This is a genomic window from Nonomuraea sp. NPDC050202, from assembly GCF_040656115.1.
Classification (GTDB): domain Bacteria; phylum Actinomycetota; class Actinomycetes; order Streptosporangiales; family Streptosporangiaceae; genus Nonomuraea.
Map to the genome: position 1 here is coordinate 55730 of NZ_JBFALF010000033.1, position 55293 is coordinate 111022.

Here is a 55293-nt window from a genome sequence, read left to right on the forward strand (position 1 = left end):
ATCGCCAGGACGATCACCTCGGTGGACGCCAAGCCGATCGCCGCCACGATGACGCGGACCGTGAGCGCGGCCGGCGTGGACTGGGGCCTGCTGGCCACCGCGGGCGTGCTCACCATCGTGCCCGGCGCCGTCGTCATCTGGTTCGTGCGCAACTACATCGCCAAGGGCTTCGCGCTGGGGAGGGTCTAGCGATGCTCGAATGGATGGTCTGGACCGTCCCCACCGCCCTGGTGTTCGCCGGGCTGGCCCTCCTGCTGGTCGTCATGGCGGTCTGGGCGCGCATCTCCCCGCCCGTGGCCAGGCGCGGTTTCCTGCGCATCGAGACCGACCGCGGCGACCGGCTCTACATCGGCCTGATCAGCGCCGCCGTCGTGCTGGCCGGCTGGATCGCAATCACCGACCTGTCCATGTGGCTCGCGCTCGGCTGCGCGCTGCTGGTGGCGGTCGTGATCGGCATATGGGGCTAACAGAAGAGGAGCAGGCGATGAGGCATCGGACACGCAGATCCGTGGCCGCCGGTCTGGCCGCGGTCGCCCTCATAGCGGCCGGATGCACGCAGGGCGCGCAGAAGCCGGCGAGCGACTTCAAGGAGGCCGACGGCAAGGCCGCGGCCCAGAGGTGGGTGTCGCAGGAGTTCACCCCGAGCACGCTGAGCAAGGAGCAGCAGCTCGCCGAGATGGACTGGTTCATCAAGGCCGCGGCGCCGTACCGGGGCATGCAGATCAACGTGGTCTCCGAGACGATCACCACGCACGAGTACGAGTCGCGGCAGCTCGCCAAGGCGTTCACCGAGATCACCGGGATCAGGATCAAGCACGACCTGATCCAGGAGGGCGACGTCGTCGAGAAGCTCCAGACCCAGATCCAGGGCAACCAGAACATCTACGACGCCTACGTCAACGACTCCGACCTCATCGGCACCCACTCGCGCGGCGACTACGTGGTGCCGCTGTCGGACTACATGGCCGGCGAGGGCAGGAACGTCACCTCGCCCACCCTCGACCTGAACGACTTCATCGGCATCAGCTTCACCACCGGCCCGGACAAGAAGGTCTACCAGCTCCCCGACCAGCAGTTCGCCAACCTCTACTGGTTCCGCTACGACTGGTTCACCGACCCGGAGATCAAGAAGCAGTTCAAGGACGCGTACGGCTACGACCTCGGCGTCCCGGTCAACTGGGCGGCCTACGAGGACATCGCCGACTTCTTCACCAGCAAGGTCAACGGCAACGGCACCATCGACGGCAAGAAGGTCTACGGCCACATGGACTACGGCCGCAAGGACCCGTCCCTGGGCTGGCGCTTCACCGACGCCTGGCTGTCGATGGCCGGCAACGGCGACCCCGGCATCCCCAACGGCCTGCCGGTGGACGACTGGGGCATCAGGGTGGAGAACTGCCGCCCGGTCGGCTCGTCGGTCACCCGAGGCGGCGACACCAACGGCCCCGCCGCGGTCTACGCGCTGACGAAGTACGTGGACTGGCTGAAGAAGTACGCGCCCCGCGAGGCGGCGGGCATGAACTTCAGCGAGGCCGGCCCGGTGCCGGCGCAGGGCAACATCGCCCAGCAGATCTTCTGGTACACCTCGTTCACGGCCGACATGACCAAGCAGGGCCTGCCGGTCGTCAACAGCGACGGCACGCCCAAGTGGCGCATCGCGCCGAGCCCGCACGGCTCGTACTGGAAGACCGGCAACAAGCTGGGCTACCAGGACGCCGGCTCGTGGACGCTGCTGAAGAGCACGCCGCAGGACCGCAGGGCGGCCGCCTGGCTGTACGCGCAGTTCGTGACGTCGAAGACGGTGTCGCTGAAGAAGTCGATCGTCGGGCTGACGTTCATCCGCGACTCCGACGTCAAGAGCCAGTACTTCGCCGACAACGCCGAGAAGTACGGCGGCCTGATCGAGTTCTACAACTCGCCGGCCCGCAAGCAGTGGACGCCGACCGGCACGAACGTGCCCGACTACCCGAAGCTGGCCCAGCTCTGGTGGCAGAACGTGGCCACCGCCGTGACCGGCGAGACCACGCCGCAGCAGTCGATGGACAACCTGGCCAGGCAGCAGGACGAGATCCTGTCGCGGCTGGAGCGGCTCTCGCAGCAGCGGGAGGGGTACGGCGGCCAGTGCGCGCCCAAGCTGAACCAGGAGCGTGACGCCCAGTACTGGTACGACCAGCCGGGCGCCCCGGCGCCGAAGCTGGCCGACGAGCGCGGCAAGCCGGAGACCCTCGACTACGACAAGCTGATCGCCACCTGGAAGCAGGGCGACTGACGGCCGTGGCCGCCGCCCGTGGCAGGAGACGGGCGGCGGCTAGACCTTGAGGTGAGCCGCCAGCCAGTCGAAGGCGCGCTCCTGCATGGGCTCGTCGAAGCTGTGCGGCACCTCGGCGAAGACGGCCGCGTAGCTCTCGGGGGCGCCGCGGTACCGCTCGGCGATGATGGCGTCGGCGCGGAGCATGCCCGCCTCGGGGAACAACTCGTCGCGCATCGCGTACTGGACCATGAGCGGTTCGGGGGCGCGGGCGGCGATCAGGTCCGGATAGTCGCCCAGCCGCGGCAGGCCAGGCGGCCAGAGCATCCAGGTGTGCCGCTCGACGTACCCGCCGAGCATGTCCCGGTAGGAGGAGGCCATCGCGGCGACGACGACCGCGCGCACGTCCGGGTCGAACGCGCCGAGCAGCGCCGCCCGCAGGCCGCCGCCGGACAGGCCGGCGCAGCCGACCGCGCCGACGTCGGGGCGCGAGCGCAGGTAGGCCGCCGCGGCCAGGTCCTCGCCGGCGACGACGCCCGTGAACGAGGTGCCGAGCGCGGCGCAGTGCTTGGCCACGACGTGCTCGTGCTCCCTGGCCAGCAGGTCATACCGGTCGGCGTCGCTGAGGGGCGCCTGCGCGTTCCCGCCGGCGTCGCGGAGAGGCGCCCCCTGGGCGTTCCCGGCGGCGTCGCTGAGGGGCGCGCCGGGGGCGTCCCCACGCTGCGCCGCGCCGGGCGGCCCCTCAGCCGTCTCCAGGGGGAAGCGGCGGCTGCCCCAGGTGAACACGTCGTGCGCGAGCACCACGAATCCGCGCAGGGCCAGCGCGTTCGCGAAGGCCCTGCCGCCGTAGATGCCGTCCCGCAGCCGCCGCACCTCGGGCGACGGCTCCTCGGGGCCGTCGGCGATCTTCTCCTTGCCGGCGTACTTCATCCCGGCGTGGCAGTGCAGCGCCACCACCCCGGGCAGCGGCCCGTGGGCGTCGCGGGGCTTGAGCAGGTACGCCCGCGTGCGCGGCCCGAACCCGACCGACCACGACAGCTCCTCGCCGTACAGGCCGCCGTCGGTCCAGGTCCGCTCGACGCGCACGTCCGCGGCGGCCAGGTCGAGCACCCCGATGGCCTCCCTGGCCGCCGCACGCAGCTCGGGCCCGGGCAGGACCGGGTAGAGCCCGCGCTGCGCGGCGGCGATCCCGGCCAGCTCAGAGAACACGCGTGCCGTCGTCGGTCAGGCGCACGGGAGCCCCTGTACGGGCGGAGACGCCGGCCGCGTGGCCGGTCAGCACGCTGCGGATGCCGTCGCGCCAGCCGGCCTGCCTGGCCAGCGGGTCGTCGCCGGGGCCGCGGAAGACGTCGTTCAGCAGCAGGCGGTCGCCGCCGCCGTGCCCACCGGCCCCTGACTCGATGGGCACCTCCTCCGGCTCGCTCCAGTGCCGGCGCAGCAGGAGCCGCTCCGACGAGCCGGTCGCGTGCTCCTTGGAGGCCGCGCTGGGGTCGATGGCGGCGTGCGGGGGCGTCCACTCCCGCTCCACCACGTCCAGCTCCAGCCGCCCCGCCGTGCCGTTGAAGGCCACCCGGTACCCCTCCCAGGGGGCGTGGGCGTGCAGCGAGTACGTCAGGACCGCGCGATCGGTGTAGCGCACCATGACCGACATGTTGTCGTCGATGTCGATGCCCTCGCCGAAGACGTCCTGGTCGCGGACGTAGCCGTCCTCGTGCTCGGCGTCCAGGTAGAGCCGCTTGAGCCGCTCGTCCCTGGAGATGTCCAGCAGGAACGGGTCCGTGCCGAGCCCCGGTGCGCCGTGGGCGCGCTCGGGGCGGCCGGTCAGGCCCCGCTTCCTGGCGTTCTCGGCGCCGTAGAAGCGCAGGTCGGTCTGGGCGAAGACGAGCTCGGGCGCCGCGCCCAGCCACCAGTTGACCAGGTCGAAGTGGTGGGTGGACTTGTGCACGAGCAGCCCGCCCGAGCTGGCCCGCTCGCGGTGCCAGCGGCGGAAGTAGTCGGCGCCGTGGATGGTGTCGAGCAGCCACTCGAAGTGCACCGAGGTGACCTCGCCGATCGCGCCCTGCTGGAGGAGGCGGCGTACGGCGGAGTTGCGGGGCGAGTACCGGTAGTTGAAGGTGACGATCAGCTTGCCGGTGGCACGCTCCGCGGCGGCCGCGATGGCCGCGCAGCCGTCGGCGTCGGTCGTGAGCGGTTTCTCCACGATGACGTCGAGGCCCGCGTCGAGCGCCGCGCACACGTATCTCGCGTGCGTGGCGTCGACGGTGGTGACGATGACCGCGTCGGCGAGCTCGAGCACCTTGCCGAACTCATCGGGGGCGAAGCACGGCACCTGCCGGCCGATCCGCTCGACGTAGTAGTCCATGCGGGTCCGGTTGGTGTCGCACAGGGCGACGATGGTGCCGGTGTCGCGCCACTCCCCGAGCAGCGCGTCGACGTACATCTGCGCGCGGTGCCCGAGCCCGACGAACGCGTACCTCATGCCTCTCCTTACGACCTGGTCAGCCCGCGATGGAGGCGTTGACCTCGGTGATCAGCTTCTGCGCCGCGTCGTCGGGGGTCATGCGGCCGAACATGACCTCCTCGGAGTAACGCGTGATGATGTCCTCCGTGGCGCTGGAGCCCTTCGGCGGGGCGGCCGGCGGGTCGGTCAGCGCGTCCTTGTTCTCGTCGAGGAAGGCCAGCGTCTTCTGGTCCGCCGGGGGGAGCTTGTCGCGGACCGCGGCGAGCACCTTGGAGCTGGCGGGCAGACCGCGGTCGCTGAGGATGATCGCGCCCGCCTCCGGGTCGTTGATCATGAAGTCGATGAACTTCGCGGCCTCGGCGGCGTGCTCGGTCTTGGAGGAGGCGCTGTAGAACATGGCCGGCTGCGTGAACATGCCGCCCGCGGTGGCGCCCTTGATCTTCGGCATGACCAGCAGGTCCAGCTCCTGGCCTGACGCCTTGCTGGCCGCGCCGAGCTGGTTGCTCCACCACATGCCCATGGCGCCGGTGTTGGTGCCGAGCAGCGACTGGTCGATGCTGGTCGCGCCGATCTCGGCGCTCTTGGCGGCGTCCGGCGCGCCCTTGCCCTTGATCAGGTTCTGCATGACCGACCACCATTCCTTGATGGTCTCGGGGGTCACGCCGAGCTTGTTGCCGTTGTAGAACTGCTCGCCCTTCTGCGTGGCGTAGATCTGCAGGTAGGCGGGGTTCCAGCTGAGCTGCGTTCCGGTGATCTTGCCGCCGCTGCCGGCGGTGATCTTGTTGGCCAGCTCGACGTACTCCTCCCAGGTCCACGTCTTGTCGTCGGGGAGCGTGGCCTTGGACTGCTCGACCAGGGCCTTGTTGACGATCAGGGAGAAGGCGTTGATGCCGGTGGGGATGGCGTACTGCTTGCCGTCGATGGCGCCGGTGGCCAGCACCTTGGCGTCGATGTCGGCGGTGTTGACCTTGCCGGTGACGTCGGCGAGCGTGCCGCGGTCGGCGTACTCGCGCAGGCCGCGGATCTCCAGGCTCATGACGTCCGGCGCGTCGCTGCCCGCGACCTTGGTGGACAGCGTCTCGTAGTAGCTGGCCCAGTCCGAGAACTCGCCCTCGACGTCGATGGTCGGGTTCTTGGCCTCGAACTTCTTGATCGCCTCTTCGGTCATCTTCTGCCGCGCGTCACTGCCCCAGTAGGAGAAGCGCAGCTTGATCTTGCCGTCGGCGGTCTCTCCGCCGCCGCTGCCACTGCCGCAGGCCGCGGTGACCGCCAGCACAGCGGTGGCGAGCAGCGCCGCCGACCACATCTTCTTGCCAGAGCTCACGGCTCTACCTCCTATGGGTGTTCACTGTTGGGGGGTGGAGGATCTACTTCAAGCCCGTGGTGGCGACACCACGGATCAGGTATTTCTGGCCGGCCAGGAAGAACCCGAAGATGGGGCCGAGCGCGATGATCGACATGGCGAACATCGGGCCCCACGACGAATCGCTGCTGGCGTCCAGGAACGTGCGCAACGCTACCGGTACGGTGAAGTTGTCGGGGTTGTTGAGGTACAGGAGCTGGCTGAGGAAGTCGTTCCACGTCCAGATGAACGTGAAGATGGCGGTCGTGGCCAGCGCCGGCATGCACAGCGGCATGACGACCCTGATGAAGATCCGCCAGTAGCCGGCGCCGTCGATCTCCGCCGCCTCGTCCAGCTCGCGGGGCAGGGTGCGGATGAACTGCACCATGAGGAAGATGAAGAACGCGTCGGTGGCCAGGATCTTCGGCATGACCAGCGGCCAGATCGTGTTGATCAGGTCGAGCTCGGAGAACATGATGTACTGCGGCACGATCGTCACGTGGTGCGGCAGCATGATCGTGCCCAGCATGATCGCGAACCAGAACGACTTGAGCGGGAAGCTCAGCCGGGCGAAGGCGTAGGCGGCCAGCGAGCAGGCCACCAGGTTCGCCACCACCGAGATGCCGGTGATGACCGCGGAGTTCCACAGGTAGTAGCCGAAGGGGTGCTTGAGCGCGTACCACCCCTCGGTGTAGTTCTCCAGCGTGACCTCGCTGGGCCACAGGCCCGGCTCGCGGAAGATGATCTCCTCCGGCTTGAGCGAGCTGGAGATCATCCACAGCAGCGGATAGAGCATGACCAGGCCGAAGCCGATCAGCAGGATGTGCTTGGCCACCCGCCCGCCCCTGAACGGGCGGAACAGGACCGGAACCGGCCTACTTGGTGTCGCCATAGAAGACCCAATACTTGGAAGCGAGGAAGTTCACCCCGGTGAGGGCGGCGATGATGATCAGCAGGACCCACGCCATCGCGGCGGCGTAGCCCATGTCGTAGTTCTTGAAGCCCTCGAGGTAGAGGTAGAGCGTGTAGAACAGCGTGGAGTCGGCGGGTCCGCCCTTGCCGCCGCTGACGATGAACGCCTGCGTGAACGACTGGAACGACTTGATGAGCTCCAGCACGAGGTTGAAGAAGATGATCGGCGTCAGCAGCGGCAGCGTGATCGACCGGAACTGCCGCCACTTGCCGGCGCCGTCCACGGAGGCCGCCTCGTAGTAGCTGCTCGGGATCTGGCGGAGGCCTGCCAGGAAGATGATCATCGGCGCGCCGAACGTCCACACGTGCAGGAGGATCAGCGTGCCCAGCGCGTAGTCCGGGTGACCCACCCACCCGGGCCCCTCGATGCCGAACATCGCGAGCACCGCGTTGACCAGGCCGTCGGCGCCGAAGACCTTCCGCCACAGGATCGCGATCGCGACGCTGCCGCCGAGCAGCGAGGGCAGGTAGAAGATCGAGCGGTAGAAGGACAGGCCGCGCAGGCCGCGGTCGAGCACCAGGGCGAGGGCGAGGGCGAAGGCGAGCTGCATCGGGACCGAAACGATCACGTAGACCGTGGTCACCCACAGCGAGTTCATGAACCTCGGGTCCTCGGTGAACATCTTGATGTAGTTGTCGAACCCGATCCACTTGGCCTCCTCCAGGAGGCTGTAGTCGGTGAACGACAGGTAGAGGGAGGCGAAGATCGGACCGATCGTGATGACGAGCAGCCCGACGAACCATGGGGCCAGGAAGAGGTACGCGGCCCGTGCCTCCCGGCGGGACCGTTTCGTGGAGCGATGACCGCCGCGCGGGGGTTGCTTCACGGCCCGCGCAGGTTTCACCGCCACCGAAACTTCAGTCATCACGGACCTTCCGGCGAGAAGTGAATGGATAGCGCTTTCCTATAGCTGGCAGGAAAGTTACGTCAACCCTTTGCAGGCGTTACATAGCCGTTACCGATATATCGCCACGACGTTTTCCCAGCTAGCAAGGGTGTCCGCCCAATAAGTCTGATGAATTACGATCCGGTTTAGTACAACCGTTTGCAGACGCAGAGCCATCACGGAACTACCGTGGAGCTGCGGTGGAGTCCCTGATCACGAGGCGGGTCTCCAGCGAGGTGGTGGCGCTCACCTCCTGGATGAGCAGGTCCACCGCGAGCCGCCCGGCAGCGGCCGTCGGCATGGCCACGGTGGTGAGCTTCGGGCGGTTCAGCCGTCCCGGCACTATGTCGTCTATCCCGACCACGCTCATGTCCTCGGGCACGCTCAGGCCGAGGTCGCCCAGCCCCTCGATGAGCCCGATGGCCACCAGGTCGTTGTAGGCCAGCACGCCGGTCACCCCGGAGTCGCGCACCCGGACGGCAGCGGCGAACCCGCCACGCTCGGTGGGCGCGTTCGGGCCGATGACGACGAGCTCGACGCCCGGCACCTGCTCGGCCGCCGTGCGGATCTCCGCGCTCGTCCACGACCCGGCGGGGCCCGACACCAGCGCGACCCGCTCATGCCCCAGCCCCGCCAGGTGCTCGACGGCCAGCCTGGCCCCGTGCCCGACGTCCATCAGGACGGTGGCCGCGCCGCGCAGCCGCCGGTTGATCACCACGAACGGCACGCGCTCGGCCAGCCGCTCCAGCGCCTTGTTCGACGAGCGCGGGCTGCACAGCACCACGCCGTCCACCTGCTTGGAGAAGGCCTGGATCAGCTCCTCCTCGGCCGCCGGCTCCTCGTCGGTGTCGGCCACGAACAGGTGGTAGTCGCGCTGGCGGGCCGCCGAGTGCGCCGCCTTGATCAGCGGAGGGAAGAACGGGTTGGCGATGTCGGCCACAATGAGGCCCAGATTGTGGGTACGCCCGGTCGTGAGCGCCCTGGCCGCCCGGTTGGGCCGGTAGCCGAGTTCCTCGGCCACGGTGAGCACCCTGGTACGGGTGGCGGCGTTCACCATGTGCGGCGCGGAGAACGTCCGGGACACCGTCGAGACATGCACGCCGGAGGCCCTGGCCACATCACGAATCGTCACTGTCACAGTCGCACACCCTAACGCAACCGCTTGCAGAACCCATGAGTACGATGAAAGCGCTTGCCGCACGTCCCCGAAACGGAAGCCTCTAGGAACCCCCAGCTAGACGGGCGGTGACGAAATCGCCTCTTGACGCCTCACCCTTCCGGACATGAAGGTTTAGTGCAACTGTTTGCAGTCTTGAAGGAGCCCCACACGGTGAGCAGAGTCCTCGTCACCGGAAGCGCAGGACGCCTCGGCCGCAGCGTGGTCAGCACGCTCGCGGCGGCCGGGCACGAGGTCATCGGCGTCGACCGCGCCCCAGGAACCCCGCCGGAGGCAGCGGTCACGCTGCCGGCCGACCTCACCGACACCGGTGAGACGTTCGAGGTCCTGGCCCGGTTCAGGCCCGAGTCGGTGATCCACCTGGCCGCCATCGCCACCCCGTTCAGCGTCCCGGAATCGGTGATCTTCAAGGTCAACACGCAGCTCGCGTACAACGTGTGCTCGGCGTCGGTGGCCCTGGGCGTGCCGGGCGTGGTGGTGGCCAGCAGCCCCACCGTCATGGGGTACGGCGCGCCGGGCGGCTGGACGCCGACGTACCTGCCGATCGACGAGGAGCACCCGGTGCGCCCGTGGAACGCCTACAACCTGTCGAAGGTGACGGCCGAGGAGACGATGAAGGCGTACGCCAGGGCGGGCAGGACGAAGCTGGCCGCCGTCCGGCCGTGCTTCGTGATCCCTCCCGAGGAGTGGGCGGGCGCGCCCACGCAGTCGGGCCACACGGTGCGCGAGCGGCTCGACCGGCCGGAGCTGGGCGGGGTGTCGCTGTTCAACTACATCGACTCCCGCGACGCCGCCGAGATGATCACCGTGCTCGCCGAGGCGCTGCCCGACCTGCCGAACGGCGAGGTGTTCTTCGCCGGCGCGGCCGACGCGCTGGCCAGGAAGCCGCTCGCCGACCTGCTCCCCCAGGTCGTGCCCGGCACCGAGGCGTACGCGGCCGGCCTGACCGGCACCACCCCCGCCTTCTCGACCGCCAAGGCAGAGCGCCTGCTCGGCTGGCGGCCCAAGCGCAGCTGGCGGACCGAACTCAAGGAAGAAGCCGAATGAACCTCAGCGGTGTGCTGTTCTTTCCCGTGACCCCCTTCGACGCCGACGGCACGCTCGCCGAGCAGGTGCTGGCCGAGCACGTCCGGCAGGGCATGGAGCACGGGCCGGGCGGCGTCTTCGTGGCCTGCGGCACCGGCGAGTTCTCGGCCCTGTCCGAGTCCGAGCACGCGCGGGCCACGCGGGTCGCGGCGGAGGTCGTGGCCGGCCGGGTGCCGGTGTTCGCGGGCGCGGGCGGGCCGCTCGGCGCGGCGCTGAACCAGGCGCGGGCCGCGCGCGAGGCGGGCGCCGACGGGCTGCTGCTCATGCCGCCGTACCTGGCCCAGGGGCCGGGACACGGCTTCGCGGCGTACGTGAGGGCGGTCGCCGAGGTGCTGCCGGTGATCGTCTACCAGCGCGGCTCGGTCGTGCTGGAGCCGGACGCCGTGGTGGAGCTGGCCGGAATCCCCGGGGTGATCGGGCTCAAGGACGGCCTGGGCGACATCGACCGCATGCAGCGCACCGTGCTGGCGGTGCGCGAGACGCACCCGGACTTCCTGTTCTTCAACGGGCTGCCGACCGCCGAGCTGACCATGCCCGCCTACCGGGGCATCGGCGTGGAGCTGTACTCCAGCGCCGTGTTCGCGTTCGCGCCCGAGATCGCGCTGGCCTACCTCAACGGCGACGAGCGGCTGCTCACCGAGTTCTACGCGCCGCTCGTCCGGCTGCGCGGCAAGGTGCCCGGCTACCCGGTCGCGCTGGTCAAGGCCGGCGTACGGCTGCGCGGCCTGGACGTCGGCACCGTCCGCCCGCCGCTGGTCGAGGTGACCGACGAGCACCTCGCCGAGCTGGAGGCGTTGATCAAGACCGGTCTCGAACTGGTCGCGCCATGACCATCGCGGACCTTCGTACGGAGCTGCGCACGGCGCCGCTGCCGCGCCCGTGGGGCGAGGACGTGCCGTACAACCACGTCATCGTCACCCACGTCACGCTGAAGGACGGGCGCACCGGCACCGGCTTCTCGTGGACGCCGCAGATCGGCGCGCACGCCGTCAAGGCGCTGCTCGACCACGACCTGCGCGAGGCGCTGATCGGGCTGCCCGCGCAGCCCGAGGTGGTGTGGGACCGGCTGTGGCGGCACCTGCGCGAGGCCGGCCCCGGCGGGATCACCACGATCGCGCTGGCCGGAATCGACCTGGCGCTGTGGGACCTGCGCTGCGGCGGCGACGCGCTGCCCGACGTGCTGGGCAGGCGGCGCGACGAGGTGCCGGTCTACGGCAGCGGCGTCAACCTGCACTACCCCCTCGACGAGCTGGTCGCGCAGGCCGGGCGCTGGGTCGCGGCCGGCTACCGGGGCGTCAAGATCAAGGTCGGCCGGCCCGACCTGGCCGAGGACGTGGCGCGGGTGGCCGCGGTCCGCGAGGTGATCGGCCCCGACCGGCTGCTGATGATCGACGCCAACCAGCGCTGGGACCTGCACAGGGCCCGGCGGGCGCTGGCCGCGCTGCGCGAGTTCGACCTGCACTGGATCGAGGAGCCGCTGCCCGCCGACGACGTGGCCGCGCACGTGGAGCTGCGCCGCTCCATCGACGTGCCGGTCGCGGTCGGCGAGAACGTCTACACCGCCTACGGCTTCCGCGACCTGCTGGCGGCCGGGGCCTGCGACGTGGTGCAGCCGAACGTGGTGCGGGTCGGCGGCATCACGCCGTTCCTGCGGATCGTGGAGCTGGCCAGGACGTACGACGTGCCGGTCTACCCGCACCTGCTGGGCGAGGTGTCCGGGCAGCTCGCGCTGGCCCTGCCGCTGCCGGTCATGGCCGAGGACGTGGAGGACGCCTCCTTCGCCCGGCTGGGGCTGCTGGCGGAGCCGTACCCGGTGGAGATCTCCGGTGGCGTGCTGCGCGCGGGCGGGCACGCCGGGCTCGGGCTGAGGTGGTCGTGATGGCGCCGGTGAAGGTCGTCCTGGCCGGCGCCACGGGCCACGGGACGCACCACCTCGGCGTCCTGCGGGAGCTGGCCGGCCGCGGCGTGGTCGAGCTGGCGGGGATCTGCGACCTGCGGCCGGTCGAGGTGGACTTCGGCGCGCCGCTGCAGTCGTCCGACCTGGGCGAGCTGATCGCCAAGACCGGCGCGGAGATCACGATCGTCTGCACGCCGATCAACACCCACGCCGACCTCACGATCGCCGCGCTGCGGGCGGGCTCGCACGTGCTGCTGGAGAAGCCGCCCGCGCCCAGCCCCGCGGAGCAGCGCAGGATCGCCGAGGTGGTGGCCGAGACCGGGCTGGCCTGCCAGGTCGGGTTCCAGTCGCTCGGCTCCGCGGCCGTCCCGGCGCTGCGCGCGTTGATCGCGAGCGGGCGGCTCGGCCGGGTGCGCGGCATCGGCGGCTGGGGCGCCTGGCACCGCCCGTCGGCCTACTTCACCCGCGCCCCCTGGGCCGGCCGGCGCCGCCTGAACGGCGTGGACGTGATGGACGGCGCGCTGACGAACCCGTTCGCGCACGCCATCGCCACCGCGCTGGCCCTGCACGACAGCCCGATCGCGGAGATCGAGACCGAGCTGTACCGCGCCCACCCGATCGAGTCGGACGACACCTCCTGCGTGCGCGTGCGGCTGGCGGACGGGTTCACGATCACGATGGCGGCGACGCTGTGCGCGCCCTACGTGGCGCCGCCGCCGGGCAAGGTGCTGCGCGGCGAGGCCCACCTGGTGGTGCAGGGGGACGCGGGCCGGGCGACGCTGATGTACACGCACGACCGGCTCAAGGTGGAGCTGCCGGACGGCTCGGTCACGACTACCGTGCACGACCGGGTGGAGCTGCTGGAGAACCTCATCGACCACGTCCGCACGGGCGCCGAGCTGCTGGTGCCGCTCGCCAGCACCGAGCGGTTCACGCAGGTGCTGGACGCGATCCGGCTGGCTCCCGAGCCGATGCCCATCCCCGAGCGGCACCAGCTCGTGGAGCGGGACGCCGAGGGCGCGGTCGTGGGCCGGTTGCTGCCCGGCGTGGCCGACCTGGTCCGGCGCAGCGCGGCGGAGCTGGCGCTCTACTCCGAGCTCGACGCGCCGTGGACGCGGGTGGAGCTGCTGGTGTCGGACCGGCCGGTGGCCGCCTACGAGCTCCGCCCCGACCTGCCCGCCACCGACTCGCCCCGCCCCTACCTGCACGCGGTGCGGACCCTCGGCGGCGTGGAGGTCACCCAGGTCCGGCCCGAGGACCACGTGCACCACCTCGGCGTCGGGGTGGCGATCTCCGACCTCGGCGGGGTGAACTTCTGGGGCGGGCGCACGTACGTCAAGGACCAGGGGCCGACCTGGCTGGACGACCACGGCACGCAGCGGCACGTGGCGTTCACCCGCCTGGACGACGGCGGCTTCACCGAGCACCTGGAGTGGACCGGGCCGGGCGGCCGCCTGGTGGCGCGCGAGGAGCGGACCGTGACCGCGCGGCCGCTCGGGCAGGGCTGGGCGCTGGACTTCGCGTTCACCCTCACGAACCTGACCGGCGCGCCGCTGGAGATCAACAGCTCGGCCACCAAGGGCCGGGCGGGCGCGGGCTACGGCGGCTTCTTCTGGCGCGCGCCGGGCACCTCCGTGGAGCGGACCACCCTTCCAGAGGACGAGCAGGCCGTGCACGGCAGCACCGCCCCGTGGCTCGCCATGTTGGGCACCACCCCCGAGGGCCAGGACTGGACGCTCGTCTTCGCCCAGGCGGACGGAGATCCCTGGTTCGTCCGGGTCGAGGAGTACCCGGGGGTCGGCCAGGCCCTGGCGTGGGACCGGCCGCTCACCGTGGAGACCACGCTGACGAGGCGGGTCGTCACGGCGGTGCTCGACGGCCGGCTGGACGCGGCAGCGGCGGCCGCCGTCGCCGGCGAGCTCCTGCGGTAGAGGTCCCTGACGGTCCCCGCCGGCGCGGTCAGGATCGTCCGGGAGGCTCGCTGACCGGATCGCCCGCCCTTCCGGGAGGCTCGCTGACCGGATCGCCCGGCTGTCCGGGAGGCTCGGTGAGCGGCCTGTTCGAGGTCGCCCGCAGCAGCCGCAGCGCGCCGCGTGACAGGGCCGTCAGGATGTCGGCTGCCTCGTCCAGGTCGGGGTAGCGCCCCTCCAGGTGCCCCATGGCCAGCGCGTTGGTGGCCGCGTTGATGCCGTCGGCGATCATCTCCAGCCGCCGCCTGTCGCGCTCGTTGTCGGCCGTGTAGCCGAGGGCGGCCAGGTCGGCGGCGTGGTGCTCGCGGTAGGCCGCCGCCGTCTCCGTGGCGAAGTCGCGCAGCGAGGAGGAGGGGTCGTGCCGCGCCCTGATCTGGATGCGCAGCAGCTCGGGGTGCCGGCAGATCGACTCCAGCGGGATGCGGAACGTCTCGCGGTGCAGGTCGAGGTCGCCGGGGTGCTCCCGGGCCCTGCGCCGCGCCTCGCGCATCGAGGCGCGCAACCGCTCGCCGCCCTCCTCGGCGAGCACCCGCAGCAGCTCCTGCATGTCCTTGAAGTGCACGTAGAAGCTGGACTGCGCGATGCCCGCGGCCTTGGCCACCTTGACCGTGCTCAGCCCCGCCTCGCCCTCCTCGTCGAGGATCGACAGGGCGGCGCGGATGAGCTTGCGCCTGGTCAGATCCTTCGCCTCGCTCCTCGTGAGCGGCGTGCCCGTCATGAGTCCCTCCCCTCCCGTAACGATTGTCTCGCGCCACTTGTGCGGAATTTCACCGATAGTACTATCGGTGAAATTGCTCTCGGGGGATCTGCCGGGAGGAGGCGTGAATGAAACGCTGGAGGACGCCGGCCACGCTGTTGCTGGCCGCGTCGGTGATGCTGGCGTGCAGCGGCCAGCGACCGGTTGAACCGCGGTCCCCGTCCAGCGGGCCGGCCGCGACCGGCCCCGCCCAGGGCGGGCGCCTGGTCTACGCGCTCAGCGCGGACGCCAACGGGTTCAACCCGATCACCGACCAATTCGCGGCGCAGAGCTACAGCATGACCGGCACGATCATCGAGCCGCTGGTGAGCGTGGACGCCAACGGCGACTGGAAGCCGTACCTGGCCGAGTCGCTCACCCCGAACAAGAAGTACGACGAATGGACGATCAAGGTCAGGTCCGGCATCTCGTTCTCCGACGGGATCTCCCTGACCGGTGACATCGTCAAGGCCAACCTGGAAGCCCAGAAGAAGTCCCCGCTGACCGCGGCGACGTTCATCCCGATCAAGTCCTTCGAGCTCACCGGCCCGATGACGGTCAAGGTCAACCTGCACCTGCCGTGGGTGGCCTTCCCCTACTACCTGGCCACGCAGACCGGCATGATCGTCCCGCCGGCCTCGCTCACCGACCCCAGGACGGCCAGCCTCAAGCCGGTCGGCACCGGGCCGTTCGTCTTCAAGGAGTACGTGCCGGACAACCGCATGGTCGTCACCCGCAACCCGCGCTACTGGCGGCAGGGCCTGCCGTACCTGGACGAGATCGAGTTCCGGATCCTGCCCGACACCCAGACCCGCGCCCAGACCCTCGAAGCGGGCGGCGTGGACGCCATCGGCACCTCCCGCGACGAGGACCTGACCAAGTTCGGCGCCATGAAGGACACCTACACCGTGCACCGGGCGCAGGGCATGGCCGTGGCCGAGTACATGTTCCTGCTCAACACCGCCGTGGCCCCGCTCGACGACGTACGGGTGCGCCGGGCCATGGCCCACGCCATGGACCGCGAGACGGTCATCAAGACCCTGCGCGGCGGCATGACCGAACCCGCCGACGGCCCCTGGTCCAAGGACTCCCCGTGGTACGCCCCCGGCGGCTACCCCGCCTACGACCTGGCCAAGGCCACCGCCCTGGTCAAGGAGGTCGAGGCGGAGAAGGGCCCGATCAGCTTCGAGCTGATCTCCACCCCCGACCCGAACACCATGCAGGGCGTCGAGCTGGCCCAGGACATGTGGCGCAAGGCCGGCATCGAGGTGTCGATCAAGCAGGCCGACCAGGCCGACCTGATCAACCGCGCCATCACCGGCCAATTCTCGGCCACCGTGTGGACCCAGTTCTCCGCCCAGGACCCCGACGGCGAGTACGTCTGGATGCACCAGTCCTACGCCAAGCCCGTCGGCTCCATCTCGCTCAACATGACCAGGCTCAAGGACGACAAGCTGAGCTCCGCCCTGGACGCGGGCCGGATGAGCCCGGACGAGGCCACGCGCAAGCAGGCGTACGCGACCGTGCAGCAGCGGCTGCGCGACCAGGTGCCCTACGTGTTCATCGACCACCTCAACACCGGCGCGATCATCGCCAGGACCAAGGTGCGCGGCATCGGCGAGCACGTGCTGCCCGACGGCGAGAAGGGGCTCCCGCTGACCGGCTCGCCCATCCCGTACCACCCGTTCGGCCAGCTCTGGGTCAGCGAGCGGTGATCGTCCTCCACCGGCTGGTCCGGCTCCTGGTGGTGCTGGTCGTGGTGACCTTCCTGTCGTTCGTCCTGCTCAACCTGCTGCCCGGTGACCCGGTCACGCAGATCCTGGGCCTGTCGGCGACCGAGGAGTCCCGCGCGCAGCTCCGCCAGGAGCTCGGGCTCGACCAGCCGCTGCTGGTGCGCTACCTCGACTGGCTCGGCGGCCTGGCCGCCGGCGACTTCGGCACCTCCTACATCACCCGGATGCCCGTCGGCGCCGAGCTGGCCGAGCGGCTGCCCGTCACGCTGGAGCTGCTGGTCGCCGCGCAGATCGTGGCGCTGGGCCTGGCGGTCCCGGTGGGCGTGGCCGCGGCCCGCCGCGCCGGGCGCGCCCTGGACCAGATGCTCACCGCGCTCAGCTTCGCGCTGCTGTCCACGCCCGTGTTCGTGCTCGGGGTGCTGCTGATCCTGCTGTTCGCGGTCACCTGGCAGGTGCTGCCCGCGACCGGCTGGACGTCCCTCTCGGTCGACGTGGGCTGGAACCTCACCTCCGTGGTGCTGCCCGCGATCACGCTGGGCTGCGGGCAGTTCGCCGTGTACGCGCGGCTGCTGCGCGCCGACCTGATCGCCACCCTCCAGGAGGACTACATCACGCTGGCGCGCGCCCGCGGCCTGTCACCGCGCCGCATCCTGTGGCGGCACGCGCTGCGCCCCTCCGCGATCACCCTGATCACCGCCATCGGCCTCAACCTGGGCGCGCTCATCGGCGGCACCGTGATCATCGAGACCCTGTTCGGCCTGCCCGGCGTCGGGCGGCTCATCGTCGACTCCATCTTTTCCCGCGACTACCTGACGGTGCAGGGAGGCGTCGTGCTGATCTCGGTCGGCTACGTGATCGTCAACTTCGCGGTGGACCTGGTGTACGCCGCCGTCGACCCGAGGATCCGTCGTGCGTAGGCGGCTGGGTCTCGGGGTCTGGCTGGCCGCCGGCTGGATCGGGCTGGTGCTGCTCGCCGCCCTGCTGGCCGACTTCCTGCCGTTCGCCCGCTACGACGAGACGCTCGCCGGGCCGCCGCAGTCGGGGCCCAGCGCCGCGCACCCCTTCGGCACCGACGGGCTCGGCCGCGACGTGCTCAGCCGGGTCGTGTACGGCGCCCGCGTCTCGCTCGGCGTCGGCATCGGCGCCGTGCTCCTCGGCCTGGGCATCGGCGCCCCGCTCGGCATCCTGGCCGGCTACCGGCGGCGGGCCGCGGACGCGGTCATCATGGCGGTCAACGACGTGGCGCAGGCGTTCCCCGCGCTGGTGTTCGCGCTGGCCGTGGTGGCCTTCGCCGGGGCGAACCTGCGCAACGTGCTGATCGTCCTCGGCGTGCTCGGCGTGCCCTCCTGGGTCCGCCTCATCAGGGGCGCCACCCTCACCTTCGCCGAGCGCGAGTTCGTGCTGGCCGCGCGCGTGCTCGGCACCCGCGACCGGCGCATCCTGTGGCGGGAGATCATGCCGAACGTGGCTGTCCCCGCCGCTTCGTACGCCTTCATCGGGATGGCCGTGGTCGTGGTCGCGGAGGGCAGCCTGGCCTTCCTCGGCCTGTCCGTCCAGGCGCCCACCCCCACCTGGGGCGGGCTGATCAACGAGGGCCGCACGCTCATGGAGACCGCGCCGCACGTCGTGCTGGCCCCCTCGATCGTCATGTTCCTGACCGTGCTCTCGTTCAACCTGGTGGGCGACCGGTTGCGGGCGATGACCGACGTGCGCGAGATCGGCCTGGAGCCGGTACGCCAGGCCGCCGCCACCACGATGCCGACCGCCGCCCACGCCATCCGCGACACCCTGCTGCAGGCCGAGGAGCTGCGCACGCACTTCGTCACGCCGCGCGGCGTCGTCAGGGCCGTGGACGGCGTCTCCTTCACTCTCGACCGGGGCCGCACCCTGGCCATCGTCGGCGAGTCGGGGTCGGGCAAGTCCATGCTGATCCGCTCCATCCTCGGCCTGCTGCCCGGCACCTCGGTCCGCGGCGGCCACGTGTACCTGTCGGGCGACGACCTGACCACCTACAGCCCCGCCGAGATGCGTGCCGTGCTCGGCCGGCGGCTCGGCACCGTCTTCCAGGACCCGATGACCGCGCTGAACCCCGTCCGCACGATCGGCACCCAGGTGATGGAGCCGCTGCGGGTGCACCTGCGCATGAGCCGCAAGCAGGCCCGCGCCGAGGCCGCCGCCCTGCTCGCCTCCGTCGGCATCCCCGACCCCGCACGCACGCTGCGCCGCTACCCGCACCAGCTCTCCGGCGGGATGCGGCAGCGGGTGACGATCGCGATGGCCCTGTCGTGCCGGCCCGACGTGCTGTTCGCCGACGAGCCCACCACCGCGCTCGACGTGACCATCCAGGACCAGGTGCTGCGGCTGCTGCACCGGCTGCGCGAGGAGCGCGACATGGCCGTGGTGCTGGTCAGCCACGACCTGTCGGTGGTCGCCCAGTGGGCGGACGAGGTGATCGTCATGTACGCCGGGAAGGTGGTGGAGCGGGGGCCGGCCGGGGAGGTGTTCGCGCGGCCGCGGATGCCGTACACCGAGTCGCTGCTCCAGGCCGCGCCCCGGCTCACCGACCCGGTGCACCACCGGCTGCGCGTCATCCCCGGCCGGCCGCCGGACCTGGCGCACCTGCCCGCGGGGTGCGCGTTCCGGGCGCGGTGCCCGTACGCGCAGGAGCGGTGCGAGCTGGAGGCGCCGCCCCTGTTCGAGGACGGCCCGCACCACCACCGGTACGCCTGCTGGTACCCGCGCGAGGGCACCGCTCCCGAGCCGGAGCGCGCCGGAGCCGAGAACCCGCCCGCCGGCCTCGGGACCGCCATCACCCCGCCGTCAGGAGTTGAGAGCCGTGGCCGGTAGCGGAAACGCGCACCTGCGCCCCCGTGACGAGGTGCTGCTGCGGGTGGAGGATCTGGTCGTGGAGTTCCCCGCGGGGCGCGGCCGCACCGTGAGTGCGGTCGCTGGAGTGAGCTTCGACCTGGCGCGCGGCGAGACGCTCGGCATCGTCGGCGAGTCGGGCTGCGGCAAGTCCAGCGCCGCCCGCGCGCTCGTCCAGCTCCCGCCGCCCCGCTCGGGCTCGGTCCGGCTGGACGGCCTGGAGCTGACCGCCCTGCGCGGCGAGGCCCTGCGGATGACCCGCCGGCGCCTCCAGATGATCTTCCAGGACCCCATCTCCTCGCTCAACCCCCGCCGCCGTGTCCGCGACATCGTCGGCGAGGGCCCTCGCGTGTGGCACCTCCCGGGCGACCGCGTGGACGAGGTCCTGGAGGCGGTCGGCCTCGACCCGGAGACGGCGGCCGAGCGCCGGCCGCACGAGTTCTCCGGCGGGCAGTGCCAGCGCATCTCCATCGCCAGGGCCCTGATCCTCGACCCGGAGGTGGTGATCTGCGACGAGCCGGTGTCGGCGCTGGACGTCTCGGTGCAGGCCCAGATCCTCGGCCTGCTGGAGGACCTCAAGGCCCGCTACCGGCTCACCCTCGTCTTCATCGCCCACGACCTGGCCGTGGTGAAGAACGTCAGCGACCGCATCATGGTGATGTACCTGGGCAAGGTGTGCGAGCTGGCGCCGAGCGCCGACCTGATCAGCCGCCCGGCGCACCCGTACACCCGGGCCCTGATCGCCTCCATCCCGGGCGGCGGCCTCGACCTGCCGCCCGCCGACACGTTGATCAGCGGCGAACCCCCGTCGCCCGTCGACCCGCCCTCCGGGTGCCGCTTCCGTACGCGGTGCCCGCGCGCGGCGGCGAGATGCGCGGAGGAGGAGCCACGGATCAGGCAGATCGGCGACGACCACTGGCTCGCCTGTCACTACCCCGCCCTACCTGTCAAGGAGTAATGAACGACATGGCCATCGATTTCACCCTCGCCCCCGAGCACGAGGAGATCCGCAAGCGGGTCCGCGCCTTCATCCAGGGCACGGTCATGCCCGCCATGGAGGATCTGAAGGAGGGCGACCGCGACGAGTACCTCCGCACGATCTTCCACCTCCGTTCCCTGGCCAAGGCGGAGGGCCTGTGGCTGCCCCACATGCCGAAGGAGTGGGGTGGCATGGGCCTGGGCCATGTGGAGCTGGCGATGGTGCAGTCGGAGGCGGCCAAGACCCGCATCGGGCCGTGGGTGCTCAACTGCCAGGCCCCGGACGAGGGCAACATGCACACCCTCCTGCACTGGGCCACCGACGAGCAGAAGGAGAAGTACCTGCGCCCGCTGCTCGACGGCGTGAAGATGTCCTGCTTCGCCATGACCGAGCCGGAGGTGGCCGGATCGGACCCCACGCTGATCCGCACGCACGCCGTCCAGGACGGCGACGAGTGGGTCATCAACGGCCACAAGTGGTTCATCTCCAACGCCCGCCGGGCCAACTTCGCCATCCTCGTCGCCAGGACCGAGCAGGACGTGCCGGAGGGCTCGCGCGGCGCCAACACCGCCTTCCTCGTGGACCTGCCCAACCCGGGCTGGAACGACGTGCGCGAGGTGGAGACCATGCACGGCTCCACCGGCCACAGCGAGATCGTCATCAAGGACCTGCGCGTGCCCGGCAGCGCGATCCTCGGCGGCCGCGGCAACGGTCACCGGCTGGGCCAGTACCGCCTCGGCCCGGCCCGTCTGGCCCACTGCATGCGCTGGATCTCGCAGGCGGAGACGGCGCTGGACATGATGGTCGACCGTGCGCTCAAGCGTTACAGCCACGGCTCCCTGCTGGCCGAGAAGCAGGGCATCCAGTGGCTGATCGCCGACTCGGCCATGGAGCTGTACCAGTGCAAGCTGATGGTCCTGCACGCCGCCAGCAAGATCGACAAGGGCGAGGACTTCCGTACGGAGGTGTCGATGGCCAAGCACTTCGTGGCCAACAGCCTCAACCGGATCATCGACCGCGCGATCCAGGTGCACGGCGCCCTCGGCTACTCGACGGACACACCGCTGGCGAACATGTTCCAGCACGCCCGCTGGGCCCGCTTCGCGGACGGCGCCGACGAGATCCACCAGATGCGCATCGCCGAGCGCACCATCGCCGCCTACCAGGCGACCGGCTCCACCAGCTCCGCCACCGGCGGCCTGCCCATCTGACCACCGGAACCCTGCCATGCCCGGGGGCGGCTCGGCCGCCCCTGGCACGGCCGCCCCGGCGCGGGCAGTTCGGCGCGGGCAGTTCGGCGCGGGCAGTTCGGCGCGGGCAGTTCGGCCGCCGCCGGCGCCGGTGCAGGCCGCGCTGCGCCGCCTACGCGCCTACGCGCCGACCGTACTGCCGTCGCCCTGCTGGGCCCCTTGCCGAAGGCCCGGCGTGGAGGCGCGGTCGACGAGTTGCCGCAGGGCGGCGACATGGCCGTCGAAGGCCGCCCGGCCAAGCGGCGTCAGCATGACCAGGGTGCGGCGCCGGCGGCCGGCGCCCTCCTTGCGGACCTCGGCGTACCCGGCCTCGGCGAGGGTCGAGACCTGCTTGGACAGCGCCGAGTCGGTGAGCTCGAGGCTCTCCTTGAGGAAGCTGAACTCGGCCCACTGCGCCGCCGCGAGGAGCGCCACCAGCCCCAGCCGGGTGGGCGGATGGATCAGCTCGTCGAAGCCCGCCGGGACCGTCATGCCGCCGCCCGTCGCACCAACGCCCGGTACAGCGGCTCGCCGGCCACGACGAGGACGACGAGCAGCACGCCGATCAGGGTGTTACGCAACGGCAGGTCGCTCCGGCCGACCAGCCACATCCCGGCGAGGGTGAGGGCACCGGCGGCGAGCGCGCACCCCCCGAGCACGGCCCAGAACCGGCCGGTCAGCTGCGACGGGTGCATGACCGCCCTGCTGTGCCGGCCGGCACGGGTGAAGCAGACCAGGGCGGCGACCATGGCGACGCCGAGCAGGCCCAGCGACAGGCCCGAGGCCACGGGAAGGTCGAGTGCCCCGAATCCGGCGATCATCGCGATCATGCCGGCGGCGTCCCAGCCGCGGTGCCGGCCGCGGGACGCGCCGTCGATGACCTGGCTGCGACGCTTGGCGATCTCCGCGAGCCGGGCCTGTGCGTCATCGGTGTGGTTCACGCTGATCCTCCACGTTTTGACTTTCCTACCAGGAAAGCTAACACTCCACTTTCCCGCCAGGCAAGTCAAAGCGTGGCCCTCGTCAGACGGACACCCGGGGGGCGGGCAGCGGCAAGATCTCGCGCTCGTAATAGGGCCGGAACTCCTCCCCCCGCTCGAACAGCTTGTCCAGCTCCCCCTGGCAGGCCGCGATCACTTCCCGGTCGTCGATCCGCCGTGCCCCGCTGTGCGTCCCCGACTCGTCGTACGTCACCTCGTACATCGCCACCGTCCCGAGCACGACCAGCTCCGGCAACCGCCGCCCGACCTCGATCTCGGCCACTTCCCCCGAGTCGAGCACCCGCACCTGCTCGACGGCGGCGTCCCGCACCGCCAGCAGGTGCATCTCCCACTGCAGGTACGGCGTGACCGGCTGCTCGACGATCCTGATCCGCCGCCGCCGGAACCGTTTGGCCGGGCGTTCGCGCCCCCTGGCCGCCCCGGCCCCGTCGTCGAGCAGCTTGAGCGATCGGTCCCAGTCGCCCTCCACCATCGCGACCCAGCTCGGCCGGCCCCGGAAGCTCTGCCGCCGTTCGAGCTTCCAGAACACGTCATCGATCTGATGGAAATTCGGCCAGAAGTCGTCGAGATACTCATCCGCACTCAGCATGACGCCCGGTATCTCATGAATGCGTTCAAGCACAATCCCTGCCTATCACCAGGAAGTCCCTGAGTCGATTTTCCCCAGGTCAGCACGGGCGATTCTGCTCTGATCCCATCATTTCCCCGCACGCGGGCGAGGCTTGGCCCGTACGTGCACGCGCTCCCCCTGGCGGCCGAAGAGATTGAGCACCTCCACCGGAGAGTTCCCGGCGGGGCCGAACCAGTGCGGCAGGCGGGTGTCGAATTCCGCGGCCTCGCCCGGCCCCAGGACCAGGTCGTGGTCCGCCACGACGAGCCGTACGCGGCCCGAGAGCACGTACATCCACTCGTAGCCCTCGTGCGTGATCGGCCGAGGCTGGTTCTGCTCGGCGGGAATGATCGACTTCCACGCCTGCAGTGGCCCCGGCTGGGTGGTCAGGGGGATCACGGTCCGGCCGTTGCGGACCAGGGGCTTGCAGCGGACGCGCGGGTCGCCGACGTCCGGCGCGCCGACCAGCTCGTCGAGCGGCACCTGGTGCGCCTGCGCGATCGGCAGGAGGAGCTCCAGGCTGGGGCGGCGCTGGCCCGACTCCAGCCGCGAGAGCGTGCTCTTGGAGATGCCGGTGGCCTCGGACAGCGCCGACAGGCTCACCTCACGCTGCGTACGGATGCGCCTGAGCCGCGGGCCGACCTGGGCCAGCGTCTCCTCCAGCGTGGTGCTCATGACCGTCAGATCCTTTCTACTGTTGCGGAAATGGCAACGATAGTTGTCATTCAAGCACCCGCGACCGCACCATCGGCGCCGGAGGTGATCGCTGTGGACAAGGCGATGAACAGGCATGATGTGGTGATCGTGGGTGCCGGGGCGGCCGGGCTGAACGCCGCCCTGCTCCTGGGACGCGCGCGGCGCAGGGTCGTTGTGATCGACGCCGGGGAGCCGCGCAACGCGCCGGCCCGGCACATGCACGGCTTCCTGTCCCGCGACGGGCTGCCCCCGTCCGAGCTGCTGGAGCTCGGACGCGCCGAGATCGCCCGGTACGGCGTGCGGCTCGTCCGGAGCCGGGTCGAGCGGATCGACCACGGTTTCACCGTCCGGCTCGCGGACGGCCAGGTGCTCGACGCCCGCCGCATCCTGGTGGCGACCGGCCTGCGCGACGAGCTGCCCGGCATCCCCGGGATCCGCGAGCGGTGGGGCCAGGACGTGCTGCACTGCCCCTACTGCCACGGCTACGAGGTACGCGACCAGCCCCTCGCCGTGCTCGGCACGCACCCGGGAGCGGTGCACCAGGCCCTGCTGCTGCGCCAGTGGAGCGACGACGTGCTGTTCCTGCGGCACACGCTGGACCTGGCGGCGGAGGACCGGGAACGCCTGGAGTGCCACGGCGTACGCGTCGTCGAGGGCACGATCGCCCGCCTCGCCGTCGAGGACGACCGGCTGCGCGGCATCGAGCTCGCCGACGGCCGCGCCATCCCCCGCGCCGCCGTCTTCCTCTTCCCGCGCATGGTGCCGCAGGACGAGCTGCTGACCGGCCTGGGCTGTGCCAGGGACGACAGCGGCTGGACCGTCACCGACCGCACCGGCCGTACCAGCGTGTCCGGCGTCTGGGCGGCCGGCAACGTCGTCGACCCGCGCGCCCAGGTCGTCACCGCGGCGGGGATGGGGTCGGCCGCCGCCTTCGCCATCAACGGCGACCTGACGGAGGAGGACGTGCGGCGTTCCGTCGAGCGACGCGTCCTGGACGGTGAGAGCCGATGAGCGCCGGCACCGTACGGGTCGCGCGGCGGGGCAGGCTGCCCCTGGGGGTCTACCTGCTGTCGCTGAGCCTGTTCGCGATGGGCAGCGCGGAGTTCCTGCTCGCCGGCGTGCTGCCGGCCATCGCCGGCGACCTGCGGATCACGCTGTCCTCCGCCGGGGCGCTGATCTCGGCGTTCGCCGCCGCCGTGGTCGTCGGCGGCCCGCCCCTGGCCATCGCGACGCTCCGCTGGCCGCGGCGGGCGACGCTGGTGGCCACGCAGGCGGCCTTCGCCGCGTGCGTGGTGGCCGGCGTCCTGACCGACAGCTACGCGGTGCTGCTGGTGACCCGCTTCCTGTCCGGCCTCGCCTACGCGGGGTTCTGGGCGGTCGCGGCGGTCACCGCGATCAGCCTGGTCCCGCCCGGCCGCGCGGCGCGCGCCTCGGGCGTCGTCGTCAGCGGCCTCAGCCTCGCGATGGTGGCCGGCGGCCCGGCCGGCACGCTGATCAGCTACTTCACCGGATGGCGTGGCGGCTTCTGGGCCGTGGCCGCCCTCACCGTCGCCGGCGCGCTCCTGACGTTCGTGGCGCTGCCCGCCTCCCGCGCGCGCGGCGGCGCCGGCATCCGGGACGAGCTGCGCACCATGCGGCGTCCCCAGCTGTGGATCGTGTACGCCGCCACCCTCCTCAGCACCGCCGCCTACATGATCACCTTCAACTACCTGGCCGCGCTCCTCACCGACGTCACCCGCATGCCCGGGGTCTGGATCCCCGCGGTCCTGACGCTGTTCGGCGCCGGCGCCTTCATCGGGCTGTCCATCGGAGGCAGGATCGCCGACCGGCTGCCCACCCACGCGCTCCTGGCCGGCGCCCTGGGGATCCTGGCCGGCTCCGTGCTGCTCGGGGCCTTCGCCCGGCACGCGGTGGCCGTCGTCCCCCTCGTGCTGCTGCTGGGTGTCGCCGGATTCGTGCTGAATCCGGCGATCTACGGGCGGGTGTTCGCCATCGCGGGCCAGGCGCCCACGCTGGCCGGCGCCACCACCGTCTCCGCCTTCCAGCTCGGCATCAGCCTCGTCCCCGCCTTCGCCGCCCTCGTGCTCGACGCCGGCGCCAGTGGCGACGGGATGGGCGGGGTCGGCGCGGGCGGGGTCGGCGCCATCCCGTGGCTGGGCGCGGGCCTGGCGGCCCTCACGACAGTGCCCGTCCTGCTCGACCGCATGATGTCGCGCCGGCGAGCCTAGCCGTCCCCGAAGGGCTGGGTGCCCTCGTCGATGGTGGTGCTGTCATCGGGATCGCCGCCGTCGTCCGCCGTCTCGTCGCCACCGTCCCCTGGCGGGTCGTCGCCCGCGTCGCCGTCGTCCGGGCCGGCGCAGGCGGGGTCGGCGGCGCAGGCCGGGTCGTCGCCGACGTCCTCGGACGGGTCCCGCGTCGGCTTCGGCGTCGGCTTCCGCACCAGGTCGTGCGGCCTGCCGCCGAAGACGGGCGCGGGGAAGGGCTCGACCGGCTTGTTCGCCATCGCGATCGCCATGAAGTCACGCCAGATCCTGGTGGGCGTGCCCGCGCCCTGGATGTCGCCGAGCGAGACCTCCTTCCGCAGGGCGTGGCCGTTGGCGTCCTTGACGACCTTCCGCGTCTTCGGGTCGATCCGCGGAACCTCCTTGTACATCCCGACGGCCGACGAGAGCCGCGGGGTGTAGCCGACGAACCAGGCCTCCTTGTTCTCGTTGTTGGTGCCGGTCTTGCCGGCGATCGGGTGCCCGCCGGGCAGCGCGGTGCCCCTGGCGGTGCCGTACTTGACCACCTGCTGCATCGCGTAGGTGGCGTCGGCGGCGGTGTCCGGGCTGATGACCGTCCTGGACCGGCCCGTCTCCTTCATGACGGTCTTCCCCGTGTACGCCTTGACCGACAGGACCACGTGCGCGTCGCGGTGGACGCCGCCGTTGGCGAAGATGCCGTACCCGGTGGCCTGCTCGACCGGGGTGACCAGGCCGGCTCCGATGGACATGCCGTACGCGTGATCCTCGATGGCCCGCTCCAGGTCGTCCTTGTCGATCCCGGCACCCTCGGCGATCCTCGCGACCTCCTGCAGGCCGACCTCCTGCGCCATCGTGGCGAACGCCGTGTTCACCGACTCGGCGGTGGCCCGGTCGATCTGCACGGCCGCGCCCACGTCGTGCGAGTTGCCGATCGGCTTGGTGCCCGGCAGCGTGACCGGCCCGTCGCCGGACACGTAGCTCCTGAGGCTGTACCCCTTCTCCAGCCAGGCGGCCAGCACGTACGGCTTGAAGGCCGACGCCGCCTGCTTGTTGGCGTCGAAGGCGTTGTTGGTGAAGCTCTTCAGGTAGTCGTGGCCGCTGTAGAACGCGAGCACCTGGCCGTTGCGCGGGTCCACGGCGGCCAGGTTCGCGTGGACGTGCTTGTCGCCGACGGCGGCGAGATGGCTCTCCACCGTCTTCCTCGCGGCCGCCATCAGCTTCTTGTCGAACGTCGTCGTGACGCGGTAACCCTCCTTGCGCAGGCGCTCCCTGCTGATCCCCCGCTTGTCCAGCTCGCGCTGCACGATGTCGACCATGTAGCCGTTGGCGCCCTTGAGGGTCTCCTTCTTGTCCAGCGGGGCGAGCTTGGGGAACCTCGCCGTCCTGGGCAGTTGCCCGTACTTCGCCGGGTCGACGATCGCCATGCCGCGGACGGCGTAGTCGAACCGCTCCCGGGTCGGCGCCCAGTTCTTCTCCGCCTCCGCCTTGTCGAACCTGTCCGGGCTCTGGATCCGGCCTGCCAGGTACGCGCCCTCGGCGAGGGTCAGCTCGTCCACGTCCTTGTCGAAGTACGCCTGGGCGGCGGCCTGGATGCCGTCCGCGCCGCGGCCGAAGTAGATCGTGTTGAGGTAGATGGCCATGATCTCGTCCTTGGACATCTCCTTGCCGGCGCGGATCGACACGAAGATCTCCAAGACCTTGCGCTTGAGCGTCCGCTCCTGGCTCAGGCCGTCGTAGTAGGCCCGCGCCATCTCCTGCGTGATCGTCGAACCGCCCTGGACCTGCTGGCCGCTCACCGTGCTCCACACCGCACGCATGATGCCCGACACCGAGATGCCCGGGTCGGTGCGGAACGTGCGGTTCTCGACGGCGATGAAGGCGTCCTGGACGTGCAGCGGGATCTTGGAGATGGGGACGATCTCGCGCTTGGTGCCGAGTCTGGCGATCTCGGTCTTGCCGTCCCGGTAGTAGATGATGCTGCCCTGCTCGGTGGCCTGCTGCTGGGTCTGCGTGGGCAACGGGGTGTTGGCGTACGCCACCATGATCATGCCGAAGAGGCCGGCCACCAGGACCGTGCAGCCCACGAGCACCATCTTCCAGCTCGGGACATAGCGCTTCCATCCGGTACGGCGAGACCGCCCACCGCCACCCCCGTCCGACCGCCCGCGCCCGCCACCGGGAGCGTTCCCGCCGGCATCCCCGGACACTTCGGCGCCGTTGGCCGGCCCCGTAGGCGTCACGCCCGCAACACCATGAGCGCCGCGGGACGAGTCGCGGCCCGGCATGCCCTCCCGGGACGAGTCGCGGCCCGGCATGCCCTCCCGGGACGAGCCACGGTCCGGCATGCCCTCCCGGGACGCGCGGCGACGCCTGCCTGGACGGGCCGGCGCACCGGACCGCCCCTCGGCGCTCTGGCTGCGGCCGGCCGGCTCCGGCCCGAAGCTGCTGTCACTCACGGCCCGGTCACCCGTTGCCACTCGTGCGACGGTTTCTCGGCGAGCATCGCCAGCACTGCGCTTACACCCTCCCCTAACGGTTAGCCTATAGATAGCGGTTAGCCATAAGGGTGTCAATCGCCCCACCGTCGCGAAGGGCCCTGGCGGCTCGGGCTTCGCGGCACCGCCGGCCCGCCGGATTCGCGGCGAAACGCCCTAGGACCAGGAAACTTCCTCCAGCTCCCCCAAGTCCCGCAGCCCGATCCGCCCCTCCTCCACCAGCACCGCGATCATCGCCAGCCCCTCGTCGAGGGTCACATGCCGCCCGTGGGAGCACCCGGCCGCCGCATCCGGCGTCTCCGCCCAGAGCCGGGTCCCGCCCTCCCACGCGAACTGCAGGACACTCCCCGACGCCCCCTCGTAGGAGGCGAAGGTGCCATCACGCGGAGTCAGCCGGAGCAGCAGATCCCGGCTCTCCTGCGCCGACATGACGACCGGCTCGTCCCCAGCGGCCCAGGAGGGGTCGCAGAAGGTGACCAGCAGCCCCGGCCCGGGCTCGCCGCCGCCGGCCGTTCCCGGATGTTGCGCCAACCACCCGAAGCGCCGCCGCTGCCAGTTCACCCGGACGTGGATCCGCTGCCCGTCGTCCCCGCTCCACTCGACGTGCAGCCCCCGGCGCCGCAGCACCTCGGCGATCTCCACCCCGATCCCACCGCCCGGACCACGCTTTCTCCCCCCACCGAGCTCGCTGGGCCCGAACGCGAGATGGATGCCGCCACCCGCCACAGCCCTCTCGACGTCCTGCTCGTGGTAGAAGACGTAGCCCCGCACCCCGGAAAGCCCGCTGATCTCCCTGCCGATCTCGGCGATCCCGCAGCTCATGCAGCAGGTGTGGTGCTCCCTGGCCAGGATCCCCGCCATCGCGAGCTCTCCCATGGCCAGGCTCAACCGATCGTTGTCCGTGACAGCGGGCCAGCCGGCCTGGGCGGCGAGATGCCCGGCGAACTCCTCGGCCACGACGCCCCTGATCGCCTCGTCCAGCAGGTCCTGGTCCTCGACCTCGTCCATCCAGGTCTCGATCACGCCTCGGACCACCCGCTCGAAGTCGTGACGCCCGGCGGCCACGGCGGTGCGGACCTCCTCCGCGATCTCGTCCCGGACGGACTCATCGATCAGCTGCCATCTGGCGACGTCCATGGCCGATCACTATGCCAGCCGCCTCGACGTTCCGCCGCCGCTCCGAGGAGGCGACCTCCCGCCCCCGGCCGCAGCCGAGGCGAGACCCTGCTGAAGGCCCGTCAGGACTCTGCCGACGGCCCGGACCAGGAGCCCGCCGAGGCCCCGTGCGACGACCTGGACGAGTGCCCCCGGGCGGCCGGGCGCCGAGGACCAGGCCGATGCACGAAGTAGCGCTGCAACACCGGATGCCACCGGTTGGCGGGCAGCTCCCGGAGCGCGGCGACCGCGAGGCAGTACTTGCTCACAGTCACCGGCCGCACCCCCAACCCCCGCAGCACCTTGTCGATCAGCGCCTTCCCGTCCACCGACTTCGACTCCAGCAGCACCAGGTCACCACGCGCCGGACTGCTGCGCTGCCCGTCACGGCACACCAGCCCCGTGTCGCAGGTCAGCCGTGCCGTGCCGGAGCGGTCGATGAGCGTCACCCGCTTGTAGTCGGTGGCCAGCACCGGCTCCAGCGTCTCGGGCGCGATCAGGCGCAGCTCGCTGAGCAGCGTGTCATGGACGAACTCCAGCGCCTGATTCGTGAGCGTGTGGCTCGGCACCCCGTCGTAGGGGATGCGGTGCTTGTCGGTGCTGCCCCGCGCGCCGCTGAGCTTGAGCTCCAGCCACTGGCCGCCCCCGTCGAGATAGGTACGCGTGCGGAGCTTGAACCTGCGCCGCCGATCCTGCCGATGCTGGTGGTAGGTGAGCAGGCCGGGGGTGTCGAAGTAGGTGGAGGTGTAACGGAACTGCCGCCGCCCCTCGATCCGCAACGCGAGGAAGCGGTCGCCCAGCTCCGCCGCGAGCCGCGCCATGGTGGAGGCGGTGACGATGTACTTGCAGTCGACCCGGCTCATCAGCTCCGGCACCTCCTCCAGCCCGACCGCCGGCATCGTGGCGGCTACCCCCGCGAGCAACGCATCCGCGTACGGCTCAGCCATGCGCACCCCTCCCCGTCCATCCGCCCGCCGCCGGCGGGAACCACGTGCGCGCGCCCGCCCTGGATCGCGTCGCCACGTCCGCGGAGCCGCCGCCCACCTCCGCCGATCCCCGCGCGCTCCCGCCGTCCTCGCCCAGGTGACTGCAGGCGTGTCCGGCCGGGGGATCGACAACCCGTCCCGGCTCCCGCGTCACCGCACACCGACCCTCGCGTTGGGGGCCATGAACCGCACGTCCACCACCGTCACGTCCCGCACGTAGTCCACCTGCGTGACCTCGCACTGCAGCACCCGCGCCCGCAACCGGCTCTCCAGATCCACCCGCAACGCCTCGGGGTCGGCGTGCACCACGTCCAGCGTCACGACCTGGTGGCGGGTCCGCCCGAGGAGGCCGGGGTGGTCGGCGATGTACATCACCGCCAGCAGCACCCCGTTCAGCAGGAGCGCCGTCAGCGGCCACGCGCCGGCGATGCCGTTGACCAGGCCCAGCACGATCGCGACGAAGTAGTAGGCGATCTCCTGCTGCGTGATCTCGCTCGATCGCAGCCGGATGATGGACAGCACGCCGAACAGCCCGAAACCGACGGCGATGTCGACCCGCTGGACCAGCAGCAGCGACACGACCGCGAAGATGCCCACGTTCAGCGCGATGTAGGCGAACAGCAGGTCGCGCCGATGGTGGCGGCGGAAGTAGAGGCCGTAGGCGAGCAGCACGATCGCCCCGAGGTCCATCGCCAGTCCTGTTATCACAACCGCTCCTTCCGCAGTGTTCCTGATGAACAGCTTGGTGGTGGGGGGTGAAGCGGTGGTGAGCTGACGATTAGGCGACTCTCATGCGGTAGCCCGTGCCCCGGACGGTCTCGATGCGGTCGGCGCCGATCTTGCGGCGCAGGTAGCGGACGTAGACGTCCACCACGTTCGACCCGGGATCGAAGTCGAACCCCCACACGTGGCTGAGCAGCTGCTCGCGCGTCAGCACCTGGTCGGGATGGCGGCAGAAGATCTCCGCCAGGGCGAACTCCCTGGTCGACAGGTCCACCGCCCGGTCCCCGACGTACACCCGCCTCGTCCGCAGATCGAGCGACAGGTCGGACACCCGCAACACGGTCACCTCGGGCGTACGGTCGGCCCGCAGCCGCAACCGCACCCTGGCCAGGAGCTCCTCGAAGGCGAAGGGCTTGGCGATGTAGTCGTCGGCACCGCCCTCCAGCCCCGCCACCGTGTCGCTCACGCTGTCACGCGCGGTCAAGATGATCACAGGGATGGTCACCATGGACTCGCGCAACCGCCGCAACACCGTGAACCCGTCGCTCAACGGCAACCCGATGTCCAGGATGAGCAGGTCGAACCCGCCCGCGCTGGCCAGATCGTACGCCGCGACCCCGTCTCCCACCACGGCGGTCACGAAGCCGTTGGCCCGCAACCCCTTCTCCACGAATGAGGCGATCCTGGCCTCGTCCTCGGCGATCAGAATCCGGTTCAACTCAGCCTCCACAGCTCCCATAGCGGAAGAGACATGACAAAACAGGCCCCTCCCCCGGGAGCCTCCGTCACCTTCACAGTGCCTCCATGGGCCTGGGCGATGGACCTGACGATGGCCAGACCGAGGCCGGCCCCGTCGTGCGCCCCGGTGCGCCCGGCACCGCGGACGAACCGCCCGAAGATCCGCTCCCGCTCGGCCGGCGCGACCCCCGGGCCGCTGTCGCGTACCCACAGCTCGACGCGCCCGTCACGCACGGCGGAGCCGACGGCGATCAGGTCACCGTCGGCGGTGTGGCGCACGGCGTTCGCCACGAGCTGCATGAGCGCCTGCGTGAGGCGATGCCGGTCGGCGGGCAGCCGCGCCTCGGCCACCTCGTCGACCCGCCACTGGCGATCGCCCAGCGCCCGGGCCTTGGCGACCACGCTGACCGTCAGATCGGCCAGCTCGACGTTGTCCAGCGCCAGGAACCCCGGCTGCTCCGCCTTCGCCAGGGTGAGCAGGTCGTCGACGATGCGGTTCATCCGGTCGAGCTCGTCGGTGACCAGGGCGAGGGTCTCGGCGCGATCGTCGGGGTCGTCGCTCATCAGCTCCAGGTGACCGCGGATGACCGTGATCGGCGTACGCAGCTCGTGACCGGCGTCGTCCATGAAGTGGCGCTGAACCACGAAGGCGTGTTCGAGCCGGTCGAGCATGTGGTTGAACGTCGAGGCGAGCGCCGCCACGTCGTCGTCGCCCGGCACGTCCAGGCGGCGGGTCAGGTCGCTGGAGTCGCTGATCTGCTCGGCCGTCTGGCGGACGAGCCGCACCGGCGCCAGCACCTGCCCCGCGACGAACCAACCGGCCGCCCCCGCCAGCCCCATGGCCGCCAGCGCGGACAGCCCGAGCGCACCCACCGCGTCGACGATGTCGTCGCGGTTGAGATCGTAGAAGTGCGCCACGACGAAGTGCCCGCGCCGGGAGTCTCCGGCCACGCTCACCGGGATCACCGCATAGTGGACCGTTCCCTTGCTGGTCTCCATCTCGTGACGTTCGACCCGGGTCGCCGTGGCCATCCGGGCGAGGAGCTTCTCGTCGGTGTCGAGGCGCACGGGGGGCGGCAGCGCGGTGATCCTGTGGGCCTTGCCGTCGAGGATGCTGAAGAAGGTCTCCCACCGGTCGGGCGCGTTGAGCTGGAGGTATCCGATCATCAGGTCTTCGACGTCGGTCAGGGGCCGCCCCGTCTGGAGGTCGTACGCGGTGGCCGCGTACCGCCGGAGCTTCTCGACCTCGTTGCCCAGCTCGAGGTCCATCCGGTGGTCGAGGCGGGTCAGCAGGGTGGACCAGGTCACGGAGACGGCGACTGTCAGGGCGATACCGACGACGACGAGCATCCAGCCCACGATCCGGGCACGGGCGCTCAGCCGCATGTGACCTCCCCATCAGTCGTCGCCGTCATCGTCGCCACCACCATCATCGTCGTCACCATCATCGCCGCCCCCCGGCCTCGGGGAGGGCGGCTTGACCGGCTCGGCCTTCGTCTTGCGCGGCGTCGGCCGCTCGCTGCGGACCGGCTCCCCGCTCTTGACGGCCCCCGGGCTCGCCCCGGGTGACGCCTCTCCCGCCCGCGCGGGCTCGGACGTGCCCGCCTGCCCTGTTCGTGCGGGGTCGGGCACGCTCCCCTCATCCTCGCTCCGTACGGACCTGGACGCGCTGCCGGTGCCGGGCGAGGACGACGGCGAGACCACGACGGGCCCGCCCAGGTCCAGCTCCTCGTCGGCCGCCTGCACCAGCCCCACCGACACGACCCCGGCCGCCGCCACCAGCAGGGCGAGGAGGATCACCGTTCCCCGATGTTTCATGCGCTCACCCTGACGCCCTTCGAGGAGACCACGCTGAGGCCCAGATGAGAAACCTCTCATCTGGGCCTCGGCCCACTCCAGCAGTAGAATCATGTTCTGTGCGTGCGGGTGGCGGGCACGGCCCGCTCGTGCGAGGCGACCGCGCGGGCACGGGCAGTCGCGAGCGCCCGCGCGACCGTGCCGGTCCCCGGGCCGGGCGAGCACGGGTGCGGGTCGCCGGTCCGGTTCGGTGGTGGCTGGAGGGAGAGCACTCATGCTGGTACGGGACAAGGTCGTCGTCGTCACGGGGGCCGCGAGCGGGATCGGCCGCGCGCTCGCGCTCAGGTTCGCCGCCGAGGGCGCGTCCGGCGTGGTCGTGGCGGACCTCGACGAGGCGGGCGCCGCCGCGGTGGCCAAGGAGATCGGCTCGCGGGCCGTCCCCGTGCGCGTGGACGTCTCCTCGGAGCCGGAGGTGGCCGCGCTCGCCGACACCCCGTTCGGCCCGGTGGACCTGTTCTGCTCCAACGCCGGCATCATCGGCGGCCACGGCCTGGACGCCCCCGAGCAGGAGTGGAGCCGCCTGTACGCGGTCAACGTGATGGCCCACGTGTACGCCGCCCGCGCCGTCGTGCCCTCCATGGTGGCCAGGGGCGGCGGCTACCTGCTCAACACGTGCTCGGCCGCGGGCCTGATCAGCTGCCCCGGCGACGCCCCGTACGCGGTGACGAAGGCGGCGGCGGTCGCGTTCGCCGAGTGGGTGGCCATCCACTACGCCTCCCAGGGCGTCAAGGTCAGTGTCCTGTGCCCGCAGGGCGTGCAGACCGCGATGCTGGAGCACGGCATCGACACCGACCACCTGACGGCCAGGGCGGTACGCGCGTCGGGCACCATCCTGGACCCCGCGGACGTGGCGACGGCGGTCATCGACGGCCTGGCCGCCGAGCGTTTCCACATCTTCCCGCACCCGGAGGTCGCCGAGTACGCCCGCCGCAAGGCCGAGGACCCGGACCGCTGGCTGACCGGCATGTCCCAGTTCGTCACCTCCCTGCAGCCCTGAGCGCCTCCGGCGGCAAGCCCCGTGTGACTTCTGTGGCGTTTGAGGTTTGACAAGGCCGGTTAAGTTTCCGGGGATGAACCTGTGGGAGTACGTCGAGGATCGATGGGACCTCATCGTCTTCGAGACCGTGCAGCACGCCAGCATGGTCGCCCAGTGCGTGCTGGTCGCGGCCGTCCTCGGCGTGCTCATCGGCGTGGCCACCTACCGCCGCCCCAGGCCGTCGGCCTTCGCCACGTCGGCCGCCGGAGTGGTGTTCACGATCCCGTCGCTGGCCATGCTCGGCCTGCTGATCCCCCCGCTCGGCCTCGGCGTGGCGCCGAGCGTGACCGCGATCGTGCTGTACGCGCTGCTGCCGATCATCCGCAACACCGTCGTCGGCCTGCGCGGCGTGGACCCGGCGCTGGTCGACGCCGCCCGCGGCATCGGCATGAGCCGCCGCAGATCGCTCACCAGGGTGGAGCTCCCGCTGGCCTGGCCGGTGATCCTGACCGGCATCCGGGTCGCCACACAGCTCGCGATGGGCATCGGCGCCGTGGCCGCGTACGTCTCCGGCCCCGGCCTCGGCGAGCAGATCTTCTCGGGCCTGGCCAGGCTGGGCGGCGCGAACGCGGTCAACTCCGCCCTGACCGGCACGATCGGCGTGGCGATCCTCGCGCTCCTCTTCGACGGCTTCTTCGTCCTGCTCGGCCGGTTCACCACGCCGGGGAGGGGGGTCGTCCGTGCCTGACCAGGCGGCCACCGGCGGCGTGCCGATCGAGCTGCGGAAGGTCACCAAGGCGTTCCCCGGCGGCGGCGAGCCGGCCGTCCAGGAGCTGGACCTGAACATCCCGGCAGGCGAGATCGTGGTCCTGCTCGGCCCCTCGGGCTGCGGCAAGACGACCACCATGCGCATGATCAACCGCCTGATCGAGCCGACCTCGGGCGACATCCTCATCGGCGGCCAGAACTCCCGCGACATCGACCCCGACCGCCTGCGCAGGCACATCGGGTACGTGATCCAGCAGGCCGGCCTGTTTCCGCACATGACGGTGGCCGCCAACGTCGCCCAGGTGCCGAAGATGCTCGGCTGGGACCGCAGGCGCATCGCCGAGCGCGTGGACGAGCTGCTCACCCTGGTGGGCCTGGAGCCGGGGCTGTTCCGCGACAACTACCCGCGCCGGCTCTCCGGCGGCCAGCAGCAGCGCGTCGGCGTGGCCAGGGCGCTGGCCGCCGACCCGCCCGTGCTGCTCATGGACGAGCCGTTCGGCGCGCTCGACCCCATCAGCCGCGAGCGCATCCAGGACGAGCTGCTGCGCCTGCAGGAGGAGCTGGCCAAGACGATCGTGTTCGTCACCCACGACGTGGACGAGGCACTCAAGATCGGCGACCACATCGCGATCATGCAGCGCCCCGGCCACGTCGTGCAGTACGCCAGACCGGCCGAGATCCTCACGAACCCGGCCAGCGAGTACGTCGAGCAGTTCCTCGGCGGCGGCTCCTCGATGCGGCTGCTGCGCCTGACCCAGGTGGGCGACATCGAGCTGGACCAGGTGCCGTACGCGACGGAGGACATGGACGCGCGCGACCTGGTGCGCGAGGTCGAGCTCGACGGCCGCGGCTACGCGCTGGTCCTCGACGGCATGCGCCGCCCGCTCAGGTGGGTCGCCCTGAGCGACCTCGAAGGTGTCCACGGCCCGGTCGGCACGGCCGGCGAGCCCATCACCGGCTCGATCGGCCACCGCATGACCTTGCAGGACGCCCTGGAGACGCTGCTCAACGCCGACACCGACTTCCTGCCCGTGCTCGGCAGGCGCAGGGCGTACGCGGGGGCGCTGTCGCTGGCGACGGTGCAGAACGCGATCCAGAGCATCAAGGCCCGCGAGCGGGAGCGCCGCCTGCGCAGGGGCGAGGCCCCGTGACGGTCGAGAGCGCGGCGGCCAGGGAGGCCACCACCCCCGAGCCGCGGATCGGGCGGTCGTGGCACGTGCTCCTGCCGCCGCTGTGCTACCTGGTCGTCGGCGTCGCGATGGTCGTCTACACGCAGGTGGTGCCGCTCGACAGCATCGAGCGGGGCTCGCTGAACCTGACGTTCCTCCTCAGACGCACCTGGGAGCACATCCAGCTCGTGTTCTTCTCGACGGTGCTGGTGCTGGTGGTGGCGCTGCCGCTGGGCGTGCTGCTCACCAGGCGGGCGCTGCGCAGGGCGACGCCCGTGGTGCTGTCCCTGGTGAACCTGGGCCAGGCCACCCCGGCGGTCGGCCTGGTGGTGCTGCTGGCAGTGCTGTTCAGCATCGGGTTCTGGACGGCGGTGGTCGCGTTGTTCGCCTACAGCCTGCTGCCGACGCTGCGCAACACGATGGTGGGCGTCGAGCAGGTGGACCCGCGGCTGGTGGACGCGGGGCGGGGCATCGGCATGTCGGCGGCCGGGGTGCTGTTCAAGGTGGAGCTGCCGATGGCGGTGCCGGTGATCCTGTCGGGGGTGCGCACCACGCTGGTGCTGAACGTGGGCACGGCGGGCATCGCGGCGTTCATCGGCTCCGGCGGGCTCGGCGATCTGATCACCGCGGGGGTGAGCACGCAGCGCAACCTGGTGCTGGTCACGGGGTGCGTGCTGATCGCGGTGCTCGCGCTGTTCATCGACTGGCTGGCCGGGCTCGCGCAGCGTTACCTGTCGCCGAAGGGGCTCTCGTGAGGGTGCTCATGGCGGTGCTGCTGCTCGTCGCGGTCACGGCGTGCGGGCTGCGGCCGGCGTCGTCGTTCGTGCCGCCGGTCGAGCCGGGCAGCATCCGGCCGGTGCCCGGCCTCGAAGGCGCGCGGATCCGGGTGACGTCGAAGGAGTTCACGGAGCAGCTCGTGCTCGGCAAGATCGCGGTGCTCGCCCTCACCGCCGCCGGCGCGGACGTGGCCGACCAGACGAACGTGCAGGGCAGCGTGAACGCGCGCGCCTCGCTGACCAGGGGCGACGCCGACCTGATGTGGGAGTACACCGGCACCGGCTGGATCACCTACCTCGGCCAGGCGAAGCCGATCCCGGATCGCACACGGCAGTACGAGGCCGTACGCGACCTGGACCTGCGCGAGAACGGCATCGTCTGGCTGCCACCGGCCCCGCTGAACAACAGCTACACGATCGGCGTCACCCGAGCCACGGCCGAGAGGTACGGGCTGAGGAAGATCTCGGACATGACGAAGGTCCCCGTGGCGCGGCGCACGTTCTGCGTCGACCACGAGACCTTCGGCCGCGACGACGGCTTCCTCGGCATGCTCAGGGGCTACGGCCTGACCTACGGCAAGGAGGTCCCGAGGGGGAACGTGCGCAGGCTGTCGGTCGGCGTCCTGTACAACTCGGTCGCCGGCGGCCAGTGCACGCTCGGCATGGTCACCACGACCGACGGCCGGATCAAGGCCCTCGACCTGGTCCTGCTGGAGGACGACAGGCACTTCTTCCCGCTGTACAACGCGGCGGTGACCCTGCGCCGCCCGGTCGCCGACGCGCATCCGGAGATCGCCCGGATCTTCGCGCCGATCAGCGCGAGGCTGACCGACGACGTGATGCGCGCCCTCAACGCCCAGGTGGACGTGGACGGCGACGTGCCCGTGCTGGTGGCCCGCGACTGGCTCAGGTCACAGGGATTCGTGAAATAGCTGGCGTTAGGCATACCCGATCAAGGGCAGGCCGCTGGACATGTCGCAAACACCACCACCCCAGAAACAGCCCTATCCGGGCCACACCGGCGAGATGGCGCCGGAGCCGCGCGACGAGATGCGCGACTACGTGGGCCGTGACCTGCTCAGCGGCAAGAAGGCACTGATCACCGGCGGCGACTCGGGCATCGGCAGGGCGGTCGCGGTGGCGTTCGCCAAGGAGGGCGCGGACGTCGCGATCGCGTACCTGAGCGAGCACGAGGACGCCGCGCACACCCGCAAGCTGGTCGAGGAGGCCGGGCGGCGCTGCGTGCTGCTGCCCGGCGACCTGGGCGACCGCGCCCACTGCGCCTCGGTGGTGGAGCAGGCGGTGTCCGAGCTGGGCGGCCTGGACGTGCTGGTGAACAACGTGGCCTACCAGGAGCCCGTGAGCGGCCTGGAGGAGCTGGACGACGAGCAGTGGGAGCACACGTTCGCGGTCAACATCCACAGCTACTACCGCGTCACGAAGGCCGCGCTCCCGCATCTGCGCGAGGGCGCGGCCATCGTGAACACCTCGTCGATCAACGGCCTGCGCGGCAACAAGTCGCTGATCGACTACGCCGCCACCAAGGGCGCCATCAACGCCTTCACCTACTCCATGGCGCAGAACCTGGTCGAGCGCGGCATCCGGGTGAACGCCGTCGCGCCGGGACCGGTGTGGACGCCGCTGATCCCGGCGACCATGCCGGAGGAGAAGGTGGAGAAGTTCGGCAAGCAGGTGCCGATGGGGCGGGCCGCCGATCCGGACGAGATCGCCCCTTCGTACGTCTTCTTCGCCTCCAACCGGCTGTCGTCGTACTACACGGGCGAGGTGCTGGCCCCGATCGGCGGCGAGACGCTGCCGGGTTAGGCCCGGCCCGCGTCCTTGACGGACACGATCGAGGCGGTCTGGAACGTCTTGTGCCCCTTGCCGTCGCCGCCGACGGCCGCCCGGTTGCGAAGACCGGCCATACGAGCAGCGAAGGACACGAGAGATCCTCTCTTCCGGTGGTCGCGGGAATCCCCGGCGCTCGCCATGCCGCGCCGGGCTCACCTGTCACGTTGCCACCGGAAGAGCCGGACACCACGTCATCTCTGTCCAGACCTGCGGTTTCGGACATGGGACAAAGGGTCACTCCACGTAGATGTTGCCGCCGAGCCGGCGGAACTCGGCCGCCTTCTCCGCGTACCCCGCCTGCCTGATCTCGTGGCTGATCCGCATCGAGCAGAACTTGGGCCCGCACATCGAGCAGAAGTGCGCGGTCTTGGCGGGCGCGGCCGGCAGCGTCTCGTCGTGGAACGAGCGCGCCGTCTCGGGGTCCAGCGACAGGTCGAACTGGTCCTCCCAGCGGAACTCGAACCGCGCGTCCGACAGCGCGTCGTCCCACGCCTGGGCCTGCGGGTGGCCCTTAGCCAGGTCCGCGGCGTGCGCGGCGATCTTGTACGTGATCACGCCGGTCTTGACGTCGTCCTTGTCCGGCAGGCCGAGATGCTCCTTGGGGGTGACGTAGCAGAGCATGGCCGTGCCGTACCAGCCGATCATGGCGGCCCCGATGCCCGAGGTGATGTGGTCGTAGCCGGGCGCGATGTCCGTCACGAGCGGGCCGAGCGTGTAGAACGGGGCGTCGTCGCAGAGCTCGCGCTGCAGGTCGACGTTCTCCTTGATCTTGTGCATGGGCACGTGGCCCGGCCCCTCGATCATCACCTGGACGTCGTGCTCGCGGGCGATCCCCGACAGCTCGCCCAGCGTGCGCAGCTCGGCGAACTGGGCCTCGTCGTTGGCGTCCGCGATCGAGCCGGGACGCAGGCCGTCACCCAGCGAGTACGACACGTCGTAGCGGGCCAGGATCTCGCACATCTCGGCGAAGTTCTCGTACAGGAAGCTCTCGCGGTGGTGCGCCAGGCACCAGGCGGCCATGATGGAGCCGCCGCGCGAGACGATGCCGGTCTTGCGCCCGGCGGTCAGCGGCACGTGCGCCAGCCGCACCCCCGCGTGCACGGTCACGTAGTCGACGCCCTGCTCGCACTGCTCGATCAGCGTGTCGCGGTAGACCTCCCACGACAGCAGCTCCGGCCGGCCCTTGACCTTCTCCAGCGCCTGGTAGATGGGCACGGTGCCGACCGGGACGGGCGAGTTGCGCAGGATCCACTCGCGGGTCTCGTGGATGTCGGCGCCGGTGGACAGGTCCATGATCGTGTCGGCGCCCCAGCGCGTGGCCCAGGTCATCTTCTCGACCTCCTCCTCGATGGAGGAGGTGACGGCGGAGTTGCCGATGTTGGCGTTGATCTTCACCAGGAAGTTGCGGCCGATGATCATCGGCTCGGACTCGGGATGGTTGACGTTCGCGGGGATGATGGCCCGGCCCGCGGCGACCTCCTCGCGTACGAACTCGGGGGTGACGCCCTCGCGCACGGCCACGAACTCCATCTCCCTGGTCACCAGCCCGCGCCGGGCGCACCCGACCTGCGTGACCGGCTGCCCCGCCTCCTCGCGCTCGCGGATCCACCGCTCGCGCAGGCGCGGCAGTCCGCGCCGCAGGTCCGGCTCGTAGGTGGGGTCGGTGTACGGGCCCGAGGTGTCGTACAGGGTCACCGACGAGCCGTTCGACAGGTGCACCTGGCGCATCGGCACCCGCAGCTCACCGGTGTAGACCTTGGAAAAGCGCGCGTTCGTCATCGCGCAAACTCCCTTCGCCGGCATTATCCGGAGCAGGTTCTGGCGGTCGGCGGCTGTCAGCCGTCCTCTCAGCCCGGTCCCCACCGGGCTCCCGCGTTGGACGGCGGTGATCGTACCCACGCCCCACCACGCCCGAAACCTCGCCGCGGAGGTTTGGCGATCGCCGTGAGCGGTACGGTCCCCATCAGGGGAAACATGAAGAGATTCGCCGCTGTCGCAGGACTACTCGTCGTGATGGCCGCGTCCGGCGCCACCGCAGCCGCCGGGGACGGCATGGATCAGCACGAAGTCAGCCAGGAACAGTACGACACTCTGATCGCCCAGTGCCGCTACTCCGACACGGGAAAGGCGAAGTGCCGTGCCGCGGTCGAGCGCATGTACCGCGTCGGCAGAGCCGACCCGGCGCTCGACTGCCGGACGTACTCCGGCGTGACCGTCTGCGGCACGCTCAAGCTCAGCAAGTCCGAGCGCAGGTGCGCCCGCGACTCCGAGGCACAGGGGCTGCCGTTCCGCCGTGCCGAGGTGGAGTGTTACGCACTGTCATGATCATCGTAGGTGTGGACGGCTCCCGTACCGGGCTGGAGGCCGCCGGCTGGGCCGCCGCCGAGGCCGAGCTGCGGCAGGAGCCGCTGACCGTGGCGCACGCCGTGCCGAAGTGGGTGTGCGAGGGCGCCGTCCACTACGCCGAGGTGGCGCAGTGGATGCGCGACGGCGCCGAGACCGTGCTCACCGCCGCCTGCGACCGCGCGCGACGCGTGTGGCCGCAGGTGCGCATGGAGCGCGTGTTGCTGCCGGGCGACCCCCGCTCGGCGCTGGTCAAGGCGTCCCAGGAGGCCAAGCTGCTGGTGGTGGGCAGCCGGGGGATCGGCGGGGTGCGGGGGCTGCTGATCGGATCGGTCGCGTACGGGGTGGCGGCGCACGCCCGTACGGACGTCGTCCTGATCCACGAGCCGCCCGCGTACCGGCGCGGTGAGATCGTGGCCGGGGCAGACGGCTCACCCGGTGCCACGCGGGCGCTGGAGTTCGCCTTCGCCGAGGCCGAGCTGCGCGGCACGCGGCTGCGGGCCGTACGGGCCTGGGCCTGGCCCCATCCGGGCGGCTTCGAGCCGGCCTCCCGCGAGAGCGAGCAGGACACGCTGCGTGCGCTGAAGGAATCGCTGGCCGGGCACCGGGAGCGGCATCCGGGCGTGCACGTGATCGCGGAGGTCGTGCACGGGCATCCGGTGGAGGTGCTCAAGGAGGCCTCCATGCGCGCCGACCTGCTGGTGGTCGGGTCGCGGGGGCACGGGCAGCTCGCGGGGATGCTCATCGGCTCGATCAGCCAGGCCCTGCTGCACCACGCGCCGTGCCCGCTCGCGGTGGTACGCCGCTGAAAGTTACATCCGTACTCCCAGGTCAGCACCGCGCCATGATCGTCGCGCTTCCCGGCGCCGAGCCGCCGCTCCTACGATCTGCGCAGGCTTACGACGGGAGAGCACACGATGCGCAGCAAGACCGGCTCCGTGCTGGCCGCGCTGGCGGCCCTGGCCGCGGCGGTGTTATTCGCCACCGCGACGGCCACGGCCAGCGCCGCCCCCATCAGGATCATGCCCCTGGGCGACTCGATCACCGGATCCCCCGGCTGCTGGCGGGCCCTGCTCTGGAACCGCCTCCAGAGCGCCGGCCACACGAACATCGACTTCGTCGGCACCCTCCCGCCGCAGGGTTGCGGGGTGGCCCACGACGGCGACAACGAGGGACACGGCGGCTACCTCGCGACCAACGTGGCCGGCCAGAACCTGCTGCCCGGCTGGCTCTCCGCCACGCGGCCCGACATCGTGCTGATGCACTTCGGCACCAACGACGTGTGGAGCAACATCGCGCCGGCGACGATCCTCGGCTCCTTCACCACGCTGGTGAACCAGATGCGTTCCAGCAACCCGAACATGAAGATCCTCGTCGCCAAGATCATCCCGATGAACCCGTCCTCCTGCGCCGAATGCGCCCAGCGCACCGTGAACTTCAACAACGCCATCCCCGCCTGGGCCGCCGCGACCACCACCCCGCAGTCGCCGATCGTCGTGGTGGACCAGTGGACCGGCTTCAGCACGAGCACCGACACCTACGACGGGGTGCACCCGAACGCCTCGGGTGACCAGAAGATGTCCGACAAGTGGTACCCGGCGCTGGTGGACGCCCTGGCCGGCGGCGGCACCGCCACGCCCACCGTCACCACCACCACGCCTCCGCCCCCGGGTGGATGCGCGGCCACGTACAAGACCACCGGGCAGTGGCAGGGCGGCTTCCAGGGCGAGGTCACCGTCACCAACACCGGAACCACGTCCAGGTCCGCGTGGACCGTGGCGTGGACGTACGCGGGCGGTCAGCAGATCACCCAGCTCTGGGGCGGCACGCTGAGCGCGAGCGGGTCCTCGGTGACCGTGCGCAACGCCTCGTGGAACGGCCTGCTCGCGCCCGGGGCATCGACCACGTTCGGGTTCCTGGGCTCCTGGAACGGCACGAACACCGCCCCCACGCCTAGCTGCTCGTGACGGCGGCCTCGTTGCTCGTAACGGGGGGCTTGTCGCCCGTGGCGGCGGCCCCGTCGCCCGTCATGGGGGCTTCGTCGCCCGTCATGGGGGCTTCGTCGCTCGTCACGGGGGCTTCGTCGCTCGTCACGGGCGCCAGGCGGGGCGCTGCCAGCCGTACGTAGTCGTCGGTGGCCAGCGCCACGGAGCGGTCGAGCCTGGCGGCGTTGAAGTACAGCTCGGGCTGGTCCAGCAGGGAAGGATCGGCGACCAGCTCGAGCCGGGGATCGTAGCTGAACGGCAGCACGGTCCCGCTCACGCTGCCCGCCAGTTCCTCGGCCTTCTCCGTGCCAGCGAAGGCCACGTACGTGCCGCCGAGCAGCGCCTTGACGGCCTGCAGATCGAGCCGGGCGTCGCCGGGCACGACGGCCAGCACGTACCGGGTCTGCTTCTTGCCGATCTTCACCATCACGATCAGGCACTTGGCGGCCTGCGAGACGTCGTGCCCGCGCAGCGCGCTGACCAGCTCGGTCCGCCCCTCGGGCGCGTGGTCGATCAGCCGGTAACGCGCTCCCGCGGCGTCCATGTCGGCGATCAGGCGCTCGTAGGCGGCGTACGGCTCACCAGTCACTGCTCAACAACTCCTTCGCCGCGGCGATCCGGCCTTCGTCACGCTGGTAGAACACCCACTGCTTGATCTTCCGGCCACGGATCAGGCCCGCCTTGGCGAGCACCTTGAGATGCTCGCCGCAGGTCGGCTGGCTCACACCCAGCTTCTCGGCGATGAACAGCGAGCACACGCCGTCACGGACGAGGTCGCCGTCGCGCTGCGGCCGGAAGTGCCGCTCGGGCTCGCGCAACCACTCCAGGATCAGCAGCCTCTTGTCATTGGCCAGCGCCTTGACCAGGTCGACGTCCAGCACGCCACCATTATGGCAATTAGCTAATTACCTGTCCAGGGCCTCTATCGGGAGGCCTGCACCACAGGCACCCCTTCACTGGCCTGCACCAGCACGAACCCCTGCCCCCTGAACGCGAGCTGCATGGCCTCCCCGCTCCCCCGGCCGATCAACGCCCCCACCTTCATCGTCCGGTTGACCCCGACCTGCAGCCCAGCGCTCCAGCACACCGCGGACTGCCCGTCCGCGAACGTCGGCATACGCGCCACGTCCAGCAGCACCGGCGTGCCATGCGTGGTCACGGCCACCCACCCCGTGCCCGTCACCGTGGTGTTGAACAGCCCGCCGGCAGCCACCCCGGCCCCCTGGACCCGCTGGATGTCCCAGGAGAGCTGCGGCTGGAAGGCCAGCAGGTTGCGCCCGTTGACCGTGATCCCCTCGTTCTCCAGGTAGAACAGGTGGATGTCGTCGGCGTTGTCGGCCAGGTAGAGCAGGCCCTCACCGCGTACCCGCATCAGCGAGGCGCCCTCGCCCGTCATCGCCTTCTTGAACATCTTCCCGAGCCCGCCGGAGCCCTCGTAGTCGAAGTCCATCTGCCCCTGGAAGGCGACCATGGACCCCTGCTTGGCCAGCACCTCGTGGGGCAACTGGACCCGCAACATCTTGCCGTTCTCCAGCGCGAACCCCGGAGGCAACTGCTGAGGATCCAGATTCCGAAATATCGAGCTACGCACGTTCTCAACCCTTTCCTGGCTCTGACCTTGAAGTCTGGCTGCTCACGCCGACGACCGCCGGCCGCGACGTACGCGAGAGTGCCGGTGGCAGGGCGCCAAGCCCCGCTCACAGCCGCGTACGAGCCCCCTCAACCGAACGCATGACGCCCTCGGCGCCACAACCGTCCGTCACCGCCCCCGCCTCGTCGAGCAGCGCCACCGCATCGTCGCGCCGCCCTTCGTCGAGAGCGATATGAGCCAATCCAACCAGGTTCGCCACCACCCCCGCCAGGAACCCGATCCCCCTGCGGAGCCGTACGGCCTTCTCCAGCCGCTCCCGCGCCTCCCCACCACATGCGCCGCCGCGACGCCGAGGTCCGGAGTGCGGACGAGAGCGCCAGCTCGTCACCGGCCCCCCTCGAGACCTCAGGGCACAACTTCACAGCCAGGAGCCGCCGCCCCCAGGCCACCCAGGAGCCGGCAAGGGCCGGCCAGGAGGCGCGAGCCCGACCCGCAGGTCCCGCCCGGTCCCGCCCCTCTCAGACCTCAACCTCAGTCCCGGGACCCGCTCCCCGCCAGATCCCGCACGACCTGGATCAACTCAGCAGGATCGAACGGCTTGGTGAGATACGCGTCCACCCCGATCCCCCGCCCCCGGACCTTGTCGTCATCCTGCGCCCTCGCCGTGATCAGCACGACCTTGATGTGACTGGTGGCCTCCTCCGCCCGCAACCGCTGCGCCGTCGTCCACCCGTCCAGGAACGGCATCATCACGTCAAGCGTGATGACATCCGGCATGACGTCGAGCACCCGCTCCAGACAATCCTGCCCGTCCGTGGCGGTCACGACCTCGAACCCCTCCAGGTTCAGGTTCACCGCGATGAGCTGCCGGATGACCTCGTCGTCGTCTACGACCAGTACTTTCCCAAGAACCTCACCCACGGGCGCAAAGCTAACGTGTAGCGGCCTGGTGACGGGTGGTTTCGCTGGAAGTGTTCACGAGGCTTTATCTGGTGCCGAGTGGTGGTCAGATGCTGGTAGCCTTAACACTCGTTGAGCCCCCTTAGCTCAGGGGATAGAGCACCGGCCTCCGGAGCCGGGTGCGCAGGTTCGAATCCTGCAGGGGGCACACAGAACAAGGGAACCGTCCTGGATCGCCGATCCTCCTTCGGGAGGGTCGGCGATTGCGTTTGTCAGGGCTTTGATCGCTGGCAAGTTGTCCTCCTTGACGGTGATGCGGATGAGCACTTCGTGGGTCTTCACGCGGTAGCGGAGCTCGAGGTTGAAGGCGTCGAAGAGCTTGCGTTGCAGGTTCTCGTCCACGCTGGCCAGGCCAGTGGCGAGCCGAGGAAGCTCCTTGAGTAGATCTTGATCCTCCTCGGGCTCAGCCTTGGCGGCCAGAGCCTTGAGCTCCTCGCTTTTCGCCTTGCGCGTGCGAGCCAGATCGGCGTAGCGACGCTGGAGGCGTTCGCGGAAGTCCCGGTCGATCTCCTCGTCGCCCGTTGGCTCCTGCTCTTCGATCTGGGTCAGAACGTTGTCCTGCCGCCTGCCGCCTGCCGAGATCGAGGATCTCCTTCTTGAGTCGATCGCTGCGAGTGTCGTCGCGCGACGGCTTCGGGCGCAGTTGGTCGCGCAAGATCCCGATACGTTGGTCGCTGAAGACGCGCGTGGCGAAGAACTCATGCACAAGATCAGAGAGGTCGTCTTCCCGTACCCACAGGCTCTTGGGGTGACTGGCGTACCAATCGCGGCGATCCTTGTGGTGACGCATATCGGGCTCACAGGCGTAGTACGCGACCTTGTGGCGGCTCTTGCCGTGCATGCGCCGGTCGCAGTCATCGCAGATCACGTACGAGCGGTAGGCGTACGTGCGGCGCGCCCATATACCCCAGTATGTGCTGCCACGACATCTGAGACAGCCTGGTACTGACAGTCCATAGGCCACGCAGGGCACTGGCTGTCCCCCGGCGATGCGATGAAGGTGGAGATCGGCGCCTGATTCACTCGCTTTGGCTGCTGGAGGTCGATTGGGGAGATGCGGATCGTGCGAGTCGTCGTCCCATTTCGACCGCGGCGCGGGGAGCGGCGAGCATGGAGCCACGTCCAGAGAGGGCCAACAACCACAGGAGTGAACGTGAAGCAGATGTTCAACAGACCGTCCTGGCCGCACTGACGACCGTCGCGGTGACGGCCTCACTTACCGTCGCCTCCACGACGGCCGCGTACGCGATCAACGAAGTCCCATGCGATGGGCGGTTCGACCGAGCTGCGTAGCCACTTCGGAGAACTTCCAGCTCAAGCTCGATGTGATGACTTTTGACGCGGTACACGGACCAGGTGAACAGGCGTGGGTCTGCGGGTTATCCGTGTAGTGCTGCCATGGTTGATCAGAAAGTGGACACTATCTGGACTGTCAATCGGTCGATCAACGCGGTGAAGATTGCCCGTGTGAAGGCGATGATCGCCAGCGTCGGCACCGTGATGTGCCCGAGCCTCGACACCATCGGGGCCGATCTGCGCCAGGCCGAGGAACGACGGGGCCGCTGGAGCTTCAGGGCATCCCGGTGAGGGTGTCAGTGAGCGCAAGATCGACGATCTTTCCAGTGGCCCCGTGATGCAGAGGCGCTGCGGGGCCTCACCGCGCCATCGCGTCCGTCAAGAACGCCCGTTGACCAATGCCCTAGCGCACTGCTCGACCAACACCAGACAAAGGAGCAGGAATGAACCAGAAACTCAAGCGCATGTTGCAGGCCATCCGCAAGCCTCTCACCGCATGTGCAGCCGTGTTGCTGCCAACGGCCGTGCTGGCCATCACCGCCGCGCCCGCACACGCCGCCGCCCCCTATAGAGTGCCTTGCGGTTCTGGAAACCAAATCCTGATTTATACAAAAGAGCCTAATAAACTCTGCTTTAGGGGCACCGGCGGAATTAACGTGGCCATCTACAAGGTACTGAATATTAAAAACATGACTGATCGATGGGTCACGATCTATTACACCAAAGATGGCGGCGGCCCTGCGGGGGGCATGCTCATCCGCCCGCATTCGTCAGGTGGCGCCGATGATGTGCCAGGCACCAAATGGAACCTCATCACGGTCACTCGGATTGCAACCTGATAGCTTTAGCCCGATCTGGTCATGAGGAGTCCCTTCGAGCGGGAGCTGAGGTGTGGCCCTGGGCGACGGCGGCCGCCGTGGTGGTGGTGCCCTCGGCAAGGGTGGGCGGGTCGTCGTCTTCCAGCGCCCGATACAGCGTGCTGCGGCCGACGCCGAGCTCGCGGGCGATCTGCGTGACCGACTGGCCGCGCGCACGGCGGGCCCGGGCTGCGGCGAGCACGTCCTCGGTCACCGCGGCCGGGCGGCCGCCCGTGCGGCCCTGAGCGCGGGCGGCCGCCCGGCCCTCCAGGGTCCGCTCTTGGATCAGGTCGCGCTGCAGTCAAGATCGTTCTCAGCGCCAACGGCTGTCCGCCGGTTCCTCAACCCCGGACCTGCCTGCGCGGGGTGTCTGCGAGGCGGAACAGGGCGCGGGCGGTGCCGGTGTACGTGATGTCGGGCTTGGCGACCAGGCGGCCGGTGAAGGTGATCGTGGTCATGGGGTGGTCCTTCCTCCGCGCGGGCGCGGTGTCCTGGGGGTCAGAAGGTCGGCGGGATCAGCGGGGCGATCTGGGCGCGCGGGTAGGTCTGGGCGTCGGCGAGCAGGCATCCGGCCAGGCCCTCCGCTCCCGAAGCTGCCCCCAGCCCCAAAGTAGGTTTTGATCGACTCGGGAAGGTCCTCCGCTCCCGAATGTGTCCCCAGTCGCCAGGTACGCCTCCTGTTCGAGCCTGGCTGGCTCGAGAAGGTGCTGGCACGCTTGGGCGATGTACCCTGACGCGCGGTCGATCGGTGTATCGGAGGTTCGGGACCGGTCCCTACTGTTATGCGGAAGAGTGTTCACATGGCCCTGAGAAGACTTCTTCGCAAGCTTCGGCGCGCCGACGGCCTTGACTCGGAAGGAAGCCCGATGCCACACAGCGCACCCGAAAGTGACGTGACGCTTCTCCTGCCCAGCCCGCGGCACAAGCGCAGGTGTTCGGAGGAGTTCGTAGACGAACTGTCTCAGCGGGTCATGCGCCTGCCGCTCGAAGAGTTGGGCCGTTGCTTCGGTGATGGTTGGTGCCGCGAGATTGAGCCATGGCTCGTCCTCGAGGGTCCTGGTCTTGGCTTCAAGCTCCTTATTGTGAAGGTGGACGGGTGGGAACTCGTAGAGATGGGCACCCGCATCAACGAGGTGTTCAACGAACATTGGAAGCGTGAGATGGACGGGTTTCCTCCCAGGTAGCGCGGGCCGCGGTCTAGAAAGTGCCACCGGCTATCGCCGTGGTTGTAGCCCGATGCGCCCGATGTGCGTCAACAGTCAACTCGTCGAACCCCACGGCGGCACGCCGTGGGGTTCGTGGCGTTGTGGGGCGGCAGGCTGCTGGCATCGGTCGATTGGGTGTCGGAATTAGAAGATTTAACGACACCCTCTGACTGGGCCCCGCAAGCCCTCTCGAAAACCGGACATCGAGTGGCGAACCGTGACGTCAGAGACCGGTTTCGAACAATGAATTGACGACAGGATTTTCCGACAGAAAATCGGGCTTCAACCCTTCCCGACGAGAGCCCGGTGCAGATCGTCTACTCCCGCGTCTCCACCGCGACCCAGTCCCTGCTGCGGCAGCGCCACATCCTCACCGAGGCCGGCCTTCTCATGCGCACCGAAGGCGTCGCCGAGGGATTCCGGCCAGCCGACGGCGTCCTCCTCTTCGAGAACCCCGCCACCACCTCCAAGATCCCCGCCCTCGATCGGCCCGCATTCGGCAAGATCGCCACCAAGGCGCACCCCGGGCGCTGTGGCGGATGCTCTATGAAACGGCGGCCAGAGCAGCGGAGATCCTGGCGCTGAACGTCGAGGACCTCGACATGGAGCACCGGCGCGCTCCGGTCCGGTCCAAGGCCCTCCGCTCCCGAACGTGGCCCCAGCCCCAAAGTAGCGATGAGCTAGATCACAGTTGCGGTTCGTGATCGTCACGAACCGCGTGTACCGGGGCGTAGAGGGTGTTCCCCGTTCGATCGTGTTGGCCCGGAACTCCTATGGCTCCGGCGAGCCGCCACTCAGTTGATCAGTGGGTACGGCGGCGGGGTGCCAGCACCTCGGTGGCCTTGGCGATGGCCTCGGCGCCGGGTTTGACGTAGCGCATGGCGGTGCGGGGGTTCTTGTGGCGGGTCTTGCCCATGATGAGCTGCAGCGGGATCTCGGCGTCGCCAAGGTGGGTGGCGGCGCTGTGGCGCAGCTGGTGCAGGTCGAGTCCGGCGTACTTCTCCAGCAGGACGCGGGCGCGGTCGTAGCCGAGGCGGGCGCGGCCGGTGTGCGGGCAGATGTCGGCGGCCGCGGGGTGGCGGGCCGGGACCGGACGGCGTTCGGACAGGAACAGCGGGCCGTGCGTGCGGGTGCTGCCGTCGGGGAGCCGGAGCAGACGAGGCAGCAGGTGGGCGGTGCCGCGCTCCCAGTACACCCACTCGATCGCGCTGCCCTTGGAGGCCCTCCGCTCCCGAACGTGTCCCCAGCCGCCAGGTAGGGGGGCTAGAGAGGCCAAAGAAGCCCGATGGAACTCAAGGGTTATTACTTATACGCACCCTCGAGGCGCGCCTGTCCCGTACATCGCGCTGATCGCGCACTATGCCGGTGCCGCCGGCCGGGCCGCCTCGACCTTCGCCGCGTCGCGCTCGGGGTCGACCAACACGGCGAACAACACTCCTCCCACGATGGCCATACCGCCGGCCAGCATGAACACGATGGCGTAACCCTGGGCGAGGGTGCCCGCCGCCCGGGCCATGTCGAGGACGTGACCGGTGATCAATGGCCCGGCCGCGGCCAGGAGACCAGCCGCGGCCAATCCGGCCGACAGCACGCTTCTTTGCTGCCCGGGGGGCGTTATCTGCACGAGAGCAGGATTGAGCACGGCGCTGATGCTGATGGCCAGTCCGTAGCCCAGCATCAGCAGGGCGAAAGGCGCCACCGGCCCCGAGGCGAGGGGCAGGGCGGCGAGAAGGGCGCCGCCCAGCGCTAGCAGCACACCGCCGGACAGGCCGCGGGCGCGGCGGGCCGACGTCCCTTTCCTGAGCATCCGGTCGCTCCATGCGCCGTACCCGTACAGGAACACCATGGCGGTGATGCTCGGGACGCCGAACAGCGAGCCCGCGGTCACCGCGGAGAAGCCCAGGCTCACCTGGAAGTAGGACGGCAGCCATGTGAGGACGACGATCGCGAGCATCGCCACCGCAGTGTATGCGGCCACGAAGCCGGCGAAGGTGCCCGTCAGCAGGATGGAACGAAGGGGTGCACGCGACGCGACGGTCTCGGTCGCGGACGTCGCCCGGCCATGCGGCCCCTCTCGCCCGATCAACAGCCAGCCCATACTCCAGGCGAAGCCCAGGAGGGCGACGGCCAGGAATCCGGCCTCCCAGCCGAAGACGGCGATGACGACGGCCAAGGGCGGGGCGAAGAGCAGTTTACCGAAGGACGCTCCGGTCGTGAGCAATGCCGTGGGGAAGCCGCGCCGCTGGTTCGGCCACCAGGTGTAGGCGGTGGCGTACGCCGCCGGTGCAGCGGGGCCCTCGGTCGCGCCGAGCATGGAACGCGTCGCCAGGAGCAGCGCGCCCGAGGCGGCGAAGACGATCGGCAACTGGAGCAACGACCAGATGACGACAACGGTGAAGAGGGTCACTTTGACCGGCAGCCGGTCTGCTACCAGGGAGTACAGCAGTACCGAGAGCGGACTGAGCAGGCCCGCGGCGCTGCTGACGGCGCCGAACTCGGCTGCCGAGAGCCCGAGGTCGGCCATGGCCGGCTGGGCGACGAGCCCGAGGATCGCCTTGTCCAGATAAGAGATGAGAAGGACACCGAGCAGCATCACAGTGATGCTCCAGGCCCGCACCGGACGTGGCTCGGCCGCCATGATCGGCGTGGTGATCGGCTCGCGCCGCGGCAGAACACGTTCGCTCATCATGATGGTTCCTCCCTGAGGGCCGATGGGGGTGGGTGCGGACCAGAGCAGTCCGCCGGGGCGGATTCGGACGCGGCGGATCACAGTGGGCTCAGCCGTTGACGAAGGTGAGGCTGTTCGCGTCGTAGCGGGTGCCCGCTATCTGTTCGGGCGGGGCGGCGGCCTCGATGGCGGCCAGGTCGTCGGCGGACAGTTCGATGTCCAGGGCCGCGAGGTTCTCCTCCAGGTAGCGCTGCCGCCGGGTGCCGGGGATCGGCACCCCGTCCTCGCCCTGGTGCTGGACCCAGGCCAGGGCAAGCTGGCCGGCAGTGACTCCCTTCGCCGTGGCCAGCTCGTTCAGCTTCGCGACGATCGCCAGGTTCCGTTCGAGGTTGCCGTCGGCGAATCGCGGCTGGCTGCGCCGGACGTCGGTCTCCGCCAGCCCGTCCACCGAGCTGTACCGGCCGGTCAGGAAACCACGTCCGAGCGGGGAGAACGGGACCAGGCCGACGCCGAGCTCTCGGCAGACCGGGGCGATCTCCGTCTCCAGATCGCGGATCCACAGTGACCACTCGCTCTGCAGCGCGGCGATGGGGTGCACCGCGTGCGCCCGCCGGATGGTACGCGCGCCGGCCTCGGAGAGCCCGAGGTAGCGGACCTTTCCGGCCCGCACCAGTTCGGCCATGGCGCCGACGGTCTCCTCGATCGGGACCTGCGGGTCGACCCGGTGCTGGTAGTAGAGGTCGAGGTGGTCGACACCGAGCCGGCGCAGCTACGCCTCGCACGCCTGACGCACGTAAGCGGCGTCGCCGCGGACCCGGGTCGGTTCACCCAGGCGATTGGCGAAGCCGAACAGCCCGTTGCTGATGAGGCGCTCAGGCGACGGCGTCCAGCCGCGCGCGCAGTTCCCCGGGGAGCGCCAAGGCGGCGCTGGCCAGGGCTTCCTCCAGCTGAGCCACGCTGCTGACGCCAACGATCGGTGTCACCGCCGGGACGCCCCCGGTCAGCCAGGCGAGCACGATCTGGTTGCGGGTGACGCCGACTTCGTCGGCCACCTCGGTCAGCACGGTCAGCCGGCGGGCCGTCCCCGGATGGTCATAAGCCTCGGCCAGGGGGCGGTCGTCGCGGGTGTAGGCGCCGTTGAGCAGCGGGGTATAGGCCCATAGGGTGAGCTCGCGCTCCGAGCCAACGTAGTCGATGACCTCGTCGGTCACCCAGCCGAATCGGTGACTTTGATCAGCAACGGCGGCGCCGGGGCGCGGTCTGAGATAGGAGTGGCGCAGCTGCAAGGCGGTGTAGCTGGGCCAGCCGTTGGCCTGGGCGACGAGGCGAGCGCGCTCCACGCGCCAGAGGGCGTGGTTGGAGGCGCCGAGACGGTTCACCGCGCCGGACTCCACGAGCAACGCCAGTGCGTGTCCGGTCTCCTCCAGCGGCACCGACCGATCTTCCATATGGGTCCAGAACAGGTCGATGTGATCAGTGCCCAGGCGGCGGAGGCTGCCTTCGACCGCTGTCTTGATCGCTGGGGCTGACAGTCCCTCTCGATTGGCCGGCCACTCGCCGCCGCCGACCGGTTGGGCGCCCGCCTTGGTGCTGAGTCGTACGCGGTCGCGAACGCCGGGACGTCTGGCCAGCCATGTGCCGATCAGCCGCTCGCTGTGCCCGCCCGCGCCGTTGGGGTCGGACCAGAACGCATAGCAGTTCGCCGTGTCGATCAGTGTGCCGCCCGCGTCGACGAACCGATCCAGCAAGTCGAAAGCGGTCTGTTCGTCCACCTGGCTGCCGAAGCGCATCGCCCCGAGGGCGAAGTTCACCTGTGCCATGTCGTGCTTCCCTTCGTCAGGACGGGCAGGAGTCTGGCAGCTGGAGCGCACTCAAGGTCAACCCCCGCGATCTTGGGACATGAGCATCCCGGCGGCTCGATCACGGCCGGCACCTGCTCCAGCGCGGTGCCGTACGTCGCAAGACATCGACGGCGAGTTCATAGCGGCGGCCGCCATCAGGGGCGCAGCCGGTGGAACAGCTCTACCTGGGCGGGGGTATTCGATGTCCGCCTCGTCGTGCGTCATCCCCGAGCGGGCGGCCTTGTGGAAGGAGGCATGCTCTGGCCTTCGGGGAGGATCAGAGCGGATTCTGGCGTTACCGGGTGCGGGCGCCGTGACCCCGGCCGCAGCGGACGTCAGGCCCCGGGAGCCGGAGGTGAGCAGGCAGAGGAACACGCGAGCGGGCATCCGGGGAAGGCCGATCCCCGACCATGGGTGAGCACCTTCTCGCTGACACCGGGCAGGCCGCGGCGCAGCTCGCCGAACCGGTGCGTCCGCTGGTCCAGCGCCCAGAGGATGAGCGCCTTCCACTTGCCGCCGATGACGTCCATCGCGGCGTCGAGGGCACAGAAGTAGGGCGGATTGCGCACCCACCCATGGTAATCAGGCTGCCCAGGGCCTGATGGCTGCTCCTGGGGTCAGCGGGCGGCGAGGGCGCGGCGCATGCTCCAGAGTGAGGCGCGCAGGGCAGGTGGGGCCAGCCGCACAGCACGAGCATCACCGCGAGGAAGATCCGCTCGGTCCGTATCAGCGCGTGTTATCTGGGGTTCTCAAGCGAAGTAGCTGGTCAACGGCTTGAAGGTCGTTAAGGCACGTAAGGCAAGTAGGCTGCTCGCGTCTGCCGCTCCGGTTGATCACCAGAGGGATCCCGAGCCCGTGAATGCGCGGGCGTTGGGCCACCAACGGAACCGCCGAACGCCCGCGTCTCTCTGCCCCGTGACA

Annotated in this window: 57 protein-coding genes, 1 tRNA gene, 1 pseudogene and 1 riboswitch (1 of these 60 running past the window's edge); of the genes and pseudogenes, 29 read left to right on the top strand and 30 right to left on the bottom strand. The window is 70.2% G+C overall.

The features are described 5' to 3' along the window. The 3 genes in view from AB0I79_RS48490 to AB0I79_RS48500 are tightly spaced (at most 17 nt apart) and all read left to right on the top strand, a layout consistent with a single transcriptional unit that may run on beyond the window. On the top strand, positions 1–189 hold the final stretch of the coding sequence (locus AB0I79_RS48490) for a carbohydrate ABC transporter permease (protein ID WP_357888931.1). The gene continues 633 nt to the left of window position 1, outside the view; only the last 189 of its 822 coding nucleotides appear in the window; its start codon lies off the left edge, out of view; the stop codon is at positions 187–189. A gap of 2 nt (positions 190–191) precedes the next feature. Continuing rightward, a complete protein-coding gene (locus AB0I79_RS48495) occupies positions 192–467 on the top strand; it encodes a DUF2160 family membrane protein (protein ID WP_357888934.1) in 276 nt (91 codons plus the stop codon). 17 nt (positions 468–484) lie between these two features. Next, the gene (locus tag AB0I79_RS48500) at positions 485–2269 is read left to right on the top strand and encodes an ABC transporter substrate-binding protein (RefSeq protein ID WP_357888937.1); all 1785 of its coding nucleotides are present in this window, start codon (positions 485–487) and stop codon (positions 2267–2269) included. Between the two features lie 39 nt (positions 2270–2308). On the opposite strand, the gene AB0I79_RS48505 is transcribed toward AB0I79_RS48500, so the two are convergent. From AB0I79_RS48505 to AB0I79_RS48530, 6 genes are all read right to left on the bottom strand, one after another. Beyond that, the gene (locus AB0I79_RS48505) at positions 2309–3457 is read right to left on the bottom strand and encodes a hypothetical protein (protein WP_357888940.1); all 1149 of its coding nucleotides are present in this window, start codon (positions 3455–3457) and stop codon (positions 2309–2311) included. Next, positions 3447–4727 carry a Gfo/Idh/MocA family oxidoreductase gene (locus tag AB0I79_RS48510; RefSeq protein WP_357888943.1) on the bottom strand — a complete coding sequence of 427 codons (1281 nt, stop codon included), beginning with the start codon at positions 4725–4727 and terminating at the stop codon, positions 3447–3449. Before AB0I79_RS48510 ends, AB0I79_RS48505 begins: the two co-directional genes overlap by 11 nt. Positions 4728–4746: 19 nt before the next feature. Next, a complete protein-coding gene (locus tag AB0I79_RS48515) occupies positions 4747–6033 on the bottom strand; it encodes an extracellular solute-binding protein (RefSeq protein WP_357888946.1) in 1287 nt (428 codons plus the stop codon). 43 nt (positions 6034–6076) lie between these two features. Beyond that, positions 6077–6943, bottom strand: a complete 867-nt coding sequence (locus tag AB0I79_RS48520; RefSeq protein WP_357888949.1) for a carbohydrate ABC transporter permease — start codon at positions 6941–6943, stop codon at positions 6077–6079. Next, positions 6927–7889 (bottom strand): sugar ABC transporter permease, encoded by a 963-nt coding sequence (locus AB0I79_RS48525; RefSeq protein WP_357888951.1) that lies wholly within the window; start codon positions 7887–7889, stop codon positions 6927–6929. Before AB0I79_RS48525 ends, AB0I79_RS48520 begins: the two co-directional genes overlap by 17 nt. Positions 7890–8094: 205 nt before the next feature. Next, positions 8095–9048, bottom strand: a complete 954-nt coding sequence (locus AB0I79_RS48530; protein ID WP_357888954.1) for a LacI family DNA-binding transcriptional regulator — start codon at positions 9046–9048, stop codon at positions 8095–8097. Between the two features lie 192 nt (positions 9049–9240). Between AB0I79_RS48530 and AB0I79_RS48535 the strand changes: the two genes are divergently transcribed. The 4 genes from AB0I79_RS48535 to AB0I79_RS48550 are packed head-to-tail and all read left to right on the top strand — an operon-like array spanning position 9241 to position 14001. Then, complete coding sequence (locus AB0I79_RS48535; protein WP_357888957.1) at positions 9241–10134, top strand: NAD(P)-dependent oxidoreductase; 894 nt, start codon at positions 9241–9243, stop codon at positions 10132–10134. Continuing rightward, on the top strand, positions 10131–11003 hold the full coding sequence (locus AB0I79_RS48540; protein WP_357888960.1) for a 5-dehydro-4-deoxyglucarate dehydratase: 873 nt from the start codon (positions 10131–10133) through the stop codon (positions 11001–11003). The genes AB0I79_RS48535 and AB0I79_RS48540 overlap by 4 nt, the downstream gene beginning before the upstream one ends. Then, the gene (locus AB0I79_RS48545; protein ID WP_357888963.1) at positions 11000–12052 is read left to right on the top strand and encodes a mandelate racemase/muconate lactonizing enzyme family protein; all 1053 of its coding nucleotides are present in this window, start codon (positions 11000–11002) and stop codon (positions 12050–12052) included. Before AB0I79_RS48540 ends, AB0I79_RS48545 begins: the two co-directional genes overlap by 4 nt. Continuing rightward, positions 12052–14001: a DUF6807 family protein gene (locus AB0I79_RS48550; protein WP_357888966.1), complete on the top strand. Its 1950-nt coding sequence runs from the start codon at positions 12052–12054 to the stop codon at positions 13999–14001. The genes AB0I79_RS48545 and AB0I79_RS48550 overlap by 1 nt, the downstream gene beginning before the upstream one ends. Before the next feature lie 28 nt (positions 14002–14029). Here AB0I79_RS48550 and AB0I79_RS48555 read toward each other — a convergent pair whose 3' ends face one another. Further along, the gene (locus tag AB0I79_RS48555; protein ID WP_357888968.1) at positions 14030–14758 is read right to left on the bottom strand and encodes a TetR family transcriptional regulator; all 729 of its coding nucleotides are present in this window, start codon (positions 14756–14758) and stop codon (positions 14030–14032) included. Between the two features lie 107 nt (positions 14759–14865). Here AB0I79_RS48555 and AB0I79_RS48560 point away from each other — a divergent pair, with 107 nt between their 5' ends. Genes AB0I79_RS48560 through AB0I79_RS48580 form a run of 5 tightly spaced genes read left to right on the top strand, consistent with a single transcriptional unit; the run spans position 14866 to position 21564 of the window. Further along, positions 14866–16491, top strand: a complete 1626-nt coding sequence (locus tag AB0I79_RS48560; RefSeq protein ID WP_357888971.1) for an ABC transporter substrate-binding protein — start codon at positions 14866–14868, stop codon at positions 16489–16491. Beyond that, positions 16488–17426, top strand: a complete 939-nt coding sequence (locus tag AB0I79_RS48565; RefSeq protein WP_357888974.1) for an ABC transporter permease — start codon at positions 16488–16490, stop codon at positions 17424–17426. Before AB0I79_RS48560 ends, AB0I79_RS48565 begins: the two co-directional genes overlap by 4 nt. Next, positions 17419–19356: a dipeptide/oligopeptide/nickel ABC transporter permease/ATP-binding protein gene (locus AB0I79_RS48570; protein ID WP_357888977.1), complete on the top strand. Its 1938-nt coding sequence runs from the start codon at positions 17419–17421 to the stop codon at positions 19354–19356. The genes AB0I79_RS48565 and AB0I79_RS48570 overlap by 8 nt, the downstream gene beginning before the upstream one ends. After that, a complete protein-coding gene (locus AB0I79_RS48575) occupies positions 19346–20332 on the top strand; it encodes an oligopeptide/dipeptide ABC transporter ATP-binding protein (RefSeq protein ID WP_357888980.1) in 987 nt (328 codons plus the stop codon). The genes AB0I79_RS48570 and AB0I79_RS48575 overlap by 11 nt, the downstream gene beginning before the upstream one ends. 8 nt (positions 20333–20340) lie before the next feature. Continuing rightward, positions 20341–21564 (top strand): acyl-CoA dehydrogenase family protein, encoded by a 1224-nt coding sequence (locus AB0I79_RS48580; protein ID WP_357888983.1) that lies wholly within the window; start codon positions 20341–20343, stop codon positions 21562–21564. 159 nt (positions 21565–21723) lie between these two features. On the opposite strand, the gene AB0I79_RS48585 is transcribed toward AB0I79_RS48580, so the two are convergent. The 4 genes from AB0I79_RS48585 to AB0I79_RS48600 form a co-directional block, all read right to left on the bottom strand. Next, on the bottom strand, positions 21724–22074 hold the full coding sequence (locus tag AB0I79_RS48585; protein ID WP_357888987.1) for a transcriptional regulator: 351 nt from the start codon (positions 22072–22074) through the stop codon (positions 21724–21726). Beyond that, positions 22071–22523 (bottom strand): hypothetical protein, encoded by a 453-nt coding sequence (locus tag AB0I79_RS48590; RefSeq protein ID WP_357888990.1) that lies wholly within the window; start codon positions 22521–22523, stop codon positions 22071–22073. The genes AB0I79_RS48585 and AB0I79_RS48590 overlap by 4 nt, the downstream gene beginning before the upstream one ends. 82 nt (positions 22524–22605) lie before the next feature. Continuing rightward, a complete protein-coding gene (locus AB0I79_RS48595) occupies positions 22606–23172 on the bottom strand; it encodes a DUF6879 family protein (RefSeq protein ID WP_357888992.1) in 567 nt (188 codons plus the stop codon). A gap of 108 nt (positions 23173–23280) precedes the next feature. Beyond that, a complete protein-coding gene (locus tag AB0I79_RS48600) occupies positions 23281–23868 on the bottom strand; it encodes an XRE family transcriptional regulator (protein ID WP_357888995.1) in 588 nt (195 codons plus the stop codon). A 105-nt stretch (positions 23869–23973) separates the two neighbouring features. Between AB0I79_RS48600 and AB0I79_RS48605 the strand changes: the two genes are divergently transcribed. After that, positions 23974–24900 (top strand): NAD(P)/FAD-dependent oxidoreductase, encoded by a 927-nt coding sequence (locus AB0I79_RS48605; RefSeq protein WP_357888998.1) that lies wholly within the window; start codon positions 23974–23976, stop codon positions 24898–24900. Continuing rightward, positions 24897–26117: an MFS transporter gene (locus AB0I79_RS48610; protein WP_357889001.1), complete on the top strand. Its 1221-nt coding sequence runs from the start codon at positions 24897–24899 to the stop codon at positions 26115–26117. The genes AB0I79_RS48605 and AB0I79_RS48610 overlap by 4 nt, the downstream gene beginning before the upstream one ends. On the opposite strand, the gene AB0I79_RS48615 is transcribed toward AB0I79_RS48610, so the two are convergent. From AB0I79_RS48615 to AB0I79_RS48645, 7 genes are all read right to left on the bottom strand, one after another. Continuing rightward, positions 26114–28216, bottom strand: a complete 2103-nt coding sequence (locus AB0I79_RS48615; protein ID WP_357889004.1) for a transglycosylase domain-containing protein — start codon at positions 28214–28216, stop codon at positions 26114–26116. The two genes, AB0I79_RS48610 and AB0I79_RS48615, sit on opposite strands and share 4 nt — an antisense overlap. A gap of 567 nt (positions 28217–28783) precedes the next feature. Beyond that, positions 28784–29764 (bottom strand): hypothetical protein, encoded by a 981-nt coding sequence (locus tag AB0I79_RS48620; protein ID WP_357889007.1) that lies wholly within the window; start codon positions 29762–29764, stop codon positions 28784–28786. Positions 29765–29865: 101 nt separating this feature from the next. Further along, positions 29866–30729 carry a polyphosphate polymerase domain-containing protein gene (locus AB0I79_RS48625; RefSeq protein WP_357889010.1) on the bottom strand — a complete coding sequence of 288 codons (864 nt, stop codon included), beginning with the start codon at positions 30727–30729 and terminating at the stop codon, positions 29866–29868. A 189-nt stretch (positions 30730–30918) separates the two neighbouring features. Next, complete coding sequence (locus AB0I79_RS48630; protein ID WP_357889133.1) at positions 30919–31458, bottom strand: DUF4956 domain-containing protein; 540 nt, start codon at positions 31456–31458, stop codon at positions 30919–30921. Positions 31459–31546: 88 nt separating this feature from the next. Then, a complete protein-coding gene (locus AB0I79_RS48635) occupies positions 31547–32209 on the bottom strand; it encodes a response regulator transcription factor (RefSeq protein ID WP_185109788.1) in 663 nt (220 codons plus the stop codon). Next, a complete protein-coding gene (locus tag AB0I79_RS48640) occupies positions 32206–33615 on the bottom strand; it encodes a HAMP domain-containing sensor histidine kinase (protein WP_357889013.1) in 1410 nt (469 codons plus the stop codon). Before AB0I79_RS48640 ends, AB0I79_RS48635 begins: the two co-directional genes overlap by 4 nt. Before the next feature lie 12 nt (positions 33616–33627). Then, a complete protein-coding gene (locus AB0I79_RS48645) occupies positions 33628–34047 on the bottom strand; it encodes a hypothetical protein (RefSeq protein WP_357889015.1) in 420 nt (139 codons plus the stop codon). A 253-nt stretch (positions 34048–34300) separates the two neighbouring features. Between AB0I79_RS48645 and AB0I79_RS48650 the strand changes: the two genes are divergently transcribed. From AB0I79_RS48650 to AB0I79_RS48675, 6 genes are all read left to right on the top strand, one after another. Further along, positions 34301–35083, top strand: a complete 783-nt coding sequence (locus AB0I79_RS48650; protein WP_357889018.1) for an SDR family oxidoreductase — start codon at positions 34301–34303, stop codon at positions 35081–35083. Between the two features lie 73 nt (positions 35084–35156). After that, on the top strand, positions 35157–35810 hold the full coding sequence (locus AB0I79_RS48655; protein WP_357889021.1) for an ABC transporter permease: 654 nt from the start codon (positions 35157–35159) through the stop codon (positions 35808–35810). Further along, positions 35803–36981 (top strand): ABC transporter ATP-binding protein, encoded by a 1179-nt coding sequence (locus tag AB0I79_RS48660; protein ID WP_357889024.1) that lies wholly within the window; start codon positions 35803–35805, stop codon positions 36979–36981. Before AB0I79_RS48655 ends, AB0I79_RS48660 begins: the two co-directional genes overlap by 8 nt. Next, positions 36978–37754 carry an ABC transporter permease gene (locus AB0I79_RS48665; protein ID WP_357889028.1) on the top strand — a complete coding sequence of 259 codons (777 nt, stop codon included), beginning with the start codon at positions 36978–36980 and terminating at the stop codon, positions 37752–37754. The genes AB0I79_RS48660 and AB0I79_RS48665 overlap by 4 nt, the downstream gene beginning before the upstream one ends. Continuing rightward, positions 37751–38707: a glycine betaine ABC transporter substrate-binding protein gene (locus AB0I79_RS48670; protein ID WP_357889031.1), complete on the top strand. Its 957-nt coding sequence runs from the start codon at positions 37751–37753 to the stop codon at positions 38705–38707. The genes AB0I79_RS48665 and AB0I79_RS48670 overlap by 4 nt, the downstream gene beginning before the upstream one ends. A gap of 40 nt (positions 38708–38747) precedes the next feature. Beyond that, a complete protein-coding gene (locus AB0I79_RS48675; protein WP_357889034.1) occupies positions 38748–39599 on the top strand; it encodes an SDR family oxidoreductase in 852 nt (283 codons plus the stop codon). A 261-nt stretch (positions 39600–39860) separates the two neighbouring features. Here AB0I79_RS48675 and thiC read toward each other — a convergent pair whose 3' ends face one another. Further along, complete coding sequence (gene thiC / locus AB0I79_RS48680; RefSeq protein WP_357889037.1) at positions 39861–41405, bottom strand: phosphomethylpyrimidine synthase ThiC; 1545 nt, start codon at positions 41403–41405, stop codon at positions 39861–39863. Beyond that, a riboswitch (TPP riboswitch) is annotated at positions 41398–41510 on the bottom strand. Its footprint overlaps the gene before it by 8 nt. Before the next feature lie 90 nt (positions 41511–41600). On the opposite strand from thiC, the gene AB0I79_RS48685 reads away from it, so the two are divergent. From AB0I79_RS48685 to AB0I79_RS48695, 3 genes are all read left to right on the top strand, one after another. Beyond that, positions 41601–41951 carry a hypothetical protein gene (locus tag AB0I79_RS48685; RefSeq protein WP_357889041.1) on the top strand — a complete coding sequence of 117 codons (351 nt, stop codon included), beginning with the start codon at positions 41601–41603 and terminating at the stop codon, positions 41949–41951. Further along, a complete protein-coding gene (locus AB0I79_RS48690; RefSeq protein ID WP_357889045.1) occupies positions 41948–42778 on the top strand; it encodes a universal stress protein in 831 nt (276 codons plus the stop codon). Before AB0I79_RS48685 ends, AB0I79_RS48690 begins: the two co-directional genes overlap by 4 nt. A gap of 108 nt (positions 42779–42886) precedes the next feature. Further along, complete coding sequence (locus AB0I79_RS48695) at positions 42887–43936, top strand: cellulose binding domain-containing protein (RefSeq protein WP_357889048.1); 1050 nt, start codon at positions 42887–42889, stop codon at positions 43934–43936. On the opposite strand, the gene AB0I79_RS48700 is transcribed toward AB0I79_RS48695, so the two are convergent. The 5 genes from AB0I79_RS48700 to AB0I79_RS48720 all read right to left on the bottom strand — a co-directional run bounded on the left by AB0I79_RS48700 (position 43923) and on the right by AB0I79_RS48720 (position 46466). After that, complete coding sequence (locus tag AB0I79_RS48700) at positions 43923–44543, bottom strand: YbaK/prolyl-tRNA synthetase associated domain-containing protein (RefSeq protein ID WP_357889051.1); 621 nt, start codon at positions 44541–44543, stop codon at positions 43923–43925. The two genes, AB0I79_RS48695 and AB0I79_RS48700, sit on opposite strands and share 14 nt — an antisense overlap. Then, complete coding sequence (locus tag AB0I79_RS48705) at positions 44533–44835, bottom strand: winged helix-turn-helix domain-containing protein (RefSeq protein WP_357889054.1); 303 nt, start codon at positions 44833–44835, stop codon at positions 44533–44535. The genes AB0I79_RS48700 and AB0I79_RS48705 overlap by 11 nt, the downstream gene beginning before the upstream one ends. Positions 44836–44876: 41 nt before the next feature. Further along, positions 44877–45545: an AIM24 family protein gene (locus AB0I79_RS48710; protein WP_357889057.1), complete on the bottom strand. Its 669-nt coding sequence runs from the start codon at positions 45543–45545 to the stop codon at positions 44877–44879. Positions 45546–45651: 106 nt separating this feature from the next. After that, on the bottom strand, positions 45652–45786 hold the full coding sequence (locus tag AB0I79_RS48715; protein WP_357889060.1) for a hypothetical protein: 135 nt from the start codon (positions 45784–45786) through the stop codon (positions 45652–45654). A 290-nt stretch (positions 45787–46076) separates the two neighbouring features. Next, positions 46077–46466: a response regulator gene (locus AB0I79_RS48720; protein WP_357889063.1), complete on the bottom strand. Its 390-nt coding sequence runs from the start codon at positions 46464–46466 to the stop codon at positions 46077–46079. 115 nt (positions 46467–46581) lie between these two features. Between AB0I79_RS48720 and AB0I79_RS48725 the strand changes: the two genes are divergently transcribed. From AB0I79_RS48725 to AB0I79_RS48735, 3 genes are all read left to right on the top strand, one after another. After that, positions 46582–46653, top strand: a tRNA-Arg gene (locus AB0I79_RS48725). Between the two features lie 1250 nt (positions 46654–47903). Beyond that, a complete protein-coding gene (locus AB0I79_RS48730; protein WP_357889066.1) occupies positions 47904–48092 on the top strand; it encodes a hypothetical protein in 189 nt (62 codons plus the stop codon). Between the two features lie 152 nt (positions 48093–48244). After that, positions 48245–48640, top strand: coding sequence for a hypothetical protein (locus AB0I79_RS48735; protein ID WP_357889069.1), 396 nt, complete (start codon positions 48245–48247; stop codon positions 48638–48640). Positions 48641–48659: 19 nt separating this feature from the next. Here AB0I79_RS48735 and AB0I79_RS48740 read toward each other — a convergent pair whose 3' ends face one another. Beyond that, positions 48660–48959: a helix-turn-helix domain-containing protein gene (locus AB0I79_RS48740; RefSeq protein ID WP_357889136.1), complete on the bottom strand. Its 300-nt coding sequence runs from the start codon at positions 48957–48959 to the stop codon at positions 48660–48662. Between the two features lie 499 nt (positions 48960–49458). Here AB0I79_RS48740 and AB0I79_RS48745 point away from each other — a divergent pair, with 499 nt between their 5' ends. From AB0I79_RS48745 to AB0I79_RS48755, 3 genes are all read left to right on the top strand, one after another. Further along, positions 49459–49842, top strand: a complete 384-nt coding sequence (locus AB0I79_RS48745) for a hypothetical protein (RefSeq protein WP_357889072.1) — start codon at positions 49459–49461, stop codon at positions 49840–49842. Positions 49843–50169: 327 nt separating this feature from the next. Beyond that, complete coding sequence (locus tag AB0I79_RS48750; RefSeq protein WP_357889142.1) at positions 50170–50448, top strand: hypothetical protein; 279 nt, start codon at positions 50170–50172, stop codon at positions 50446–50448. Continuing rightward, positions 50403–50567 (top strand): tyrosine-type recombinase/integrase, encoded by a 165-nt coding sequence (locus tag AB0I79_RS48755; protein ID WP_357889075.1) that lies wholly within the window; start codon positions 50403–50405, stop codon positions 50565–50567. Before AB0I79_RS48750 ends, AB0I79_RS48755 begins: the two co-directional genes overlap by 46 nt. Before the next feature lie 98 nt (positions 50568–50665). Here the strand turns inward: AB0I79_RS48755 and AB0I79_RS48760 are convergent, their stop codons facing one another. From AB0I79_RS48760 to AB0I79_RS48780, 5 genes and pseudogenes are all read right to left on the bottom strand, one after another. After that, on the bottom strand, positions 50666–51058 hold the full coding sequence (locus tag AB0I79_RS48760; protein ID WP_357889078.1) for a tyrosine-type recombinase/integrase: 393 nt from the start codon (positions 51056–51058) through the stop codon (positions 50666–50668). Between the two features lie 162 nt (positions 51059–51220). Beyond that, positions 51221–52552 carry an MFS transporter gene (locus AB0I79_RS48765; protein WP_357889080.1) on the bottom strand — a complete coding sequence of 444 codons (1332 nt, stop codon included), beginning with the start codon at positions 52550–52552 and terminating at the stop codon, positions 51221–51223. A gap of 88 nt (positions 52553–52640) precedes the next feature. Next, positions 52641–53300 (bottom strand): aldo/keto reductase, encoded by a 660-nt coding sequence (locus AB0I79_RS48770; protein ID WP_357889139.1) that lies wholly within the window; start codon positions 53298–53300, stop codon positions 52641–52643. Between the two features lie 103 nt (positions 53301–53403). Next, positions 53404–54351 carry an aldo/keto reductase gene (locus AB0I79_RS48775; protein WP_357889083.1) on the bottom strand — a complete coding sequence of 316 codons (948 nt, stop codon included), beginning with the start codon at positions 54349–54351 and terminating at the stop codon, positions 53404–53406. A 437-nt stretch (positions 54352–54788) separates the two neighbouring features. Continuing rightward, positions 54789–54902, bottom strand: a pseudogene (locus tag AB0I79_RS48780) (winged helix-turn-helix transcriptional regulator); the annotation flags it as partial. Positions 54903–55293 lie beyond the last annotated feature (391 nt).

Excerpts from the sequence above, each read along its gene's own strand:
- AB0I79_RS48525 (WP_357888951.1), bottom strand. The coding sequence starts at position 7,889 with ATGACTGAAGTTTCGGTGGCGGTGAAACCTGCGCGGGCCGTGAAGCAA.
- AB0I79_RS48620 (WP_357889007.1), bottom strand. The coding sequence starts at position 29,764 with ATGGACGTCGCCAGATGGCAGCTGATCGATGAGTCCGTCCGGGACGAG.
- AB0I79_RS48685 (WP_357889041.1), top strand. The coding sequence starts at position 41,601 with ATGAAGAGATTCGCCGCTGTCGCAGGACTACTCGTCGTGATGGCCGCG.
- AB0I79_RS48625 (WP_357889010.1), bottom strand. The coding sequence starts at position 30,729 with ATGGCTGAGCCGTACGCGGATGCGTTGCTCGCGGGGGTAGCCGCCACG.
- AB0I79_RS48580 (WP_357888983.1), top strand. The coding sequence starts at position 20,341 with ATGGCCATCGATTTCACCCTCGCCCCCGAGCACGAGGAGATCCGCAAG.
- AB0I79_RS48745 (WP_357889072.1), top strand. The coding sequence starts at position 49,459 with ATGGCCCTGAGAAGACTTCTTCGCAAGCTTCGGCGCGCCGACGGCCTT.
- AB0I79_RS48650 (WP_357889018.1), top strand. The coding sequence starts at position 34,301 with ATGCTGGTACGGGACAAGGTCGTCGTCGTCACGGGGGCCGCGAGCGGG.
- AB0I79_RS48545 (WP_357888963.1), top strand. The coding sequence starts at position 11,000 with ATGACCATCGCGGACCTTCGTACGGAGCTGCGCACGGCGCCGCTGCCG.
- AB0I79_RS48645 (WP_357889015.1), bottom strand. The coding sequence starts at position 34,047 with ATGAAACATCGGGGAACGGTGATCCTCCTCGCCCTGCTGGTGGCGGCG.
- AB0I79_RS48595 (WP_357888992.1), bottom strand. The coding sequence starts at position 23,172 with ATGCTGAGTGCGGATGAGTATCTCGACGACTTCTGGCCGAATTTCCAT.
- AB0I79_RS48735 (WP_357889069.1), top strand. The coding sequence starts at position 48,245 with ATGAACCAGAAACTCAAGCGCATGTTGCAGGCCATCCGCAAGCCTCTC.
- AB0I79_RS48520 (WP_357888949.1), bottom strand. The coding sequence starts at position 6,943 with ATGGCGACACCAAGTAGGCCGGTTCCGGTCCTGTTCCGCCCGTTCAGG.
- AB0I79_RS48630 (WP_357889133.1), bottom strand. The coding sequence starts at position 31,458 with ATGGACCTCGGGGCGATCGTGCTGCTCGCCTACGGCCTCTACTTCCGC.
- AB0I79_RS48690 (WP_357889045.1), top strand. The coding sequence starts at position 41,948 with ATGATCATCGTAGGTGTGGACGGCTCCCGTACCGGGCTGGAGGCCGCC.
- AB0I79_RS48755 (WP_357889075.1), top strand. The coding sequence starts at position 50,403 with ATGCTCTATGAAACGGCGGCCAGAGCAGCGGAGATCCTGGCGCTGAAC.
- AB0I79_RS48540 (WP_357888960.1), top strand. The coding sequence starts at position 10,131 with ATGAACCTCAGCGGTGTGCTGTTCTTTCCCGTGACCCCCTTCGACGCC.
- AB0I79_RS48605 (WP_357888998.1), top strand. The coding sequence starts at position 23,974 with ATGAACAGGCATGATGTGGTGATCGTGGGTGCCGGGGCGGCCGGGCTG.
- AB0I79_RS48585 (WP_357888987.1), bottom strand. The coding sequence starts at position 22,074 with ATGACGGTCCCGGCGGGCTTCGACGAGCTGATCCATCCGCCCACCCGG.
- AB0I79_RS48550 (WP_357888966.1), top strand. The coding sequence starts at position 12,052 with ATGGCGCCGGTGAAGGTCGTCCTGGCCGGCGCCACGGGCCACGGGACG.
- AB0I79_RS48655 (WP_357889021.1), top strand. The coding sequence starts at position 35,157 with ATGAACCTGTGGGAGTACGTCGAGGATCGATGGGACCTCATCGTCTTC.
- AB0I79_RS48560 (WP_357888971.1), top strand. The coding sequence starts at position 14,866 with ATGAAACGCTGGAGGACGCCGGCCACGCTGTTGCTGGCCGCGTCGGTG.
- AB0I79_RS48730 (WP_357889066.1), top strand. The coding sequence starts at position 47,904 with ATGGTTGATCAGAAAGTGGACACTATCTGGACTGTCAATCGGTCGATC.
- AB0I79_RS48765 (WP_357889080.1), bottom strand. The coding sequence starts at position 52,552 with ATGATGAGCGAACGTGTTCTGCCGCGGCGCGAGCCGATCACCACGCCG.
- thiC (WP_357889037.1), bottom strand. The coding sequence starts at position 41,405 with ATGACGAACGCGCGCTTTTCCAAGGTCTACACCGGTGAGCTGCGGGTG.
- AB0I79_RS48610 (WP_357889001.1), top strand. The coding sequence starts at position 24,897 with ATGAGCGCCGGCACCGTACGGGTCGCGCGGCGGGGCAGGCTGCCCCTG.
- AB0I79_RS48495 (WP_357888934.1), top strand. The coding sequence starts at position 192 with ATGCTCGAATGGATGGTCTGGACCGTCCCCACCGCCCTGGTGTTCGCC.
- AB0I79_RS48510 (WP_357888943.1), bottom strand. The coding sequence starts at position 4,727 with ATGAGGTACGCGTTCGTCGGGCTCGGGCACCGCGCGCAGATGTACGTC.
- AB0I79_RS48600 (WP_357888995.1), bottom strand. The coding sequence starts at position 23,868 with ATGAGCACCACGCTGGAGGAGACGCTGGCCCAGGTCGGCCCGCGGCTC.
- AB0I79_RS48675 (WP_357889034.1), top strand. The coding sequence starts at position 38,748 with ATGTCGCAAACACCACCACCCCAGAAACAGCCCTATCCGGGCCACACC.
- AB0I79_RS48500 (WP_357888937.1), top strand. The coding sequence starts at position 485 with ATGAGGCATCGGACACGCAGATCCGTGGCCGCCGGTCTGGCCGCGGTC.
- AB0I79_RS48775 (WP_357889083.1), bottom strand. The coding sequence starts at position 54,351 with ATGGCACAGGTGAACTTCGCCCTCGGGGCGATGCGCTTCGGCAGCCAG.
- AB0I79_RS48640 (WP_357889013.1), bottom strand. The coding sequence starts at position 33,615 with ATGCGGCTGAGCGCCCGTGCCCGGATCGTGGGCTGGATGCTCGTCGTC.
- AB0I79_RS48695 (WP_357889048.1), top strand. The coding sequence starts at position 42,887 with ATGCGCAGCAAGACCGGCTCCGTGCTGGCCGCGCTGGCGGCCCTGGCC.
- AB0I79_RS48555 (WP_357888968.1), bottom strand. The coding sequence starts at position 14,758 with ATGACGGGCACGCCGCTCACGAGGAGCGAGGCGAAGGATCTGACCAGG.